The following is a 55,685-nucleotide window of genomic DNA, read 5'->3' as shown; positions in this document are numbered from 1 at the left end:
GAAGTTGCTGTACTGCGCCTTCTGACCGCGTGTCACGCGGTGCGGCTCGCCGTCCATGCCCGGATAGCGCCCGTCCGTGTCGCTGATCAGGTTCGGCTGCATCAGCGAGTGGTACAGCGCGGTGTAGAACGACGTGCGCTGCGCATCGCTCCCTCCGCCGACGCGCGCGGAGGAGAGCTCACGGTCCCACGCGGCGGTACCCGCCCGGGCGACGTCGTCGACGCTCGCCCTGGGCGCGATCTCCTTGCGGAGGTTGGTCTCGGCTCCGGCCCGGCTGACGTAGGAGATCCCGATCCGCATGCGGACGTCGTCGTCGGCCGAGGTGTCGAAGCCGACCCATCCGCCGGATCCACGCCCGGCACGGTCCGCCCCCGTGGCATATCCCTCGCCGCCGCTTCCGCTGGTGGCGCCCGGCATCAGGGTGCCGTCGCGCCAGGTGCCGGTGGCGGCGAAGTCGCGGTCGAAGGAAGCGCTGAAGTAGAGGCGGTAGTAGCTCTTGCGGTTGTTGGTACCGCCGTTGGCGCGCCGGCCGCAGAACGCCCCCGTGAGCACCGAACCGGTCACCTTGCGGTGCGCGGTGTCGATCTCGATCCGGGCGTCCTCGCTGCCGTTCAGGGAGTTGGACACCCTGAAGAGCAGGCTGGCGGGCTTGTCCGCCGGAAAGCTGAAGTCGGCCACACCGGCGCGTTCGCTCACCGCCAGGTCGGCGCCGGCGCCGGAGTCGAGCCCGACGGTGTAACGGCCGGGCACGGCACGTTCGTCGTCGTGCGAGAAACCGGAGGCGTAGACGGCGTCCTTCGTGTCGGCGGACGGCGAGGAGGTGACGTCGCCGACGAACGGCATGATCGGCACGTCTCCGGCGGCGCCGGGGTTGCACCCTGCTCCGTTGACGTGGGTGAGGCTCAGGCCGCGCATCCGGGTCACCCCGTACTCGTAGCCGTTGGCCGCCCCGGTGCTCGTCTGGTCGCCCGTGGTGCTGGTCGGCGACCAGGCCATCATGCCGTACGGGCGGACCGCGCCGGGGTAGGTGTTTCCCCCGTTCGACGTGCCGATCATCGGGTCCACGTAGGCGGTGGGACGCGTGACGAACGCGTCGGCCTGGGCAGCGGGCGGCGTGACGGCTCCGGCGAGCGCGCCGGTGAGGAGGATCGCGGCGGTCCGCGCGGCGAGGCGCCGGGCCGCGGACGGTCTGGAGGGCATGTTCTCGGATACCTCCGACGGAGATGGACAACGTTGTCAACACCGTTCGCACAGCGGCGCGGCAGCGTTGATCGATTCGCGGCCGAGCGTAGGTCCCCACGGCGTGCGAGGGAATGCCGCGGACGGATCCGAGCGGTGAACGAGTCGTGAACGGGCCTGCCGGACGGGGCACCTGACTGCGGGGACGCCCCGCTCCCACGGGACCCGTAAAGCGTGAGAGTCGACTCTCACATATTGCGAGAGGAGACTCTCACGTCATGGAATCCAGTAATCGCCTGGGCGATGTCGAGATCAAGGATCCACAGGCGATGCGTGCGTTGGCGCATCCGGTGCGGCTGGCGATCCTCGACCGCCTGCGGCGGCACGGGCCTGCGACCGCGACGGAGCTCGCGCCCGACGTCGGAGCCACGCCATCGGTGACCAGCTGGCATCTGCGGCACCTTGCGAGCTTCGGGCTGGTGCGTGACAGCGAGCCCGGCCCGGACCGCCGCCGGCGGAGGTGGGAGACAGCGGCACACGGCTTCCGGTTCGAGACGCCGCAGGACGAAGCCGACGAGGAGGGCCGGTCGGCCGCGCGCCTGCTGTCGCAGCAGATGTTCCTGCGTCATGCGGACCTGCCGAGCCGGTGGGCCGCCGAGGTGGAACCCGGACTCGGACCGGAGTGGGCGGGGCAGGCAGGACTGGCCAGTACCCGCCTCGTCGTCTCCGCCGAGGAACTCGCCGCCATCGAGGACGGGATCGAGCGCGTCCTCGCGCCCTACATCACCCGCGATCCCGACGAGCGGCCGGCCGACGGCCGTTTCGTCCAGCTGCTGCGCTACGTCCTGCCGGAGGGTGCCGAGGAGCAGACCGGGGAGTCGCTGTGAGCAGCCCCGACGGGACGGCTGCGACATCGCTGTGGCGGGACCGGCGGTTCCGTCACTTCTGGGCCGGCAACGCGATCTCACAGTTCGGTGACCGGATCACCGAGCTGGCCCTGCCCTTGATCGCCGTCGGAGCCCTGAACGCGTCGGCCGGCCAGGTGGCGGCGCTCACCGCGCTGATATGGACCCCGAACCTGTCAGCCGTACTCCTGGGGGCCTGGGTCGACCAACAGACCCGCAAACGCCGCCTGATGGTCATCGCCGACCTGGTGCGCGCCGCGGTGCTGCTGAGCATCCCGGTGGCCTACCTCTCAGGGACGGTGACGCTCGGTCAGCTGTATGCCGTGGCGGTGCTCACGGGTACCGCCGGAGTGCTCTTCAACACCGCCTACCCGCCGTTCTTCGTCGGCCTCGTGCCGCGCGGGTCCTACGTGGACGCGAACAGCAAGATCAGCGCCGCCCGATCGGCATCGCATGTCGCCGGCCCGGCCCTCGGCGGTCTTCTGATCCAGATCCTCGCCGCTCCCGTCACCCTCGTCGTCGACGCCCTGACGTTCCTGGCATCGGCGATCCTGGTCGGCCGCGTCCGGGTCGACGAACCGCCTGCGGCGGCCGGCACCACGGCTCCCCCGCTCCTGCGCCGCGCCAGGGAGGGACTTGCGCTCATCGTTCGTCACCCCGTCCTGAGGGGCAGTCTCGGATGCTGCGCGACCGTCAACTTCTTCACCTTCATCGGGGGCAGCGGACTCGTCGTGCTGTTCGCCAGCCGGGACCTCGGACTGTCCGCGGGGTCCATCGGCGTGGCGTTCGGCGTCGGCGCGACCGGTTCTCTGCTCGGCGCAGTGGTCGCCCCGGGAATCTCGCGGCGGTACGGCGTGGGGCGCAGCATCGTCGTGGGTGCGGCGCTCTTTCCCGCGCCGATCGCGATCGCCGCTGCCGCGGGCGGTCCCGTCTGGGTGCGCGCCGGAGCGTTGGCCGCGTCCGTGTTCCTGTCCGGCTTCGGCGTCATGCTGTTCGACGTCAACCTCAACGCCCTTCAGGCAGCGGTGATCCCCGACGGCATGCGCAGTCGCGTGGCCGGCGCGTTCAGCACGATCAACTACGGGATACGGCCGATCGGGGCCGTCACCGGTGGCCTCCTGGCCACCATGACCGGATTGAGGGCCACCCTCCTCGTCGCCGCCGTCGGCGGGGTCGTGTCGCTGCTGTGGCTGCTGCCCTCGCCGATACCCCGCATCCGTTCCCTGGCACCGGACACCGCCGCGGACGCAGCGGGCTGATCCCGCGCTTGCCGACGCACGCGCGTCCGATGCCGCTGCGGTGCGGCGGACCACGGCGGGGTACCCGGAGGACGACCGCGTCACCCGTTCGGTTCCGAGGAGGCACACGCCGTGCACAGTTCGAAGCTCTGGCTCGACCGCAGTCTGGCTGCCCAGGCAGTGGTGGTCTTCGCCCTCGGTACAGGAATCACCGCACTGTTACGCCAAGGTTCGCACCCGCTCGTCTGGGTGGTCCAAGCTGCGCTCTACACCGCCGTCACCATCGGCTTCCTGGCCGTCCAGCGCCGGAGAGCCGGGCGGGTGACCGGGAAGGACCCGCGCGGGGTCGCCGAGCTGAACCGAAGGATCCGCCGCCGCGAGGTTCCGAGCGCCCCCGAGGAGCGGGAGGCCATGCGCCGGCTCGTCGCCGACCAGCTGGGGAAGCTGGAGCGTGCCGGCCGGTGGCTGCCGTACTGGCTCGGCTTCATGGGCCTGGTCGTGATCGGCATGCTCGTCCTCGGAGCGGTCAGCGGTTCGCTGCTCCTCCCGCTGGTGTTCACCGTCGCCATGGCGGGGTTCTGCTACGGGATCTTCCTGATGCGCCGTCACACCCTCGGCCAGTACCGCCACATGCGCTCAGCCCTGGAGGACCCGAGCTGACACCCAGGGAGTCGCGGGGCTGCGGCTCAGCCTCTCACTCCCCCACAGGGCCGTCGGACAGTCCGACGGTCCTGCCGGAGTCGCCCCGGGAGGCTCACTGTGACCGACGAGAAACTGGCCGGGCCGCCGCCGGTCCCGTTCACCTCCCGAATCTCCTGTCGCCGACGCAACAGGGTGATGGAATCGCGCCATGCCGACACCGTTGACCCGCGCACTCCGGGCACTTGACCGCTTCCATGCCGCCCGCCCCTGGGACCACAACGTGCGTTACCATCGCTGGCTGCTGCGCCGTCTGCCCGAGCGCTTCGGCCGGGCGTTGGACGTGGGGTGCGGCAGCGGTGACCTGGCCCGGCTCCTGGCCGCCCGGGCCACATCGGTCGAGGGCATCGACTCCGACCCCGCCGTCGTCGCCCGGGCGCAAGGCCTCACCGCGACCGCCCACCCCGTCGTGTTCACCGTCCATGACGCGGCGACCGGGCTGCCGGAAGGCCCGTACGACGTCATCACGTGCGTGGCGGCCCTGCACCATCTGCCGTTCTCCGACACGCTCGCCCGTTTCCGCGGCCACCTCGCGCCGAGCGGGACGCTGGTCGTCGTCGGAGTCGCCCGTGCGCGGACGCTCGGGGACCACGTCCTCGGGGCTGCGGCGATCCCGGTGAACATCGTCATGGCGCTGGTCAAGAACCGAGGACGCAGAGCAGCTCGCCCCGCGTCGATGACCGCCCCGACTCTTCCGCCCGCCATGAGCTTCGCCGAGATCGTGCGGGAAGCCCGGGAGGTGCTGCCGGGCGCCCGCTTGCGCCGCCGTCTGTTCTGGCGCTACACGCTTGTCCGGCACCAGGACTGACGGCTGCTCGTCGGATGCTGCCCGGAGGGCGAACCCCAGCCGCAGATCGTCGTGGGTCGTACGTACCGCCGCCCTTCGCCCCTGTCGCACTCCCCTGTGACGGCATGCGCCCCCTCTGCCGCCGGGACCGCGACGAGTCGGCCCGGAGGCGGCGGCCAGGAGCGACGCACTCCCGACCGCCGTTTCCGGGCGCCGAAACGCCGCTTCCCGGCTACGGCGTCGTGATCGTCGGCCGCGGCGCGGTCGCCATCCCGCTGCCGATGGCGAAGCTGGGGTGCGGAGGCTGGTTGTACGCGGTGTTCTGCCAGGCCAGCGCGGTGCGGTACATCGTGTCGTGGAGCAGCGTGGTGATCCTCGTGCCGGTCTCGATCGGCGTGGAGTAGATCCGCAGTGCCGTGTTGTTGGTGGTCGGCCAGACGACCTCCTCGCGCCAGTCGCCGAAGAGGTCGCCGGACAGCGCGGGCGTGGCCTTGGTGCCGTTGCCCGAGTGGACGGAGTCCCCGGTCAGCAGGCGGGTGTCCGCCGAGGTGCCGTACTTGTCGATGTGGGTGCCGTCGAGCAGCTCACGGGTCGTGTCGCCGTCCCACCAGGACAGGAAGTTCGCACTGGAAGGCTTACGGCTGGACACGACGTCGCCCTTCGGCCCGCGCACACCGGAGACCGCGGAGGACCAGGACTCGGCACCGGCGCTGCCGGACCATATGTCACCGGACACACCGCGGCCGTTGTCGCCGCTCGCCGGGGTCGACCACAGGACCTGGCCGGTCTTCGCGTCCGCCATCCACGAGGACGGCTTCGAGCTGTCCTCATCGACCTTGAACTCCTCCAGGCCCGCACGGGAGGGATCGAGATCCCCTACGTGCATGGCGTCGCCGTGGCCGTTCCTCGTCGTCCACAGCCCGCTGCCGTTGTCGTCGACGGCCATCGCGCCGTACATGATCTCGTCCTTGCCATCACCGTCGGCGTCGGCGACGGACAGCTGGTGGTTGCCCTGGCCGTCGTACCCCTTGCCGGAGTTGGTCGAGCTGTTCGTGTCGAACGTCCAGCGCCGGGTGAAGGCACCGTTCCGCCAGTCCCAGGCAGCGATGACGCTGCGCGTGTAGTAACCGCGCGCCATGATCAGGGACGGCCTGGCACCGTCCAGGTAGGCCGTGCCCGCGAGGAAGCGGTCCACCCGGTTGCCGTAGGAGTCGCCCCACGAGGAGACCGTGCCGCGGGCGGGGACGTAGTCCACGGTGCCCATCGCCGCGCCGGTCCGGCCGTTGAACATCGTCAGGAACTCGGGGCCGGACAGGACGTAGCCGGAGGAGTTGCGGTGGTCGGCGGATGAGCTGCCGATCACCTTGCCGGCTCCGTCCACGCTGCCGTCGGCGGTCTTCGTCGCCACCTCGGCCTGGCCGTCACCGTCGTAGTCGTACACCTGGAACTGGGTGTAGTGCGCGCCGGAGCGGATATTGCGCCCGAGGTCGATCCGCCAGAGGCGGGTGCCGTCGAGGCGGATGCCGTCGATGACCGTGTTGCCCGTGTAGCCGGACTGGGAGTTGTCCTTGGCGTTGGTGGGCTGCCACTTCAGTACGAAGTCGAGGGCCCCGTCGCCGTCCAGGTCGCCGACCGACGCGTCGTTCGCCTCGTAGGTGTAGGCGACCCCGTCGGGTGTCGTCCCGCCCGCCGGCGGGCTGATGGGCACGTCCTTGTACCCGGCGCGGAACTGGATGGCGTGGACGGAGTCGCCCTGTTCCACTCCCCCGACGACCGCGCGCACCGTGTAGTCGGCGGTGGCGGGCGCGCCGGAGTGGAAGTAGTTCGTCGAGGCGGTGACCGGTGAGGCGTTGACCTTGGTGCCCGCCCGGTAGACGTTGAACGACACGTTGTCGGGGTCGGTACCCAGCCAGCGCCAGCTGACGAGGTTCCCGCTGTCGGTGTGCACGCTCACGACACCGCGGTCGAGCGCCTCGGCCTGGCGCGCGGTGGCCGCGTGCGAGGCCGGGCCGAGAGCGACGAGCCCGCCGGCCGCGAGCAGCGCGGCCGCCAGAGCGCCGGCCAGTGCACGGGCGCGGGTGGTACGGCGTCTGCGGCGGGGACGGGAATCAGTGAGGGGAAGCAGAGGCTCCACGGGAGGCACCTTCTGGCAGGAGACGGCTTACGCCCCCTCAGTTGCTCCCGGAAGCCGAAAGGTTGCCGTCTGATTCCGCTTGTGCCACGGCCGGCCGCCGCCGCCCCGCACCGGCCGCGTGCGCCGCGGCGTGCAGCGAGCGCAGGGCTAGCAGCAGGAAGCCGATGTCGTCGAGATAGACGGGGTCCGGCAGGAGGTCGACGGGCGACACGGTGTAGATCATCGCCGCCCACACGAGTGCCTTGTTGTGCAGGGGGATGCCCGCGTCGATGAGCAGTCTTCTGGCCCGGACCACGCGGACCAGGAGGACTGCCGCGGCTCCCGCCATGAGCAGGAGCGCCAGCGCACCGAGGACGAGCCAGACCGAGATGTCCATGGTTCATCTTCTCCCCGCGGGGCGGCCGGAGTCCGGAGGCGTCACCCGTGGCTCCTGGCCTGATGACGGGCGCGGCGGCGCTTCAGGGCACGGCGTTCGTTCTCGTCCATGCCTCCCCACACACCCGAGTCCTGTCCGTTCTCGAGGGCCCATTCCAGGCACTGTTCCCGCACGGGGCAGGATCCGCAGACGGCCTTGGCCTCCTCGGCCTGTACGAGCGCGGGGCCGGTGCTGCCGATGGGGAAGAACAGGTCCGGGTCCTCTTCGCGGCACGCCGCGTGCATGCGCCAGTTGTCCATGACTCTCACTCCTTCTCGCAGGGAACGACCTTTGCTCTCCGCCGGATTCCACGTCGTCTCCGTGACGTCCGTACTGTGCGCGTGACCGCCATCGGGCGTTCGAAACCACAACAGGCGCGGCGTTCAAGGGTTTCCGGCGCTCCCCCCGCCGTCCGGCAGCGGCGAACCCGGGTGCGGGGCGGCCGCGCAGGCGCCGTCCATGCGCATGCGGAAGTCCATGACCGCGGCCGGTTCGTCGATGATGTCCACCCGGGCCCCGGGCGTCTCCAGCACCGCCCGGTCGCCGATCTCCGGGGCAGGGACGCGCAGCAGGTGCAGCGGCGGGACGCCGGTCATGGGGTGCGGGGGGAAGTCGAGGGGCACCACCTGGACGGTGAGGTGCGGCCGGTGTGCGGCCTCTTCGAGCACAGCCCGCTGCTCGGCCATCACCGCCGGGCCGCCGACCCGCGTATGGAGGGCGGCGGCGGGGAGCAGGGCCCAGACGGCCGCCCCGCGCTCCTCCAGGCGGCGCTGCCGCTCCCCCAGCAGTTCGAGGTGCCGATCACGCTTCGGCGGGGTGTCGGCCTCGAGGCTCCGGCACAGGGCCGCCTCGTAGGCCGGGGTGCGCAGTAGCTCGGGGACCAGGGCGGGGTGCCAGGTCCGCACGAGCGAGGCGGACGACTCGATGCCGATGACCTCCTGCTGCCAGGGCTCCATCGCGTCCCGCCACCGGTGCCACCAGCCGGGCAGATTCGCCGCCGTCAGCCCCGTCATCACCGGCTCGGCCTCCGCGGCGGACACCGCGTAGCGCTCCAGGAGGACGCGGACCTGATGCGCGTCGAGCCCCGTCTCGGCACGCTCGATGCGCCGCACGGTGGCGGGGTGGGCACCCAGTGCCACGGCCGCGGCCTGGAGGCTGACGCCGGCACGTTCCCGGAAAATCCGCAGGCGCGCCGCCAGGACACGGTGCTCGACGGTGGGGCCTGACCGGGGCCTCATCCACGTACCCTTCCGCGCATGCGCTCCGAGGCGGTGCGGCTTTCGGAGCGGTCTCAGCGCTGATTCGGAACCATCCGGGCATTCTGCCTCTTGCAAAGTATGTACTTTGCACGGAGAGTACGTACATGTCGGAAATAGTCACGTGCACCCGTCTGGCCCCGGAGGGCTCGGGCGGACGGAGTGCACATAGCTGGTGGATTCCCCGCCTCCCCCGGGGCGTCCCCGTGGCCAGGCACCGGGTGCAGGAAGCCATGCGGAAGTGGGGAGAGCCGGACGACCGCGTCGAGACGGCGGCGCTGGTCGTGACCGAGCTGGTCACGAACGCGGTGGAGCACACCGCGGGCCGGCGGATCCGGTGCCGCCTCCTGCGTACGTCGGGCCGGGTGCGGATCTGCGTGTGGAACCGCGGCCGGCGGCACATACCGGAGCTGCCGGGTCCACGGGATCCGGACGCCTACCCCGTCCGGGGGGACGGGCTCCGTGACGTGGACGGCACCGAGGGCCCCGGCCCGGTGGCCCTCACCCTGCCGGCCGGCACGGACGAGGGCTTCAGCCTGGCGTCGGTGGCCGAGGACGGCCGTGGCCTCATGCTCGTGGACGCGCTGGCGACACGCTGGGGCACACGCAGCAGCGTGTCCGGCCGGCTCGTCTGGGCCGACATCTGAACGTCCGGGGCGGGACGGCTCAGACGAGGGCGGCCCGGCACTCCGGGTGACCCCAGCCGTTCGGATTCTTCGCGATCATGTCCTTGGCCGCGTAGGGCTTCCCGCAGTGGCACCGGCCCGCGAACCTCGCGCGGATCGTTCCGCCCGAACGCGGCTTGCCCGCGGGCTCGCCCTTCGCCGCCGCACCGGGGGCACGGCCCTTCGTGGAGCGGGCAGGGGCCGGCACGGGCAGCCCGGCGGTGCCGTACGCGGTCCCGGCCGCCTGCTGCGAGACCGCGACCTCGCTCGCGGCCTGGTCGGCCAGCGCGTTGAGGGGGTCGCCGTCCACCTGGTGCGCCGGAACGTAGCGGAAGCTCACGCTGCGGCTGCTCAACAGCTCGTCGATGCCGACCACCAGCTCGCGGTTGGCGACCGGCTTGCCCGCCGACGTCTTCCAGCCGTTGCGCTTCCACCCCGGCAGCCACTTGGTCACCGCGTTCATGGCGTACTGCGAGTCCATGCGCACCTCGACGGGCACGGCCGGATCGGTCGACCGCAGCAGTTCCAGCAGGGCGGTGAGCTCGGCGACGTTGTTGGTGGCGGTGCCCAGCGGGCCCGCTTCCCACCGCCGGGGGTTCCCCCGGTCATCGGCCACGACCCACGCCCAGGCCGCAGGTCCCGGATTCCCCTTCGATGCCCCGTCACACGCGGCGATGATGCGCTCGTCCATGCCCCGAATCATGCCAGCCCGGGAGGCCGGGGAACGCCCCGGAGGCCAGGGACCTCCCGGGAGGCCGGGGAACGATCGGGGAGGTCAGGGAACGATCGAGTCGATGTAGCCGCCGTCCACCCGCACCGCCGCACCCGTGGTGGCCGACGCCTGGGGTGAGGCGAGGTAGACGACGAGGTTCGCGATCTCCTCGGGCTCGATCAGGCGCTGGAGCAGGGACTGCGGGCGGTGCACGCGCATGAATTCGCGCTGGGCCTCGTCCCACGGGAGGTCCCCGCCCACGAGCTCGTGGACGAAGTCCTCGACGCCGCCGGTGTGCGTGGGGCCCGCGATGACCGAGTTCACCGTCACGCCGGTCCCCGCGGCCTCCTTGGCGAAGCCGCGGGAGACGGCGAGCAGCGCGGTCTTCGACATGCCGTAGTGGATCATCTCGGCGGGGACGACGATCGCCGAGTCGCTCGCGATGTTCTGCACGCGCCCCCATCCCCGGCCGGTCATGCCGGGCAGGTAGCGGCGGATCAGGCGCACCGCGCTGAGGACGTTGGTGTCGAAGTAGGTCCGCCACTCCTCGTCGGTGATGTCCAGCGCCGGCCGCGGACCGAAGATGCCGAGGTTGTTGACCAGGATGTCCGCGGCGGGCACGGCCTCGTACAGCTCGGCGGCACCCTGTTCCGTGGCGAGGTCGCAGGCGACGGTGAGGACGTCGGCGTCCGGCTCGACGCCGCGCAGCACGTCCTCCGCCGTGCCGAGCCGGTCACGGCCTCGTCCGGTCAGCACCACGCGAGCACCGGCACCTGCCAGACCTGTGGCGATCGCGAGCCCGATGCCCTGGGAGGATCCGGTCACGACCGCGGTCCTGCCGGCTAGGTCGATACGCACCTGGCACTCCTCTCGTCCCGCGTCCGGGTGCGCGGGCTCTCCACCCTGGCATCCTCGGGCCCGGGACGGCTTCCGCCCCGCCGGAACGCCGGGCCGCGTCGTCAGGGACGGGTCGTCAGGGACGGGTCCGCCCCACCCGCGGGCGCCCGGCGCAGGTCGCGGCACAGCACGGGGCTCCCGGCCCGTGGAGAACGGCCGGGAGCCCCGTCGTGTGCGTCAGAGAACGCCGGACGCCGAAACGGCGATCTGCGCCTTGGTCCTGCCGTTGGAGCTGCCGTACGACTCGATCTTGCGGACGAGCTTCATGCTGTCCTCGTCGGCGACCTCGCCGAACACCACGTGCTTGCCGTCCAGCCACGGGGTGAGGACGGTGGTGATGAAGAACTGCGAGCCGTTGCTGTTCGGGCCGGCGTTGGCCATCGAGAGCAGACCCGGCTTGTTGTGCTTCAGCGTGAAGTTCTCGTCGGCGAACTTCTCGCCGTAGATGCTCTTGCCGCCGGTGCCGTCACCGCGGGTGAAGTCGCCGCCCTGGAGCATGAAGTCCGGGATGACGCGGTGGAACGGCGAGCCCGCGTAGCCGAAGCCCTGCTCACCGGTGGCCAGTGCACGGAAGTTCTCCGCGGTCTTGGGGGCCACGTCGTCGAAGAGGTTGAACACGATCCGCCCGGCGGGCTGGTCGTCGATGGTGATGTCGAAATACGCCTTGATGGTCATGAGTCCATCCTGACATCACCCGCCACCGGCCGATGCACGGACCCCGCCCCGCAAACGGCTCCGGACCGCACGAATACGGCGTACCACGGAGATCAGCCGTGGTACGCCGTCGTCAGTCAGGGAGAACGCCGCTTCTCCCTACCGTCGCCGTTCAGCGGTTGCCGCGGTGGCCGCCGTCGCGGTGACGGCCCCAGGACTCGGAGTCGACCTTGTGCCCGCGGTTGTCGCGGAGCGTGGCGGTGTCCCTGCTGTCCCACACGTAGTGGCGGCGGTCCTGGTACACGTCGTGGCGGGTGTCGCGGCCGACACCGGTGTGGACGCGGACGGAGGAGCGGCCGGGCAGCCGCAGGTCGAACTCGTACGAGCGGCGGCTCTCGTCGGAGAGCGTCCAGCCACGGAGGTTGACGGCGTGGCGGCTGGTGTTGGTGACGGTGACCCACTCGGCGTTCAGGCTGCGGTTCGAGCCGTTGTCGCGACCCGGGCTTTCGTACTGGATCTCACCCAGGACGACCGCCGAGCGCTGGGCCGGCCGGTTGTGGCCGTGGTCCCGGCCATCGGCCGTGGCCGGGAGGGCCGCTGCGGCGAGCAGGGCGCCGGAGGCGAGAACGGTAGCGGTGATCCGTCGTGCGGAACGGGACATGGAAACCCCTCATCATGCGGGGCCCGGCATGAGGTACCGGGCGTTGTTCGGCCCCGGCGTACTGCCGGGAACGCAAACTTTGTCCCGCTTTCGAGTTGGCCGAAAGGTGCCCTGGTTCGTGTGACAAAGTGCGGACATTTCTGTCACACACGGCTGCACTCGACACGAATTCCGGCGGTCGTAGACCTGTCAACCGTTGATCGTTGCACCGACCCTTTCGAGGGACCGTTCCCCTGGTCGTGGCGCCCCGTTCACCCCGGCCCCGCTCCCCCGGGCGCCCCGGTCGGGACCGCGCGGATCCGTGTAACAGAACAGACAGCGCTTACCTGGACAAATATTCCATTACCGTCGGGAAAGGAGCTCGCGCGTTCGAGCCTTCAAGGCCCACCGCGAAGGGGCGAGACGTGCACGCTGACCGCCGCTGGTGACCAGCGCGTTCACCGGTGCCATCGGATCCAGCGCCATCGTCCTGGCCAGCAGGACGCCCACGACCAGCGGGAGCAGGGTCACGGCCAGCGCCGTACCGGCGCCGGCCAGGTTCTGCATACGGGGGCGCCCAGGCGCGTCGGAGAGCATGGTCCCCATTCCACCGGTCCCGGGGCCGTGCCCGGATCGGGTCAGGTACTCATACGCGCCACGCCGCCGTACTCAGTCCGACCCGGGTCCGCACCGGGCGGAGCCTGCGGTCAGCGCTCCGACGCCCGCCGGCCCACGGTGTCGGCCCGGCCACCGGCGCCCAGGAGGCCCGTGGCCTCGAACGGAGTCCTCCGCTCGATCCTCGGCAGCTCACGCCTGGACAGGGCCGTGACGACCGGGGGCATCGCGGCGCGCACCAGCTGCGTGGCGCGGAGCCACACGGGCATGTAGGCCGCGGCACTGCGCCGCTCGACCGCCCGCACCATGTGGCTCGCCACCGTGTCCACCGGGTAGACCTTGCGCGCGGGTCTCGGCATGTGTGCCCGCAGTTCGCGCAGTACGGGGTGCTGGTCGGCGTCGCGGATCATGTCGGTGTCGGTCCAGTTCAGGTAGCCGATCCCCACCCCGACGTGCTGATGGGCGAGCTCGGCGCGCAGGGAGTGTGCGAAGGACTCCACACCCGCCTTGGACGCGCAGTAGGCGCTCATCATGGGTGCCGCGCCGATGGAGGCCAGCGAGGCGATCTGGAGGTAGTAGCCCCGCGTCGTGAGCAGGTGGGGGAGGAAGGCGCGCGCGGTGATCGCGCTGCCGATCAGGTTCACCTCGATCACGCGCCGCCAGGTCGCCGGGTCGGATTCGGCGAAGGGCCCGCCCTCCGCCAGCCCCGCGTTGGCGACCACGACCGAGGCGGGCCCGAGCTGCTCCCGGATCTCCTCGGCGACCCGGGCCATGCGCGCCTCGTCGGTGACATCGGCCTCCCAGCACCGCGCCGGGCCGGGCAGCGAGCCCCGCACCTCGGCCAGGCTCGCTTCCTCCCTGCCGATCAGCGCGACCGTCGCGCCACGGCTCCCCAGTTCCCGGGCGATGGCCTCGCCCAGACCCCGTGCCGCCCCGGTCACGACGGCGACCCGGCCCTCCAGGGGGCTGACTGTGCCGGTCATACGCGTCTCCTCGGGGTCGGCCAAGCGGGCAATGCGCTCGCCCGGCTGCCGTCGGCTCGCGCACGGACGCTGCTTTCCCCAAGCATTCCCGGTGGACGGCCGCCCCGCGAGGCGAGCCGACGGGTGGGCGGCCCCGGAGCGCCGTCATTCCGGGGCGGAGGACGGACCCCAGTGGGAGAAACGGGGCAGCCACTTCACCCGGTAGTCGGGGTGCCCGGCGTGCTCGGCGGCCATCTGCCGGACAACGAATCCCAGCCCGACGGCGCGGCCCGAGGCGAAGTCCTGGGCGGGGCGGTCGGTGTCCAGGGCCGCGATCTCCTCGTACTCGTCCAGGAGGACCCTGGTGGTCTCGATACGGCGCAGGGTGCGCGCGGGGTCCTGGAAGGCGATGTGCCGGTCGTAGCCGCGCGACCGTACGACGAAGGCGATACCGCTCGTGCGGTCGTGCACCTCACCGGGCGCATCGGCCGGCATCCGCCAGCCGTCGCCCCCCGCTTCCCGCGCGATGCGCTCCTCCTCCGCGAGGCGCGCCCGCACGAAAGCCAACAGGTCCGAGTTGTCTGCCATCTGGTTCCGAATCCTTCTCCGTCACAGACCGCGGCAGCAGATGTACCCACCGCCACGGGCCCGTTCTGTCCGACCAGCAGAGGATGCCTCACCGGCGCGCCGGCGGCGCAGCCCGTACCGCCGGCGTTCCGCATGACGGACATCGCGCCCCGCCGTGACCGGCCACGTCAGCGGGCCGGGGCCCTGCGGGCGGCCATGAGCAGCGCGATGTCGTCGGGCCGGTCCTCGTCCTGCCGGGCCTGTCCGATGATCCGGTCCGCGGACTCGGCGAGCGGCATGTGGCCCACCGCGGCCAAGGTACCGCGCAGACGCTCGATGCCCTCGTCGATGTCCGTGCCGGACTTCTCCACCAGGCCGTCCGTGTAGAGGGCCAGGACCGCGCCCGGGCCGAGCAGCAGTTCGGTGACCGGGTACGAGGCGTCCGGATCGACGCCGAGCACCACACCTCCGGGGAGGTCGAGGACCTCGGTCCTGCCGTCGGCGTGGCGCAGGACGGGCTGGGGGTGTCCGGCGCGCACGACCAGGGTCGCGCCGGTCGCGGGGTCGAGCAGCACGTAGCAGCAGCTGGCGAACTGGCCGGGATCGAGTCCGATGAGCAGCCGGTTGGTGGCGCCCATGATCTCCTGCGGGTCGTGCCCGATGAGCGCGAAGGCCCTCACCGCACTGCGCAGCTGCCCCATGGTGGCAGCGGCGGCGACACCATGCCCCTGGACGTCGCCGATGACGAGGGCGAGTCCGCTGCCGGTCTCGATGACGTCGTACCAGTCGCCGCCGATCTCGATGTCCTGGGTGCCCGAGAGGTATCGCCCGATGGTGTCGACGTGGTCGACGACCGGAAGCCGGTGGGGCAGCAGGGCGTCCTGAAGCCCCCGGGCGAGGGCGGCCTCGGTGTCGTAGCGCTGGGCCCGCTGGAGCGCCTGGGCGATGAGCCCGGCCAGCGCGGTGAGCACGGTGCGCTCCTCCGGGCTGAAGCCCCGGGGCTGGTCGAAGCCGAGGATGCACGAGCCGACCGGGCGACCCGAGGCGATCAGGGGCAGGAAGGCGCGGGCGCCGACACTGGCGTCCATGGGGATGCCGGGGTACGCCTCGCCCAGCTGCTCCATGGATTCGAAGAACAGTGGCCGCCCCGTCGTGAGAGTCTCCACGCCGGGGATGTGGGTGTCGAGACCGACTCCGTCGAACCGGTCCAGGAAGCCCCGGGGGAAGCCCGTCTCCCAGGCCAGGTAGAGGCGCCCCTCGTTCTGGAGGTAGATGGCCAGCTGCCTGCCTCCGAAGGCGGGCAGCAGTTCCTCCGTGACCACCGCCGAGACCTGGCGCGCCGTGACGGCCTCCGTCAGCGCGATGGCCAGGGCGACCGGCCTGTACAGGACGGCGGAGCGGTCGGCCGGTGAGCCGAGCTCCCCGCCCGGGGTGGCGTCGGATTCGGGAGTGCGGCCGGGCCGCCCGGAGGGGCTGAGGGTGATCGAGACCCCGTCGCGGCCGGGGAACATCGCCACGGACAGCCACTGCCCCGGGGTGCGCCGGGCGAGGAAGTACACGGGGTCGTCGGAGAACAGGGCCGCCCGGAGGTGGTCCTCGTAGGCGGTGTTCGCGAGCCAGGGCAGCGCCTCCCCGAGGGGCCGGCCGGTCAGTTCCGCCCGGCTGTGGCCGAGGATCTCCTCGGCCGCACGGTTGACGTAGGTGATCCGTCCGAGCCGGTCGTGGGAGAGCAGGCCGCGTACGATCCGGTCGGCCGCGTCGGGGACGACCGGACCTGCTCCCTGGTCGAGCAGGACGCCGGTCACTCTGCCCGCCCGGCCGCCGTGCTCCCCATGGCCGGAGAGCTCGGCGAGGAGGGGGCGCCCGCCGGGTCCCCAGAGCCGCATCCGGCGCACGTGCGGCTGTGCCGACCGCGCGGCTCCGCCCCCCAGCGTCCACAGCCCGTACACGTCCTCGGGCAGCAGCCGCGCCGTCAGCGCCTCCATGGACCGTGCCGGCGCGGCCGCAGGTCCGAGGCCCAGGATCTCGTGCGTGTCGTCGTCCGCGGTGACCTCTCCGCTGACCGTGTCCCACTCGAAGTGTCCGACGCGCAGCGGCCGCGCGGTGCCCGAGGGCAGCCGTACGAGCACCGGGTCGTCGTCCCACAGGGCCGGGAACCCCTGCTCGGCGATGTCGGACCCGAGCCGCGCGGCGAGCGCTTCCATCCGGCGCCGGTCCGCCCCGCCGACCGGCACGCCCCTGGTGGCGTACCGCAGCACGGCGAGCACGCCCAGGGGTGTGGTCACGCCGGTGACGGGCGCGTAGAGCGAACCGAACGGGAACGGGAGGCCCGCCATCAGCTGCGGGAACCGGCGCATGGCGTCCTCAGCGTCGCCCAGGTACACCGGCCGGTTCGAGCGGTAGGCCTCGGCCACCGGGAACGGCCGGTTCACATGCATCCGCCACCAGGGACGGATCAGCGGGCCCGGCAGCCCCGCCAGCACAGCCATCCGGAGGAGGCCCGGGGTCCGCGAGCGCAGGTAGACCCCACCGGCGTAGCCGCCGACGGCGTCCACGGCGCTCACCACGGCCTGGGCGAGCACCAGCGACAGGCCGTCGGGCGTTCGGCTGCCCTCGGGGCTCCAGGTCACACAGTCAGGATGCGCACTCGCTCGCGGGTGCGCATGTCCGCGTGCGGCCCGGCCCGTCAGGTGCCGGCCGGGACGGAGGGCTCCGTGCCCGCCCGCGCGCACACCGAGGCGGCCACCTCGGAGGCGAAGGACAGCATGTCCCGCAGCTCCTCGGGTTCCGGATGCACCGTGAAGGAGCCGTGGGCGCACAACCGGCTCAGCAGACCGGCGGCGAACGCGTCCCCCGCGCCGATCGTGTTGACGACCTCGACGGGCGTGGCCGCGACGGACACCGGCGGTGCGGTCGCGGTGTACGCCGTGCTGCCGCGGGCGCCCCGGGTGAGGACCACCAGACGTCCTCCGGCCGCCAGCTTCCGGCAGGTCTCCTCCGGGTCGGCCCCCGGCCACAGCTGCCGCAGGTCCTCGTCGCTGGCCTTGACGACCTGCGCGAGGCCGCACAACTCGCGCAGGGCGGCCGAGCCGCGGTCGGGGCCCAGGGTGCGGTCCCGGCGGACGTTGGGGTCCACGACGAGGAGGGACTGTTCCGCGGCCGCGAGAGCGGTGGCCCGGACGGCCGACGCGGCGGGCTCGACGACTGCCGCGAGGCCGCCCACGTACACGGCTCCGAATCCGCCGGTGCGGGCGGAGAGGTCCGGCAGCCGGAACGTCGCCGTGTCCTGGAGGTGGAAGTGGTACCCCGTCTCCCCGGAACCCGGCTCGGCGACGGCCAGCGCAGTCGGCAGGGCGGAGCGTGCGCAGAGCTCGAGGCCGGCCCCCGCCGCCCGGAGCCGGGCCTCGATCATGCCGGCGAACCCGTCGTCGCCGAGGCCCCCGGCGAACGAGACCGGGGTGCCGAGCCTGGCCAGCCCGACGGCCACGTTGGCCGGGGCCCCGCCGAACTGCGCCGCCCGTACGCCGCCGTCCCCGGACACGGGTACGAGGTCGACGAGGGCCTCGCCGAGCACCAGGGTGGCGCCGGGACCGCCCGTCACGGCTCGACCACGATCTTGCGGCCGATGCCCGCCTTGAAGCGGTCGATCGCCTGCGGGTACTGGTCGAGCGGCAGCCGGTCACTGATGAAGACCGCCGGGTCGAGCACCCCGGCGGCGAAGAGCGCGGCGGCGCGTTCGTAGCTGTGCAGGACGGCCATCGAACCGGTGATGGTGATCTCCTGGTTGTAGATGCGGTACGGCTCGATGACCGCCGTCGTGGCGTAGTCGGCCACCCCGAACTGGAGGAAGGTGCCGCCCTTGGCGACGCGGCCCAGCCCGTCCTGGATGGCTGCCGCGTTGCCCGTCGCGTCGATGACGACGTCCCAGCCGGCGGGGCGGTCCAGTTCGTCGGCCCCGGCCGCCGAACGGGAGCATCCGAGCCGGCCGGCCGTGGCGAGGCGCTCGGGGTTGACGTCCAGGATGTCCACGCCCGCCGCACCGGTGCGCTTGGCGAGCTCCAGCATCATCAGGCCCATGGTTCCGGATCCGTAGATCAGCACCTCGGCGCCGAGCGTGCTGCTCAGCACGTCGTAACCGCGGACCGCGCAGGACAGCGGCTCGATCAGGGCCGCGTCCCTCACGTCGATGTGCTCGGGCAGTTTGACGCAGTTGGCGACGGGGGCGACGGCGTACTCGGCGGCGCCGCCGGAGACGGTGACACCGATGGCGGCCCAGCGTTCGCAGAGGTTGCCGCGTCCGCTGCGGCAGTAGCGGCACTCGTGGCAGTGCAGGGAGGGGTCGACCGCGACGCGGTCGCCGACGGCGAGCTCCGTGACGTCGCGTCCGACACCCACGATCTCCCCGGCGAACTCGTGGCCGGGGACGAGCGGGAGGGTGGGCGCGAACTCCCCCTGCAGGATGTGCAGGTCGGTGCCGCAGAGCCCGCAGGACGCGACGGACACGACGACCTCGCGCGGCCCGGGCGTGGGGTCGGGGACGGTGGTGACGGAAACCTTGCCGGGGGCTTCCACGATCGCTGCCAGCATTACTTCACTGCTCCTAGGGACAGGCCCTGGACGAGTTTGTCCTGGGCGGCGTAGCCGGCGGCGAGCACCGGCAGGGACACGACGACGGACGCGGCACACAGCTGGGCCAGGAACAGGCCCTGGCTGGTGACGAATCCGGTGAGGAAGACGGGTGCGGTCTGGGCGACGACGCCGGTGAGCACCCGCGCGAAGAGCAGTTCGTTCCAGCTGAAGATGAAGCAGATGAGAGCGGTGGCCGCGATGCCCGGTGCCGCCATGGGCGCGACCACCCGTGCCAGGACGGTCGGCAGCCGCGCGCCGTCGACCTGGGCCGCCTCGATGACGGACACCGGTACGTCCGCGAGGAACGACTGCATCATCCAGACGGCGATCGGCAGGTTCATCGAGGTGTAGAGCAGGACGAGGAGCCAGATGTTGTCCAGCAGCCCGGCGTTCTTGGCGAACAGGTAGACGGGGAGGAGCCCCGCGACGACGGGCAGCATCTTCGTGGAGAGGAAGAAGAACATCACGTCCGTCCACTTGCGTACGCGCCGGATGGAGAGCGCGTACGCCGCCGGGAGCGCCAGCAGGAGCACCAGGACCGTCGAGAAGAGGGACGCGCCCAGGGAGTTGAGCAGCGGGGGCCACGGGGTGACGCCGGTGTCCGCGCCGAAGAAGGCCCGGTATCCGTCGAGAGTGAGCGGCGCGAAGAGCGAGGGCGGGTTGGTCGCGGCGTCGGACTCCGCGTGCAGCGAGGTGAGCAGCATCCACAGCGCGGGCAGGCAGAAGGCGAGACCTGCCGCCCAGGCCAGCAGGCCGAGCGCGGCGGAGCGTCGTCGGGCTCTGCGCAGGACGCTGCGCGCGGACGGGACGCGAGCGGGAGCGGGGACGGTGGCGGTCATGCGCGGTTCGCCTCCTCACTGAAGAGGGACGAGACGGTCCGGAGCGCGAAGGTGGCGATGATGATCGTGCCGATCACCACCACGACTCCCGCGGCGGACGCCAGTCCGTATTCGTGGGCCTGGTAGAAGGTCTGGTAGATCGTGTACGGAAGGTTGGCGGTGCCGAGGCCGCCCGCGGTGATCGTGAACACCGCGTCGAAGTTCTGCACGATGTAGACCGCGCCGAGCAGCACCCCGAGTTCGAGGTACCTGCGCAGGTGCGGCAGGGTGAGGTACCGGAAGGTCTGCCAGGCGCTCGCTCCGTCGAGGCGCGCGGCCTCGACCACCTCGGCGGGCCGGCTCTGGAGCCCCGCGAGCAGGATCAGCATCATGAAGGGCGTCCACTGCCAGACCAGTGCGGCGATGACCGCGAGCAGCGGCATGTCCGCTATCCAGTCCGGCTGGCCCGGGCTCGTGTCACCGAAGAGCTCACCCACCCAGCTCAGTGCGCCGTTGAGGAGGCCGTACTCCGGGTTGTAGAGCGCGTGCTTCCACAGCAGCGCGGCGGAGACGGGCACGATCAGGAACGGCGTGATGAGCAGGGTGCGGACCATGCCGCGGCCGAGGAACTTCCGGTCCAGCAGCAGCGCGAGGCCCAGCCCGATCACCACGGTGGCGACGACGACGCCCGTCGTCAGCAGAATCGTGGTGAGGACCGAGTCGCGGAGCGCGGCGTCCGTGAAGACGGAGGCGTAGTTGTCGAGCCCGTTGAAGGCGCGCTTGTCGGGGCTGAGGGAGTTCCAGTCGAAGAGTGAGATCACCAGGGTCGCCACGAAGGGAAGCTGGGTGACGACGATCAGGAAGACCAGGGCGGGCAGGAGCGGTGCCCTGGTGGCCCACGCCCGGGGACCGGTCTTCCCGCGTACGGGGGCGGGTGGCCGGGGTGGTGACTGGGGGGTCGTGCCGACTGCTGTGGTCATCGGTACTCCTTGGCGACCTGTTCGGCCAGCTTCTGGGAGGTGGCCAGCGCCTTGTCGACGGACTGGCGTCCGGCTATGGCCGCGCTGATCTCCTGCGCGACCCGGGTGCCGAGATCGGTGAACTCGGGGATGCCGACGAACTGGATCCCGGGAACGGGGCGTGGCTGGGTGCCCGGGTTCTTCGGGTCCGCGCCGGAGATGGCCTGCTCGGTGACGTCCGCGAACGCGCCCGCCGCCTCGCGGTAGGCGGGGTTCTCGTAGGTGGAGGCCCGTTTGCCCGCCGGGACGTCGGACCAGCCGCTCGTCTCCCCGACGAGCGACTCGTACTCCTTGCTGGAGGCCCAGGAGACGAACTTCCACGCGTCGTCGGACTTCTTGGAGGCCTTCTGGATGCCCCAGGCCCAGGTGTAGAGCCATCCCGAGCTCTTGGTGCGCTCGACGGGCGCGGGCACGTAGCCGATCTTCCCCTTCACGGGGGATCCGGCAGCCTCCAGCGAGCCGGCGCCGGCCGTGGCGTCGTACCACATGGCGGTCTTGCCCTGTGTCATGTTGTTGAGGCACTCGGCGTACCCGGACTGGGAGGCGCCGCGCTCCCCGTGCTTGCGGACGAGGTTCACGTAGAAGCGGGTGGCCTCCTTGAACTCCGGTGAGGTGAGCCGCGGTTCCCAGTCCTCGGTGAACCAGGTGCCGCCCATGGTGTTGACGACGGTGGTGAGCGGGGCGACGAGCTCCCCCCAGCCGGGCAGTCCGCGCAGGCAGATGCCCTTCATCCCGCGTTCTGCGCCGTCGGCCCGTGCGGCGAGCGCGGCCACCTCCCGCCAGGTGGGATGCGGGGGCATCGTCAGTCCTTGGGCCTCGAATACGTCCTTGCGGTACATCAGGAAGGACGACTCACCGTAGAAGGGCTCGGCGTAGAGCTTTCCCTCGGCGGTGAGCGACTCGCGCAGGGGTTCGAGGATGTCGTCCTGGTCGAAGGCGGTGTCGTTCGCCGCGTAGGTGTCGAGGGGGTGCAGCCAGTCGTTCTCCGCGAAGAAGGGGACCTCGAAGTTGCTGATGGTGCCGACGTCGTACTGGCCGGCCTGGTTGGAGAAGTCCTGGCTGATCTTGTCGCGGACGTCGTTCTCCGGGAGCACGGTGAAGTGCACCTTGATGCCGGTCTCCTCGGTGAAGTGCGCTGCCGTGAGCTTCTGCAGTTCGAGCATCTGCGGGTTGTTCACCATGAGTACGTTCAGCGCGTCACCCCCTCCGAAAGCGGTGCCGCCGGCTCCGGCGCAGCCGGCGGCGAGGAGGGCCATCGCCGCCGTGCCCGCGACCGCACGCACGCGGGTCCCACGGCGTCGTTGCTGGTGGGGCATAAGTTCTCCTGATCGGTCGTAGCGGCTGGTGGATCGGTGCTCGTGGACGTGTCCGGCCTCCCGGCCGCCGCGGGCATGGCGAGGCCGTCCCCCCGGCCTCCTCACGAGGACAGAGACGGGGTGGTGGGGACCGCGGTCCGTTCCCGCCGTCGTGTCAGACGCGGATGACGTTCGGGCCCAGCAGGGAGTAGCGCTGCGCCTCGGCCGAGGGCAGCCCCGTGTCGGTGATGACGGCCTCGAAGTCGCCGACGCCGGCGAAGCGGCAGAAGCTCACCGCTCCGAACTTCGAGTGGACGCCGGCGAAGACCCGGCGGCGGGCGCTGCGCATGGCCTGCGCCTTCACCTCGCCGACTGCCGGGTCCGGGGTGGTCAGCCCGTACTGACGGGAGATGCCGTTGGCGCCGACGTACGCCAGGTCGATGACGAAGTCGGCGAGCATGCGGGTGGCCCAGTGGTCGACGGTCGCCATCGTGCTGCCGCGCAGACGCCCGCCGAGCAGGAGCACGGCGGTCTTCTCCACGTCCGCGAGGACCGTCGCGACGGCCAGGGACGCGGTGACGACCGTCAGCGGCCGGTCCCGGGGCAGCGCTTCGGCGATGAGCTGCGGGGTGAAGCCCTCGTCGATGAACACCGTCTCGGCGTCGCCGAGCAGTTCGGCCGCGGCCGTCGCGATCCGCGACTTCTGCGGTACGTGGTGCGTGGTGCGCATCGCGAGGGTGGTCTCGAAGCCCGCGCTCTCGACCGGGTACGCACCGCCGTGCGTGCGCCGGACGAGACCGTGCTCCTCAAGGGTGTGCAGATCGCGCCTGATGGTCTCCTTGGCCACCTCGAACCGTTCGGCCAGCCGGTTCACGTCGACCGCGCCGTCCTGTCGGGCCGTCTCGAGAATGCCCCGTCGCCGTTCCTCGGTGCCCACGACACATCCCTGCGCTAGTACGGATCCGGATGGTCCCGGCGTCCGTTCGGGCCCATGCGTCGTTTGTACAAGCAGGAACGGCACTACGACCAGCACCTTCGCGTCACGGACTGCGCCCGTTCATGCCCGTTTCACCACAGGTTCCGTCCTGGTGGCCCGGGACACGGCGGTGACGGGGCGTCCGGACGGTGCCCGCTCGGCCCGTTACGGTGCCCGTTCGGTGCCCGTATTCGGTCACGACGTCAGGGCTCTTAGCACGGCTGACCGGGGAGCACAGGAGGAACGTCTGGTAAATGTCTGATTCCGTACCTCAAAACATGATTTCGGCCAACACTCCGTGTCTCAGGCCCCTTCGGACAACCTCGGGCCCGGCAGTCGCCTCTCATGGGCAAAAGCGACTCCACCGCCCCACCGGGCACCCGGACATCGGAGAACGATGAGCACCAGAACCCCCCGCAAGCGGCTGTGGCGTCCGGCGGTCGCCGCCGCCGCGGCGATCGCCGTGACCGCGGGCGTCGCCGCCGCCACGCCCGACACGAAGAAGGCGGCGGCGGTCCCGCAGCTCGGCCTGGTCGCCGCGTCGAATTCGGTGACGCTCGACTCGTGGAAGGAGGAGCCGGGCGTCTATCTCGACCTCGGGACGTACCTCACCGCCTCCGGTGCGCCGCTCGAACTGCGCGTGACCAGGAAGAGCTACAAGGACCCGGTCGTCGCCACCCAGGTCATCCGCGAGGGTGGGAAGACCCGGACCCGGGCCCTGCCCGAGGGACTGGTGAAGAACTTCTCGGGGCTGCCCGGCTTCATCCGCGTCAAGGTCCGGGACACCACGGGCAGGACGGTGGCGATCCGCACGGAGTCGTTCTGCCCGAACAACGCCTCGGGCAGGATCGAGCCCGACGCCCCGGCCACGTCGAAGTATCCCGAGAGCTGTCCCGTGAATCCCTTCACGCTCGGCTCGGTCTGGGGTGTCGAGAAGGGCTGGGCGTCCAACACCTACGCCGGCTACTACTCTGCTCCGGTCGTCCTCCCGGCCGGCAAGTACACCGCCGAGGTGTCCGTCAGCAAGCGCTACCGGGACATCTTCAAGATCGCTGACGCGTCGAAGACGGTCAACCTGACGGTGCGCGAGCGCAGTTGGGAGGAGGAGAGTGCCGCTCCCTCCCCGGCCGCACGCTCCGCGTCCGGGCACGCGGGCCACGGAGCCGGGCACTCGGCCCATGCCGGCCACACCGCGACCCGCCCGCCCGCCCCGGTGGCCGCGACCACCGGCGCGGGCACCTCGTACAACGTGGGCCACGGACCCTACGCGCCCGCGCCCGCCGCTCTGCCCTGGGCCGCCGCGCGCCAGGCCCTCCGGGCCGCGGAGGGCGACGCGCCGGGACGTACGGACGGCTCCCGGCAGGCACCTGCCGTGCAGCCGAACTCCCGGCGTCCGACGGGCAGGGCGGCTGTACCGGACGTGCCCAAACCCGATCTGCGCTCCCTGCCCGCCTACGGCATCACCATCGGCGCGGGTGACGGCGGGGCTCCGGGCAAGGACTATCTGGCCTTCAGCGCCAACGTGTGGAACGCGGGTCCCGCCCAGTTGGTGGTGGACGGCTTCCGGAAGCCCGGCAACGCGCTGATGGACGCCTACCAGTACTTCTACGACGCCTCGGGCAAGCAGGTCGGCTACACCCCGACCGGCACCATGGAGTGGGACCCCCGCGCCGGCCACGAGCACTGGCACTTCACCGACTTCGCCAGCTACCGGCTGCTGAAGGCCGACAAGAAGGAGACCGTGCGCAGCGGCAAGGAGGCCTTCTGCCTGGCCAACACCGACGCGGTCGACTACACGGTGAGGAACGCCAACTGGCATCCGGACAACACCGACCTGTCCACCGCCTGCGGCCAGGAGAACTCCATCTCGGTGCGGGAGGTGCTCGACGTGGGTTCCGGTGACACGTACACCCAGGACCTTCCCGGCCAGTCCTTCGACATCACGGGGCTTCCGAACGGCACGTACTTCATCCAGGTGCTGGCCAACCCGGAGAAGCGCCTGAAGGAGACCGACCTGACCAACAACAGCGCCCTGCGGAAGGTGGTGCTGGGCGGCAAGCCCGGTGCCCGCACGGTGACGGTGCCCCGGCACGAGCTGGTCGAAGCCCCCTGACCGGTGCGCGGGAGGGGCCCCGGACGAAGAGGGCCCCTCCCGCGTCGGCACCTGCCCTCCAAATGGTCGCCACCGGGGGGAAGTTGCTGGCAGACTGCGCAGGTGGAGCGGCCACCTCATCTGCAGCGGAGCACGTCATGACGACCGGAACACCTCAGCCCCCCATCGACACCAGCAGGCCCCACTCGGCCCGTGTGTACGACTCGCTGCTCGGCGGCAAGGACAACTATCCGGTCGACCAGGCGGTCGCCGAGCACCTTCCGGCCGAGGCGAAGGCCGGCGCCTTCCAGAACCGCGCGTTCATGAACCGCGCGACGGCCTGGCTGGCCGGGGAGGGCGTGGACCAGTTCCTCGACATCGGCACGGGGATCCCCACCGCGCCGAACCTGCACCAGATCGCCCAGGAGACCAATCCGGCGTCCCGGGTCGTCTACTGCGACAACGACCCGATCGTCCTGCGGCACGCGGAGGCCCTCCTCGTCAGCCGTCCGGAGGGGGCCACGGACTACGTGCACGCGGACGTGCTCGAGCCGGCCACGATCATCGAGGCGGCCCACAAGGTCCTGGACTTCGACCGCCCCATCGCCCTCTCACTGCTGGGTCTCCTGCACTTCCTGCCCGACGACGTGGACCCCGTGGGCATCGTGCGCACGCTGACGGCCGAACTGCAACGGGGCAGCTACGTGGTGCTGTCCCAGGGCGCGTCCGACGTGAACCCCGAGCGCGGCGAGCAGGGCGCGGCCGAGTACGGCAAGGGCGGCATCCGGCTCGCGCTGCGCACCCGCGCGGAGTTCGCCCGCTTCTTCGAGGGCCTGGACATCGTCGAGCCGGGTCTGGTGACGGCCCCCGAGTGGTTCCGCGGTGCTCCGGCTCCCCGGCCGGAGTTCAGCGGCGTGTACGTCGCGGTCGCCCGTATCCCGTAGCACCGGTCCGGAAGGGACGTCCTCGTGGCAGACGGACATCAGCACGCGGCAGCCGTGGCGTTCGACGCCATCGGCGACGCCTACGAACGGGCCTTCGCCGGCTCGGCCGCGCACCGGGCCTCACTGGCCCGGCTGCTCGGCGTACTCGCTCCGCACAGCAGGATCCTGGACGTCGGCAGCGGAACGGGCCGGCCGACCGCAGACACGCTGGCGGCCGCCGGACACGAGGTGCTGGGTGTGGACGTCTCGCCCGTCATGGTCGAGCTCGCGTCCCGCCGGGTTCCGGCGGCGTCCTTCCGGCAGGCCGACATCCGCGGGATCCCCGTCGAGGAGGAGGGCTTCGACGCGGTCTGCGTCTACTTCTCGCTCCTTCAGATGTCGCGCGAGGAGCAGCGTTCCGTCGTGACCCGGCTGGCGGGCGCGCTCCGGCCCGGTGGGCATCTCGTCCTGGCGACGGTTCCTCTGGACGTGGAGGATGTGGGCGCCGTCTTCATGGGCCAGGAGGTGCGGGTGACCAGCTTCGGCCCTGAGGCGTTCAGGGCGCTCGCGACCGGGGCCGGGCTCGTCGTCGAGGACGAGGACGACTCCGTGTTCACCCCGGCCCACCCCGGCGCCGTACCCGAGCCGCACCTCTTCCTGCACTGCCGCCGGAAGACGGTGCGGCCGGGTCACTGACGCCGCCGCGCGTCAGACCGGGCCGTTGCCTCCGGGCTGCAGCAGCTGCTCCGTCCAGATGACCTTGCCGCCGTCGTCGGTGTAGCGGGTGCCCCAGCGTTCGGCCAGCTGGGCGACGAGGAAGAGACCTCGGCCGCCTTCGTCCATGCTGGCCGCCTGGCGCAGATGGGGCGAGGTGCTGCTGCGGTCGGACACCTCGCAGATCAGCGTCCGGTCGCGGAGCAGCCGTACGCGGATCGGGCCGGTGGCGTAGCGGATGGCGTTGGTGACCAGCTCGCTGAGGATCAGCTCGGTCGTGAACGCCTCCTCGACCAGATCCCACTCGGCCAGCTTGCGGGAGACCTGGGCGCGGACCTGGGAGACGGCCGAGGGGTCCGAGGGCACGTCCCACTCGGCCACGTTCTCCGCGGCCAGGCGGAGGGTGCGGCCGACCAGCAGGGCGACGTCGTCGCGGGCGCGTTCGGGCACGAGGACGCGGAGCACGACCTCGCAGGTCTCCTCGGGCGTCCGCTCGGGGTGCCCGGCCAGGGTGCCGCGCAGCAGTTCCAGCCCCTCGTCGATGTCGCGGAGCCGCTCCTCGACGAGCCCGTCGGTGTAGAGCACCAGGCGGCTGTTCTCCGGAAGCTGGATGTCCAGGGTCTCGAAGGGCATGCCGCCCAGTCCCAGGGGCGGGCCGCCGGGCACGTCGGCGAAGGCGGCGCTGCCGTCGGGGCCGACGATCACCGGCTGGAGGTGACCGGCCCGGGCCATGCTGCAGCGCCCGGACACCGGGTCGTAGATCGCGTAGAGGCAGGTGGCCCCGGTGACTCCGCCGCCCTCCGAGCCCTCGGCCGACTCGTCCTGGTCGATGCGGGCGACGAGCTCGTCCAGGTGCCACAGCAGCTCGTCGGGGGGCAGGTCCAGGGTCGAGAAGTTGTGGACGGCGGTGCGCAGGCGCCCCATGGTGGCCGCGGCGTGGAGTCCGTGCCCCACCACGTCCCCGACCACGAGTGCGACCCGGGCACCGGGCAGCGGGATGATGTCGAACCAGTCGCCGCCGACCCCGCCCAGCCCACCGAGTCCGGCCTGCGCGGGGAGGTAGCGGTAGGCGGCGTCGATGGCGCTCTGGTCGGGGAGGCCCTGTGGCAGCAGGCTGCGCTGCAGGGTGACCGCCACGTTGTGCTCGCGTGAGTAGCGGCGCGCGTTGTCTATGCTCACGGCGGCGCGGGCCACGAGCTCCTCCGCGACGGACAGGTCCTCGTCCTCGAACGGCTCCGGCCGCTGCGCCCGCCAGAACATGGCCACGCCGAGGATGACGCCCCTTGCCCGCATCGGGACGGCCATCAGGGAGTGGAACCCGGACTCCACCATGCGCTCGGCACGATCCGGGTGCTGCAGCTGCCAGCCGGAGAGCCGCGTCAGATCGGTGTCGAGGACGGCATCGCCCCTGAGCAGGCCTGCACCGATCTCCGTGGTCGGCAGGAAACGGATCACCGACCCCAGGGGGTGGAGTCCCGTGTCCCCGCGGGCGCCGCTGAAGGCCGACCGGCGCAGGCCCTCGCTGCCGGCGCGGACGGCTGTGGGCTCCTCGCCGCGCAGCACGCCCTCGGCCAGATCCACGGTGGCGTAGTCGGCGAATCTGGCCGTGCCGAAGTCCGCCAGCTCCTCACACGTCCGTACGACGTCCAGGGCGGTGCCGATCTCCGTGCCCGCGTCGTAGAGGAGCTTCAGACGGCCGCGCGCCATGGCGGCCTTGCCCGTGAGGGCCTGAAGCTCCGTGGTGTCCCGCAGGGTCGTCACGGAGCCGGGCGGTCCGCCGTGCCTGTCGGTGGCCCGCTGGCTGACGGCCAGGAGACGGTCCCCCACGGAGTGCACCTCGTCGGTCGCACTGCGTCCCGAGGTCAGCAGTTCGGTGGTGGCGGGGTCGAGGCCGAGCTCCCCGACGGGCCTGCCGTCGATGTCAGGGGGGAGACGGAGGAGCCTTCGCGCCTCGTCGTTGGCCAGCAGCAGCCGCCCGTCCCCGCCGATGATGAGCACGCCTTCCCGGACGGAGTGGAGGACGGCGTCGTGATGCTCGTACATCCGGGTCATCTCGGTCGGGCCCAGACCGTGGGTCTGGCGTTTCAGCCGCCTGGTGACGAGGGCCGTACCGCCCATGGAGAGCAGCAGTATCCCGGCGGCCGAGCCGAAGAGGAGGGGGAACTGGTTCTCGACGACGCCGCTGACGTTCTTGATGGTGATTCCGGCGGAGACCAGGCCCACGACCTTGCCGTCCGCGCCGGTCACGGGCACCACTGCCTGGATGAGCGGGCCGATGGTCCCGTTGATCTTCTCGGTGACGACCTGGCCCTTCAGGGCGGGTTCCACCTCGCCGACGAACCTCTTGCCGATGCGGTCGGGCAGCGGGTGGGTGTAGCGGACGAGGTCGAGGTTGGCGACGACGATGAAGTCGACGCCGGAGCCCTTCCGCGCCGCCTCGGCCTTCGGCTGCAGCACGGCGGTGGGATCGGGGCTCTCCAGGGCGGCTTCCATGCCCGGGGCGTTGGCGAAGGTCTCGGCCACGGCGACGGAGCGGTTGCGGGCCTCGCGCTCGCTGTCGGCGCGGGACTGCAGCACGAGCGCGGCCACGGCGGCAGCGACGATCAGCACCACGATCGCCACCTGCAGGAGAAAGACCTGACCAGCGAGGCTTCTCATGCGGAGAAGCGACCGCGGGCGGCCGTAGCGTCCGGCCATGTCCCCCTTTTTACACCCTGCCCATACGCCGGGCGAGCCGTGCGCGGCGGCTTTCGGCACCGGGCCGCGGGTGAGCACCGCTCAGACGGTTCCGGATGTCCGGACCGCCCCGGCGTCCTCGCGAGCCGTCCGGTCCGGCCACCAGACGCGCGGCCCGATGTCCAGGAAGAGCGAGGTGACCAGCACGGACCGGACGACCAGGGTGTCGAGGAGGACACCCAGGGCCACCGTGAAGCCGATCTCGGCGAAGGCCACCACGGGAAGGGTCCCGAGCGCGGCGAAGGTGCCCGCCAGGACCAGGCCGGCCGAGGTGATGACCGCGCCGGTGGCGGCGAGTCCCGTCACCACGCCCGCCCGGGTGCCCTGGTGCAGGGCCTCCTCGCGGATCCGCGTGGTCAGGAAGATGTTGTAGTCGATCCCGAGCGCCACCAGGAACACGAAGACGAACAACGGGAAGTCCGTCGTCTCGCCCGCGTAGTCGAAGACGTGGCGGAAGGCGAGCGCGCTGACGCCGAGCGCGGCGGCGAAGGACAGCACCACCGTCGCGACCAGCAGCAGGGGTGCCAGCAGGGCGCGCAGCACGAGCGCGAGGATGATCAGGACGACCAGCAGCACCAGGGGGATGATCAGCAGGTTGTCGTGCCGGGTGGCCGCGTCCATGTCGAGTGCCGCGGCGGTGTCGCCCCCCACCTGGGCGTCGGCGCCCGGGATCCGGTGCACGGCGTCGCGGACCCGCTCCACGGTCCGCTCGGCCCGGTCGCTGTCCCCGGCATCGGTGAGGGTCGCTTCGAAGATGGCCCGGCCGTCGTGCACCGGGCGCGCTCCGGGCGGCACGACGAGGGACCCGGGCACCACCCCTCGGGTCCCCTCGACGGCACCGCGCACCTGGGCGCTCCGGTCCGCCGCCGCGATGACGACCAGGGGGCTGCCGCTGCCGGCGGGGAAGTACCTGTTCTGGATCTCCTGGCCGGCGACGGAGTCGGGCTTGTCGGGGAAGGAGTCGGCGTTGCTGAGCCCTGCCGCGCGCAGCTGGAGAAGCCCCAGCGAAAGGGCGGCGAGCACCAGCGCGGTCGCCACCCAGACCCTGCGGGGGTGTACGGCGAGCCGCTGTCCGGTCCGGGCCCAGAATCCGTGCTCGGTGGGCTCGGAGGAGCCGAAGTGCGGGACGACCGGCCAGAAGACCCAGCGGCCGAAGATCACCAGCAGGGCCGGGAGGAGCGTGAGCATGGCGATCAGGGCGACGGCGACGCCGATCGCCGCGACCGGCCCGAGGCCGCGGGTCGAATTCATCTCGGCGGCCAGCAGGACGAGCATGCTCAGCACCACGGTGCCGCTGCTGGCCAGCACGGCGGGGCCGGCCCGGTGCAGCGCGCGGGCCATGGCCTCGTGACGGTCCTCGTGGCGCCGCAGCTCCTCGCGGTAGCGGGCGACGAGGAGCAGGGCGTAGTCGGTACCGGCGCCGAAGACCAGCACGGTCAGGATGCCCGCGCTCTGGCCGTTCACGGTGAGTCCCGCGTGCGCCGCGAGCAGGTAGATGAGGGCCTGCGCGGTGAAGAGGGCGGCGACGACCGAGACCACGGGCAGCACGAGCAGACTGGGACTGCGGTAGGTGATCAACAGCATGACGATCACCACCGCGAGTGCGGCGAGGAGCAGGGTCGAGTCGATGCCCGAGAAGGCGTCGGAGGAGTCGGCCGCGACCCCTCCGGGGCCGGTGATGTGGACGGTGAGCCCTCCCCCGCCGTGCCCGACGACGTCCCGCACGGAGTCGACGGCGGGGCCGATCCGCTCCCAGCCCTTCTCGTCCATGGTGACGGGGACGAAGATCTGGGCGGCTGCGGGAGTGGTCTTCCTGTCGTAGAGGGGGCCGCGGGTCTCCTCACCCCGGACGCCGTGTGCCCGCAACGCCAGCAGCTGCTTCTTGTCCGCGGCGATCCGGGCGCGGTCCGCCGCGGTCAGCCCGTCCGCGCGCGCGTAGACGACGATGGCGGTGATGACCTCGGGGCGGAACTCCTTCGACTCCTCCCAGACCTGGGTGGACTCGGCGCTGCTCGGCAGCCAGGACGTGGCGTCGTTGTCCTGGGCGCCCGTGAGCTTCCCCGCGAGGGGCGCGGCGACGACGAGGACGACGAGCCAGAGGACCACGACGAGCCATTTGGTGCGGCGTCCGCACAACAGCCGGGCCACTTCGCGCATGACTCTCCCGCCCCTTCGTACCGTCCCGTGGCGGAGACAGTAGGACGAGGCGCGCGGGCCGCGTCCGCGACATGCCGTGGGCCCCGGCCGCGAGCCACGGTCGGACCACCGGCGGGTCCCCTAGGGGCGGGCCGGGCGGCCGAAGCGCACCGGGACGCCGGGTGAGTACAGCACGTTCACCGGCGGCCCCCCGGGCGCGGGCAGCCCGGCCGCCGTCACCAGGCCCTCGTCGCATTCGAGGAGCTGTGCGCGGTGCAGTGGCCAGCGCGGGTGCGCGTTGGGGAGGTACACGGTGCGCCCGTGGAAGGTGCTGTGCATGCCCCAGCGCGCGGTCAGGAAGTGTTCCAGCTCGCTGGGCGCGCCGATCCGGTCACCGGGGCGCACCACGATCCGGCTGTGGGCACCCCCGGTCCCGGGCAGCCGCCGCCTGCCGGCGTAGGTGACCGTGTCCGCCTCGTGCCGGATCTCCATCCGGGACCATACGTACGGGAGCCGGAAGACGGTCCGCGCCACGGCCACGGGGATCAGCCTGGAGGCGTCGAGCGAGCGGAAGACCACCCCGCGCCTGCCGTGCGCGTCCCGCGAGTACAGCCGGACGTTGGTCTCGGGGAAGGTGCCCAGGTAGGGGATGCCGGGGAGGCGGAGCCATCCGACGCGGTACATCCGGAAGGCCACGAGTCCGACGTAGGTGACTCCGTCCAGGGTGTCCGGCACGGTTCCGGCGGGCAGGAGCGGCGCCACGTCCGCCGGGTCGGCCGCCCAGTGCAGGAACGTCAGGTCCAGCCACGACTGCGTCATCAGCGGCTTCATCGCCGGGTGCGGCGGGTCGGGGGTGACGGGCTGCGGTGTACGGGAAGGGAGCGGCACCCTGCCAGGGTGCCAGACGGGCCGGGCCTTTCCGGAGGGGAGACGGCTACTGCAGGGCGCGTACCGCGGCGTTGAACAACGGGGGCAGGCGGTGGGCGGCGGGCACGATCAGTCCGGCGGTCAGCGGATGGCCTGCGGCGCCCAGCAGCGCCCCGGTGAGGAGACGGTGACGCCGCGTCAGCCGTGCCCACCGTGCGGGATAGGCCTCGGGCCGTCCCGCGAGCAGGCAGTCGACCGCCGCGCACGCGGTCGCCGTCGCCAGGGCGACGCCCTCGCCGGTCAGCGCGTCGACGTAGCCCGCCGCGTCGCCGGCCAGGAGCACCCGCCCCGCTGCCGGGGCGACGGCGCTCTGGCGCAGGGGGCCCGCGCCCCGTACCGGTCCGGCCTCCAGACCCCGGAGCGCAGCCGCCAGCGCGGGGAAGGCGGCGAGGTGCTGCTCGTGGGAGCGCCGGTGGCGGCTGAGCACGGCGACGCCGACCAGGCCCTCCCCCACCGGTGTCACGTACGCCTCGCCGTGGCGCGACCAGTGGACTTCCACGAAGTCGGTCCAGGGTGCGATCCGGTAGTGGCGGCGCAGCCCGTACCGGCGCGGCGCGCCGGGTCGGCGATCGAGGCCGAGCGCGCGGCGCACGGGCGAGTGCAGGCCGTCGGCCGCGATCAGCCAGCGGGCCGTCAGCCCGGCAGCGGTGACGCTGTCGCGCCCCTGGGTCACCTCCCCCGCCCTGCCCGCGACGACGCGTACCCCGAGCTCCGCGGCCCGCCGGTGCAGTGCCGCGTGCAGTTCGGTCCGCCGGACACCGAGCCCCGAGCGGCCCTTGAAGGCCGCCTCGGCCTGCCGGGAGCCCTCGACGTAGCGGATGCCCCGGAGTTCGCGGCCTTCCGGAGCGACTCCGAGCGCGCGCAGGGCCGCCACCCCGCTGGGCATGATGCCCTCGCCGCACGCCTTGTCCACGGGCGCGGGGCGGGGTTCGACCACGACGGCCTCCAGGCCCGCGGCGGCCGCCCGGATCGCCGCCGCCAGCCCCGCCGGACCGCCGCCCGCCACCAGGATGTCGATCACGCGCGTGCGTCCGCCCCGGCGAGGCGGGCCAGCGCGCCGTCCTCGCACCGGACGCGTACGGACATGAGCGCCGCGTTGCCCACGGTGAACAGGACGGCGGTCACCCAGGCGCCGTGGACCAGCGGGAGAGCCGCTCCTTCGGCCGCGACCGCCACGTAGTTGGGATGGCGCAGCCACCGGTAGGGTCCGCCGGTCACCAGGGGCAGGCCCGGGACGACGATGACCCTGGTGTTCCAGCGGCGCCCCAGGGTGCGGATGCACCACCAGCGCAGTCCTTGCGCGGCGGCCACCACCGCCACCATGCTCCAGCCGGACCACGGCGCGAACGGGCGTTCGGCCAGCCATGCCTCGGCGACGCACCCGCCGAGCAGGGCGGTGTGCAGGGCCACCATCACGGGGTGGTGCCCGCGGCCTGCCTCGGTGCCGCCCCGGGCCAGGCTCCAGCGGGCGTTGCGCAGCGCCACCGCGAGCTCGGCGAGGCGTTCGGCGGCGACGGCCAGGACCAGGGCCGTGTACCAGATCATCGGATTCCCTCCGGACTACCAGCGCAGCAGCACCAGTTCGCAGCAGAAGCCGGGGCCCATCGCCATCAGCAGACCGGGCGTTCCCGGCTCGGGCCTCCGCTGCTCCATCGTGTCCCGCAGGACGTGCAGGACCGAGGAGGACGACAGGTTGCCGACCTCGGCCAGCGAACGCCAGGTGACGTCGAGGGCGTCCTCGGGCAGGGACAGGACGTCGGTGACGGCCTCCAGGACCTTGGGTCCTCCGGGGTGGCACACCCAGCGGCCGACGTCCTTCGGTTTCAGCCCGTGCGGTTCCAGGAAGCCGCCGACGTCCTCGGCGAGATACCGGCGTACGACGTCGGGGACGGCCGGGTCGAGCACCACGGTGAAGCCGGAGCCCCGGATGTCCCAGCCCATGACGTGTCCGGTGTCCGGGTACAGGCGGCTGCGGGTGTCCACGACCTCGGGGCCGTCCACCCGCGCCGGGTGCCCGTCGCCGATGAGGACCGCCGCCGCCGCGCCGTCGCCGAACAGCGCGGTCGCGACCAGGTTGGCGGGGCTCGCGTCGTCGCGCTGGAAGGTCAGGGAGCAGAGTTCGACGGAGAGCAGCACGGCCACCTGCCCGGGGTGGCCGATGAGGTAGTCGTGCAGCCGCGCCACCCCTGCGGCGCCCGCGACGCAGCCGAGACCGAAGACGGGGAGCCGCTTCACGTCGGGGCGCAGACCGAGACGTCCGACGAGCCGCGCGTCGATGGAGGGCGCCGCGATCCCGGTGACCGAGGTGAACATCAGCAGGTCCACGTCGGCGGGCCGCAGGCCGGCCTTGCGCAGGGCGCCGCGCACGGCTTCGGCGCCCAGGTCGACGGCCGCGCCGATGAACACGTCGTTCGCCGCCCCGAAGCCGTCCAGTTCGCCGTAGCGCTCCAGGGGCAGCACCATGTTCCGGGTGCGTACACCCGCGTTCGCGTGGATCCGGTCCAGGACGCGGCGGTCGGCCCCCGCGGGCAGGCAGGTGCGCGCCACCATGTCGGTGACGTCCCGCTGGGTGCGGCGGTGGGGCGGCAGGGCCCCGTGCACGGCCGCGATCCGGGTCACCCTGGCCACCGCTTCGGAGAGGACATGTCCCTCATCCTGCCTACCTTTCCGGGCAAATCGGTGCACCTGCGGCGCGCGGCTGCCGTGTCCGTGTGCTCGGGGGTCCCTACGATCGCCCCGTGGACACCACCGACAGGCCTCCCGCGCACACCGGCGCCGTACGCCTGCCAGGGGTGCCGGCGGCACTGGCGCTGTCCTGCCATCCGGGTCCCGTCGTGGCGGTGACCGCACTGGTCACCGCACTGGCCGTCAGTTCGGGTCCGGACAGCGGCCGGTGGGCCCTCGTCGCCACCGCCGTGCTGACCGGGCAGCTCTCGGTGGGCTGGTGCAACGACGCGCACGACGCCCTCCGCGACGCCGAGGCCGCGCGCCCGGGGAAGCCGGTGGCGCGGGGTTCCGTGGGGCGGCAAGTGGTGTGGGGCGCGGCGTTCACGGCTCTGTTCCTCTGCGCGGCACTCTCGTTCGCGTGCGGTGCGGCAGCGGGTGCGGTGCATCTGACCGGGGTCGTGGCGGCGTGGGCGTACAACCTGAAGCTCAAGGAGACGGTGGTGTCCTGGCTGCCGTACGTGGTGGGCTTCGGCAGCCTTCCGTGTCTGGTCGCCCTGAGCCTGCCCGGCCGTCCGTGGCCGGCGTGGTGGGCGGTGGCGGCGGGCGCGCTGCTCGGTGCCGCCGCCCACCTGGGCGACGTGCTGCCGGACATCGAGGCGGATCTGCGGGCCGGCGTCCGCGGTCTGCCACAGCGGCTGGGCCCGGCCCGCACCCGGCTGCTGCTGCCCGTCCCGCTGGTGGCGGCCACGGCGGTGCTGGTCCTGGGGCCTGCCGGGGCCCCGGGCGGAAGGGGTGTCGCCGCGCTCTGCGGGGTCGCTCTTCTCGCCGTGGTCATGACGTCGGTGTGCGCCGGTCCACGACCGGCCGGGGCCTGGCGCAAGGCGGCGCTCGCGGGGACGGTCGTGGTGGCCGCGACGGACGTGGCGCTGCTGCTGGCGCGGGGTGCGGAGATCACCTGACGGCCCGTACGGTCGCGGTGGCGGGTCCGTACGGGCCGTCGGGCGCGGCGGCTCCCCCTACTGGCCGGCGAGACCGGTGTGCGCGATCCCGCGCACGATCTGCCGCTGGAAGAACGCGAAGACGATCAGGAGCGGCATCCCGGCGATCACCAGCGAGGCCATGATCTGGGCGTAGCGCACCCCGAAGGTCGACTGGACGTTGACGAGACCGACGGGCAGGGTCATGCCGCCCGGGTCGGTGGTCACGAGGAACGGCCAGAGGAAGTTGTTCCAGGTGGAGATGAAGGTGAAGATCGCGACGGCTGCCAGCACGGGCCTGGACAGCGGGATGACGATCGTCCAGAACACCCGCCAGCGGCCGGCGCCGTCGACGAAGGCGGCCTCCTCCAGCTCGCGCGGGACGCCCTCGAAGAACTTCACCAGGATGAACACCATGGCGGGCACGGCGACCTGGGGCAGGATCACACCCCAGTACGTGTCGACGAGGCCGAGCTGGACCATCTCGCGGAACAGGGGCGCGATCAGCACCTGCGGGGGCACCATGATGCCCGCGAGCACCAGTCCGTAGAGCAGCCGTCGGCCCCGGAAGTCGGTGCGGGTGAATCCGTACGCGGCCATCGCGCACGTCACGACCGTCAGCAGGGTGGTCATGACGGAGACGTACGCCGAGTTCATGAGCCAGACCAGCAGGTCGCCCGACTCCCAGACCTTGCTGTACGCGTCGAACGTGACGCGCGAACCGACCCAGGAGAGCGGCGTCCTCGTCGTGTCGCCCTCCGGTTTCAGGGAGGTGGCGACGGCCCAGGCCAGCGGCAGGAGCCAGGCGGCGGTGAGCAGCAGCGCGACGACGAGCAGGACGATCCTGCCGGGCGTCCAGCGGGGACGGCGGCCCTCGGCGTCGGCGGCCCCCACGGACCGCGGGGCGGTGCGGGTGGTGACGGTGGTGGAACCGCTCACTTCGCGGCCTCCTCAGCTCGGCGCCGGGACAGCAGCTGCTGCACCAGGGAGACGGTCAGGATCAGGGCGAAGAAGATGTACGAGACGGCCGAGGCGTAACCGATGCGGTACCCCGTGAAGCCCTGCTGGTAGACGTACTGCAGGATCGGCCGGGTCGACTCGTCGGGGCCGCCGCCGGTCATGATGTAGACCTGGTCGAAGATCTTCAGCGAGGCGAGCACCTGGAGAACCACGACCAGTCCGGTGGTGCGGCGGAGCAGCGGGAGGGTGATGTGCCAGAGCCTCTTCCCCGCGCCTGCTCCGTCCAGCTCGGCTGCCTCGTGGAGGTGCACCGGGATGGCTTGCAGGGCCGCGAGGTAGAGCAGGAAGTTGAAGCCGACGGTCCACCAGACGGTCGTCGCCACGATGCTGAGCATGGCGTACCGCTCGTCGGTCAGCCATCCGATCTCCGGTGTCAGCCCCACGGCCGCGAGCATCTGGTCGGCGAGGCCGAAGCCGGACGGCAGGATCATGTTCACGAAGAGCAGGCAGACGACCCCGGACGGCAGCAGGAACGGAGCGAACCAGCTGAGCCGCCACAGCCACTGCACCACCCTCAGCTGGTGGGCGAGCAGGGCCAGTACGAGGCCGACGACGACGAGGGGGACGGTGGACAGGACCGTGAACCAGACGGTGTTCCACAGCGAGGACCACACGTCGGGGTCGCGCACGGCCTCGGCGTAGTTGTCGAGGCCGACGAACTCCCCTCCGCTGCCGGTGATGTTCTCGCTGGTCAGGCTCATACCGAGGCCTGATATCAGAGGCCAGACAAGGAAGATGGCGTAGACGAGGAGGAAGGGCGCGATGAACACCAGACCGTGTTCGGTCCACTTCCTGCGCACGCCGCGGGCAGGGCGCCCGGCCGCGCCTGGGGCGGGCTTCGCCACGGGTGCGGGCGCCGCCGCGGTGGTGGAGGTCATGACGCGGCTCCCGGGAGGGGGTTGCGGGTGTCGAGGAGCTCGCGCAGCCGCGCCTTGGCCTCGGTCAGCGCGTTGCGCGGGCTCCGCGACCCGGTGAGGACCCCGGAGAACACGGCACCGAGCTCGATCCACATCCGGGAGGCCGAGCCGGCGAACCACGCGGGTTCGTCCAGCGCCACGTCGTCGATGACGGCACGGTATTCGGACTGCGGCTTCAGGGCGAGGTACGCGGGATCGTCCAGGACCGGCAGGTAGGCGGGCACGTGGCCTCCCCGGGCCCAGGCCACGGAGTTCTGCAGCATCCAGGCGGCGAGCGTGTGGGCGGCCTCGTCGGTGGCGCCGCCGCGGTCGTCCTGGTGCGGCAGGACGAAGGCGTGGCAGTCGGCCTGCGTGGCCGCCGTGCCGAAGAGCGCCGGGATGCGGGTCATGGAGAAGGGGAGCCCGGTGGTCTTGAAGGTGGTGATCTCCCATTCACCGTTGAGGTGGAAAGCGGTCTTCCCGCCGTTGAAGACGCCGATGGATCCCGCGTAGTCGACACGGCGCACCATCAGCCCGTCCTCGACGAGCCGGGCCAGGTACTCCAGCACCCGGAGCGCCTTGGCGTCGTCGAGGGCCAGGCGTTTACCGTCCTCGGAGAGCACCGTGCCGCCGGTCTGGGCGTAGAAGCTGGAGAAGAGGCGCCAGGGGGTGATGCAGTCCGGTCCGAGTGTCTCCGTGACCAGGCCCGGCTGCCCGGTCGCCTTCTTCGCTGCGCGCAGTGCGTCGGCGAACTCGTCCGCGCCGCTGATCGGCTTGAGCCGGCCGCCCGCCATGAGTCCGGCCTTCTCGCAGACCTCGGTCTGGTAGTAGAGGACGAAGGGGTGGGTGTCGAGCGGGACGGCGTACTGCTTCCCGCCCACCTGGCCGCGGCGCCAGATGTCCGGCGGGAAGTCCTTCTCCTGCACACCGTGTTCGGCCAGCAGATCGAGGTCGAACGGGTCGAGGAGCCTGCCGGGGGCGAAGCCGGCGAGCCGGGCGAGGTGCAGGGCTGCGAGCTCGGGGGCCCGGCCTCCGGCACCGGCCATGCCGAGCTTGGTGTAGTACGGGGCGCCCCACTGCAGGGTCGACGCCTCCAGTGCGATGTCCGGGTGCCCTGTCCGGAAGTCGTCCAGCATTCCCTGCATGTTGACGCCGTCGCCGCCGCCGAACAGATGCCAGAACCGCAGCAGGGTCTGTCCCGGCCCCGCGGCGGTGGCAGGGGCGGCGCAGCCCGACAGGGAGCCCAGGGCTCCGGCGGTGACCAGGGCGCCGGCGCCGCCCGCGAGGGCTCGGCGCCGGCTGAGGAGGGGTGGATGCATGGCGGCTCGTCTCGACTCGTCTCTGAGGTGCGGGGACGCGCGAAGGACAGGCGGAGCGTTCGATATTTCGACGCCCGCCCGTCACTTCGGACGGGACCGTAGGCCCGGGAAAACGCGGCGTCAATGACTCGCGCTGAAACTGCGAACGATGTTCGACATCACGAACGGATACCCGCTTTCCGGCCCCCTGGCCGGGGGTCGGGAGCATGGACGGACGGACCCACCCGAGGAGATATCGCGGGGATGAGGACACATTTCTTACTGGGGGGTAGGCCCGCCCGGCATCCTTGCTATACCTTCCGTCTAACAAGAGGACCGGAAGACCGCCCGGCGTGGCCGGCTCCGGCCCCTTGCCTGTTGCTGCCGTCATGTCCGTTACGCAGCACGGCATATGACGACACGTCATTCACCATCACATGCGAAGAACCAAGGACATCGCTGACGAACCGAGGAGCCGCACCATGGCAAGCAGCACCGTTCGACCGGATGCCGAGGACCGGGCCCCCGAGGACCACCTCACCCGTCGCCTGCTCGAATCGGCCGCCACCCTGGCGTACGACCCCGCCACGGAGGTCGACTGGGACACACCGCTGGACAAGGGGTTCCACGGAGCGAGCCCGGAGTGGAGCACTCTGTACGGCACCACGTACTGGGGAGAGCTCACCGAGGACCAGCGCAGGGAACTGACGCGCCAGGAAGCCGCTTCGGTCGCCAGCACCGGCATCTGGTTCGAGATGATCCTTCAGCAGATGGTCCTGCGCGACGTCTACGCGAAGGACCCCACGAGCGCGGACGTCCAGTGGGCGCTGACCGAGATAGCCGAGGAGTGCAGGCACTCGATCATGTTCGCCCGCGGGGCGCAGAAGCTGGGCGCTCCGCCCTACCGGCCGCGCCGGTTCGCGGTGGAGCTGGGGCGGGCCTTCAAGACGCTCGCGTTCGGCGAGGCGGCGTACGCGGCGATCCTCGTCGCCGAGGAGGTCCTCGACGTCATGCAGCGCGACTGGATGCGGGACGAGCGGGTCGTGCCCTTCGTCCGCACCATCAACAACATCCATGTCGTCGAGGAGTCCCGGCACATGAAGTTCGCCCGCGCCGAGACCCGCAAGCACCTCAGCGGCGCGGGCCCGGTGCGGCGCCGGATCAACGCGCTCGTCATCGCGATCGCGTCGTACGTCATCGTCACCAGCATGGTGAACAGGGACGTCTACGCCAACGCCGGGCTCGACGCGAAGCGCGCCCTCGCCGAGGCCGGAGCCAACGAGCACCACAAGTCGATGATGCGCTCCAGCTGTTCGGGCCTCATGGACTTCCTGGCCTCGGCCCGCCTGCTCACCAAGCCCGCCCTGGTGTTCTACAAGCGTGCCCATCTGATCTGAGCGGACGACATGACCTACGCCATCACCCAGACGTGCTGCAGCGACGCCACCTGTGTCTCGGTGTGTCCCGTCAACTGCATCCATCCGACGCCGGAGGAACCGGACTTCGGCCGGACGGAGATGCTGTACATCGACCCGAAGTCCTGTATCGACTGCGGTGCCTGCGCCGACGCCTGCCCCGTGGAAGCGGTCTTCCCGGTGGACAGCCTCCCTGCCGCACAGCAGGAGTACGGCCCGCTCAACGCGGCGTACTTCGCGGACCGGGACCCCGGACAGGCCTCCGAGGGGCCGAACTTCCACGTGTGGGGTGAGCCGGCCTTCGAGCGCAGCCTGCCCTCCGACTTCGCACCGCTCCGGGTCGCCGTGGTGGGCACCGGGCCTGCGGGGATGTACGCCGCCGAGGACCTGCTGCTCCACACGAGCGCCGAGGTGACACTGATCGACCGGCTGCCCGTCGCGGGCGGCCTCATCCGCTACGGCGTGGCGCCCGACCATCTGTCCACGAAGAGGGCCGGAGACACGTTCGCCAGGTTCCACACCCACCCGAGGGTCCGCATGCACCTCGGACTGGAGGTGGGCCGGGACATCACTCCGGAGGAACTCGGCGCGCACCACGACGCGGTGGTCTACGCGGTGGGCGCGTCCGCCGGACGCCGGCTCGGGATCCCCGGCGAGGACCTGGCCGGCAGCATCTGCGCGACGACGTTCGTCTCCTGGTACAACGCCCACCCCGAGATCGCCCCCGACGCCGTGGACCTCTCCGCCGAGCGGGTCGTCGTGGTCGGCAACGGGAACGTCGCCCTGGACGCGGCGCGGATCCTGGTCTCGGACCACGAAGCGCTGGCCTCCGGGGACATCGCCGGTCACGCGCTCGACGCCCTGCGCGCCGGCTCGGTGCGCGAGGTGGTGCTCCTGGGGCGGCGGGGGCCGGAGGATGCGGCGTACACCCGGTCCGAGCTGCTCGCACTCAAGCACCTGCCCGGCGTGGAGCTGGTCGTCGACGACCACGACCCGCGGACCGGTGCGGCCATCGACGCGGCGGGTACGGGCGACAGGGCCGCGCTCCTGCGGGGCGTCGCCCGTGAGGCGGTGGACTGGTCGGCGCCGCCGCCGGAGGGCCGCCGCATCGTGTTCCGCTTCCACTCCTCGCCCGTGGAGGCGCTCGGTGACGCCGCCGTGGGCGCCGTCCGGGTCACGGACGGCGCGAACGCCCGGACGAGCGGCGGCACGAGCGGACGGGACATCCCGGCCGGACTGCTGCTGCGGGCCGTCGGCCAGCGCGGAATCCCGGTCCCGGGGCTGCCGTTCGACGAGGTGACGGGCACCGTGCCGCACGAGGGCGGCCGGGTGGCCGGCCGGCCCGGGACGTACGTCGTGGGATGGATCAAGCGCGGGCCCACGGGCGGCATCGGGGCCAACCGGACCTGCGCCGCGGAGACGGTGGGCACCCTGCTGAACGACGCCGTCGCCGGCACGCTGCCCGCACCGGAGTACGGCGCGAAGGCCTTCCATCGGCTGGTACGGCGCCGTAACCGGCACGTCGTGGACGCCCGCGGCCTGGCGGAGATCGACCGGACCGAGCTGGCGCTGGGCCGCCGCGACGGCCGCCCGCGGGTCAAACTGGCGACGGTGCCCGAGCTGGTGGCGGCGGCCAGGGGCCGCCGTCGGAGGATTCCCGGCCGGCCTTCGGACTGAGTACTGGGACCGGCCCGTCGACCGTGCGTCGGCGGGCCGGTCCGCGTCGCGCCGGCCCCAGGCGGGCCCTCGGCAACTCCTTTACGAGCAGACGGTATTGCATGCTTAGGTTAGGCTTGCTTTACTAAGCATCGTCCATCGTTGCTCCGCGGACGAACCCGTGGGGACCCTCCGGCCGGAGGCCGGCCCTGACCTCAGGCCCTCCTCCCGGTCGTCGCCACGTGAGGAAGAACCTTGCACCAACCGAGCTCTCCGGGGGCGGTTCACGATCCCCGGACCGCGGGCATGACGCCGTCGAGCGCGCTCGAACTCAACGCCTACCTCATGTACGCGACGGGCAAGGCCGCGCGCCGCAAGCTCACCGACACGCTGACGGCGCACGGGCTGCGGCTGTGGCATCTGACCATCCTGGCCATGCTGGACGACGCCGGCCGGCTGTCCAAGGGCGATCTCGCCGCACGGCTGGACATGAACCAGAGCGATCTGACCCGAACCGTCACCGGCCTCGAGGCGACCGGCTACGTCGAGTGCGCCCGCGACCCCTCGGACCGCCGCCGCATCGAGGTCTCCCTGACGCCCGTGGGCAGATACGCGCTGGCGCGGCTCAGCTCCGACGTGTCGGCCACCGAGGCGTACCTCCTCGCCCCGTTGACCCGCGAGGAGCGCGAGGTGTTCGCCTCACTGCTGCGCCGCGTCCACGCGCACCTGGAACAGGACCGGGCCGGGGACGCGACGACCCTTGCCGAGCCGAGGAGGACGGGACCGGCCGGCGGGCACGACACGCGTCCGGGCACCCTTCGGCCCGTGGGATCCCGTCCCTCCCCCTGAGGCCGCGATCACACGGAGCTACGGGCATCCCCCATGGGCACCACGCCGTGCGGTCCGGCACCGGACCGCTCCGCCTGCCCGGTGAGCGCCGCCAGGCGTTCGGCGTCCCGCGTGCCGGGCTCGGCGGTGTAGATCATGACGTGCAGGTCGCTGCCCGCCACCGTGAGCACGTCGCAGTCCAAGGTCACCGGGCCGGCTTCGGGGTGGTCGATGGTCTTGCGTGCCGCCTCGTGCCGGCCCGTCGCGCCGGAGTCCCACAGCTCGGCGAATCTGTCACTGTGCGTGCGCAATTCCGCGACCAGGCGTTTCAGCGGTTCGTCGGCCGGATAGCGGGCGGCGGCCGTACGCAGGTCGGAGACCAGGGCGGCCTCGAACCTGGCCCGGGACGTGGAGGTGTGCCGGGCCCTGCCGGGCGGGCCGACCATGTTGCGCCACACCCCGTTGCGTTCGTTGCCCCGCCATCCCGACGGGTCGCCCATCAGCGCGGCATAGGGCGCGTTGGCCTGCAACAGGGTCCAGGTGGCGTCGGAGACCGCGACGGGTGTCCCGGCCAGCCGGTCCAGCATGCGGTGGACGCTCGGCGGGATGAGGGCGGGCACCGTTCCCGGCCCCGGCGTGGCCAGACCGGCCAGCTGGAACAGGTACGCGCGTTCCTCCCCGCCCATGCGCAGAGCGCGTGCCAGGGCCTCGACGACCTGTGCCGAGGGGTGGGAGGCACGGCCCTGTTCGAGCCGGGTCACATAGTCGACGGAGATCCCCGCCAGCAGTGCCAGTTCCTCCCGGCGCAGTCCGGCCGCCCTCCGCCGGCCGCCGTCGGGCAGCCCCGTGTCCCCCGGTGAGACCCGGTCGCGCCGGCGGCGCACCGCCTTGCCGAATTCCGCCGTCGCCATGCCACCAGTGTGCACCGGCCGCCGCCCGCCGTCCTGGTACCGGCGGTCCCAGGAAAACCGGGTCACTGGCTTGATCCGCCGCATCGGCACACCGTGGACGCATGACCACCACACTGATCACCGGAGCGAACAAGGGTCTCGGCTTCGAGACCGCCCGAAGGCTCGTCGAGGCGGGACACACCGTGTACGTCGGGAGCCGGGACGCCGAGCGCGGGCGGCGTGCCGCCGAGCGGCTGGGCGCGCGCATGCTGCACATCGACGTCACCGACGACGCGTCCGTCGCGGCGGCCGCGAAGGCCGTGGAGGCCGACGGCGGGCTGGACGTGCTGATCAACAACGCAGGGATCGAAGGGACGGTCGTCGGCGCCGAGGACACCACGGTGGACACGGTTCGGCCGCTCTTCGAGACCAACGTGTTCGGACCGGTCCGCGTCATGCACGCGTTCCTGCCGCTGCTCCGGCGCTCCGCCGCACCGGTCGTGGTGAACGTGAGCAGCGGGCTGGCGTCGCTGACCCTGGTCAGCACACCCGGCACGCCTCACCGCGCCTATCCCGGCGTCGCCTATCCGGCCTCCAAGACCGCGCTCAACATGATCACCGTCCAGTACGCGAAGGCCTTTCCGGAGATCCGGATCAACGCGGTGGAGCCCGGTTTCACCGCCACCGACCTGAACGGGCACCGGGGCACGCAGACCGTCGAGGAGGGGGCCGAGATCATCGTCCGTACGGCCCGGACAGGGCCGGACGGTCCCACCGGCCGCTTTGTCGACGTTTCCGGCCCTCTCCCCTGGTGAGCACCACGCGGTGGGCCGGTCAGGCACCCGCCGTCGACTGGGCCTCGGCCGCCGCCCGGTAGAGGCGGCGCAGCCGCACCACGCCCAGGTCGTGCTGGTAGAGGTTCTCGCGCTGGTCGGCGTCGGCCGGCATGGCCTCCAGCATGACGCGGTCCTGTTCCAGGACGTCCCAGTGGCGCTGCTCGATCAGCGTCCGGTACAGGAAGCGCCAGGACGCGCGCTGCCAGTCCTGGACCCGGCGGTAGCGCCAGAAGAAGACGCCGGTGCGCCGCTCGTCCACCGGGCAGACCATGCCGACGATGCCGAACGCGCCACCGGGACCGGCCGAGGGCGGATACGGGATGGAGAGGTCGACCCAGTCCACTCCGGTGCGGCAGAGCTCCACCCAGTCGAAGTTGACGCCGCGCTGGTCGGTCTTCTCGAAGAAGTAGCCGCGGGCGGTCTCCCGGATACGGAACTTGGCCGTGGTGTCGCCGTCGAACATGGTGTGCGAGTCGTGGTGGAGGAAGGCGCCGTGCATGGGGTCGAGCAGGTTCTCCACGGCGTACCGCCAGGGCGCGTCCCACTCCGCGTAGCAGAGGAAGGCGTCCACCTCGGGATCGGTCAGCGGCTCCGGGAGGGTGAGCTCGGCGGGCTCGGGGTGCTCCTCGTCGCCGAAGTAGGCGAGGATCGCGCCGGCGACCTCGCGTACGGGCAGCGAGGTCACCAGCTTCTTGCCCTCCAGGCTGCACCCGGGCAGCCCGGGCACGGAGGAGACCGTGCCGTCGGGTTCGACCTCGACGCCGTGGTACCAGCAGGCGACCCGGTCGCCGAGGTGTTTGCCGAGGGACAGCGGGGCTCCGCGGTGCGGACAGCGGTCGGCGAGCATGGACAGCGCTCCGTCGGAACGGCGGAACAGCAGCCACTGCTCGCCGAGCGCGGTCACCTTGCGCATCGCGCCCGGGGCCACGAAGTGCGAGGGGACGACCGCGTGCCACTGGTTGCGCAGCCCGGTGGCGTAGATGTGGTCCGCGGTGGCGGAGGACGACAGCGTCATGGTCAGGCTCCCAGTCGGTTCATCTCGGCGCGGAAGGACTCCTCGGTCCACGGGCTGCCGTCGCCGGCGTGGACCTGGCGGGCGTTGAGCCCGCGCACCACGTCCGCGAGCTCGTGGCCCTCGCGGGTGAAGACCTCCTCGAGGGTGGCGGCGAGCTTGTACTCGTACGGAGTGGGCTCGTGCGTTCGGGACTGGTGGACGTCCAGGTACGGCCAGGTGTCGGTCATGGTGTCTCCTGAGGGTGCGGGGGGAAGGTCACAGGTCGAGGACGAGCCGGCCGGAGGCGCACCGCGAGACGCAGATCATCATCGAGGCGCCCGCGGCCCGTTCGGCCTCGCTGAGCAGGAAGTCGCGGTGGTCGGGGGTGCCTTCGAGCACCCGGGTCTCGCAGGATCCGCAGATCCCGTCGCGGCACGAGCTCTCCACGGCGAGCCCGGCGCTCTCGGCGGCCTCCAGGACGGACGTCCCGGCGCCGACGGTGAGCGTCAGCCCGGACGTGCGGCACTCGACCTCGAACGCCCCGTCGTCGCCGCCGTGCTCCACCGTCGGCGCGGCGAACCGCTCCAGACGCAGCCGGTCCCCGGGGCAGCGCCGCTCGACGGCCGTGAGGAGCGGTTCGGGTCCGCAGGAGTACACCAGGGTGCCGTCGGGGAGCCCGGTGAGCGCGGTGTCCAGGTCGATATGGCCCTGCTCGTCCTGCGGCACGAGGGTGACGTCGCCGCCGAGCGCGGCGAGTTCGCCGGTGAACGCCATCGAGGCCCGGCTCCTGCCGCCGTAGACCATCCGCCACGCGGCGCCCCGCCGTGCCGCCTCGCGGGCCATCGCCAGCAGGGGGGTGATCCCGATTCCGCCGGCGACGAACACATAGGCGTCGGCGTCCTCCAGCTCGAAGCGGTTGCGCGGCTCGGAGACCGTGATCTGCTGGCCGGGTCGCAGCTGGGTGTGCACGAAGCGCGATCCGCCGCGCGACGCGGGCTCGTTGAGCACGCCGATGCGGTAGACGTCCGGGGTGTGCGGGTCTCCGCACAGACTGTACTGGCGGACCTGGCCACCGGCGTGGACGTCGAGGTGCGCGCCGGGGGTCCAGGCCGGCAGGGGTTTGCCGTCGGGGTGGGTCAGCTCGACGGACAGGACGCCCTCGGCCTCCCAGGTCATACGACGGACGGTCAGCCGCAGCGAGTCGTCGCTCATGGTCTGTTGCCTCCTTGCCGGCAGTTCGGGCGGCCGGGCTACTGGCCCGGGATCCGCACGGGCGGGGTGAACGGGTTCTTCATCGGGCCGAGGGCGTCCAGGTCGACCTCGACGAGCGTGGGGCCGGCCGAGCCGATGGCGCCGGTGAGCACCGGGGCGGCGTCCTCCTCGGCGCCGATACGGGCGTACGGCAGTCCGCAGGCTCGGGCGAGCAGCTCGAAGTCCGGCGTGGTCAGGTCGACCCCGGAGTGGCGGCCGCCGTGGTGGTCCTGCATGTTGCGCAGGACTCCGTAGCCGCCGTCGTTGAAGACGATCAGGGTCAGGCGGGGCCGCTCCTGGGCGAGGGTGAGGAGTTCGCCGAGGTGGACGGCGAGGCCGCCGTCGCCGGCGATCACCACGGTGGGCGCGTCGGGCCGCGCGAGCGCCGCGCCGATGCCCATGCCGAGCCCCTGGCCGATGCCTCCGCCGCGGGGGAAGACGTTGTCCCTGGGGTCGTACATCTCCAGGAGCCGGTTGCCCCAGCTGCTGGAAGGGATGGTGACGTCGCGCGCGACGACGGCCTCGCGGGGCAGGGCCGCGCGGATCGCGTCGCAGATCGCGGCCTGCGGGCCGATGGTGTCGTGCAGGACTTCACGCACCTCGGTGCGTACGGCGCCGACCCGGTCCGTCCAGCCGGGCTCCGCGGGGACGGCGTGCGGGAGCAGGCCGTCCAGGGCCGCGGCGGCGTCGGCGTGCAGCGGGTGGGTGGCCGGGTAGACCCTGCCGAGGGCGGCCGCCTCGACGTCGATCTGGATGTGGGCCCCGGGGAGTTCGAGGGTGTAGTCGGAGGTCTCGTTCGACCGGAAGTGCGTGCCGACGGTCAGCAGGACGTCCGCGTCGGCGAGCAGGGCGCGCACCGCGGGTGTGGTGCCGAAGTTGCCGATGACCTGCGCGTGGTCCTCGGGCACGCTGCCGCGCCCGGAGTTCGAGGTGATCAGACCGGCGCCGGTGGCCTCCAGCAGGGCGGCCAGTTCGCCGCGCGCGGTGTTCGCGCCGCCGCCCGCCCAGATCAGGGGGCGGCGCGCGGAGGCCAGGAGGGCTCCCGCGGCGGCGAGTTCGGTCGTGTCTGGCACGGTGGCGGCGGGCGCGGCGTGGGCGGTGGGCTCGTCGGTCTGTGCCGCGTACTGGAGGTCGATCGGCCACTCGACGCTGGCGGGGCCGCCGGGCGCGGTCAGCGCCGCGCGGGCCGCCTCGCGCAGGATCCGGCCCGCCTGCCCGGCGTCCGGGACGCTCGCCGCGTAGGCGGAGACGGCCTCCAGCATGCCGAGCTGGTCCTTGGTCTCGTGGATGAATCCCCGTCCGCTGCCCAGGAACTCGCTCTCCACCTGGCCGGTGATGTGCAGTACGGAACTGCCCGCGCTGAGCGCCTCGATCAGGGAACCGGCCGCGTTGCCCGCGCCGGTCCCGGTCGACGTGAGGGCACAGCCGAGGGTGCCCCGGGCACGTCCGTAGGCGTCGGCGGCGTTGACGGCCGACGCCTCGTGCCGCACGGGGACGAACCTCAGGTCACGGTCGACGGCTTCGACGAGCGGCAGGTTGTGGACGCTGACGATGCCGAAGACGGTGTCGATGCCGAGTTCGCGCAGGACGGTGACGAGGAGATCGCCTCCGTTGTCGTGACGCATGGTGTCTCCTCAGAGGATGGAGCGGCCGACGCCGCCGCAGACGTCGATGCTGGTGCCGGTGATGTAGGAGGCGCGGGGCGAGAGCAGGGCGACGACCGCGTACGCGACCTCTTCGGCCCTGCCGAGGCGGCCCAGCGCGATGCCCCGGTCCCGGGCCAGTTCCGCCTGCCAGTCCTCGTAGGACAGGCCGGAGTCCGCGGCCGCGTGGCGGCGGGTCCACTGGCCGGTGTCGACCAGTCCGAGGCAGACGGAGTTGACCCGGATCCCTTCGCCGGCGAGTTCGACGGATAGGGACTTGGAGAGGTTGAGGATGCCGGCGCGTGCGGCGCTCGTCGTGATCAGGCGGGTCTCCGGCTGTTTGGCGAGCACCGCGTTGATGTTGACGACGCTCGCCGCTCCGGAGCCGGCGAGGTGGGGGCGCGCGGCCTGGAGGGGGTTGAGCACCCCGGCGAACTTCAGCTCCAGCTCGTCGCGCCAGTCCTCGGCGGTGGAGTCGTCGAGTCCCTTCATCCGGGACTGTCCGGCGTTGTTGACCAGTCCGTCGATGCCGCCGAACTCCTCGGCGGTGCGGCGGACGAAGCCGCGGACGGCGTCGGCGTCCCGTACGTCGCACACGCCGGTCAGCAGGCGGTCGCTCCCGGCGCCGAGACCGGCGACCGCTCCGGCGAGCCTGTCGGCGTCGCGGCCGCAGGTGGCGACGCGGGCGCCCTCGTCGAGCAGGGCGCGGACCGTGGCCAGGCCGACGCCCGAGCTGCCGCCGGTGACCACGATCGTGCGGTCGGCGAGGCCCAGATCCATAACTCGTGTCTCCTGCTGTTCAGTTCATGGTGAAGCCGCCGTTGACGGCGATCACCTGTCCGGTCAGATAGCGGGATTCCTCGGCGAGCAGGAAGGCGACGATCCCCGTGAGGTCGTCGGGCTGCTGCGGCCGGGGAATGGCCCGGTTCACGCGGTAGAGGTCGTGCCGCTCGGCGGGCACCGTCTCGGTGGCCTCGCACTCGGTGAGGCCGGGGGCCACCGCGTTGACGGTGATCCCCTTCTCACCGAGCTCGCGCGCCATGGCACGGGTCAGCGCGATGACGGCGCCCTTGGAGGCGATGTAGTGCGCGAGACGGGGCGAGCCGTAGAGCGCCGCGTCCGAGGCGATGTTGACGATGCGGCCGGGGTCGGCGAAGAGGGGGTACAGGGCCTTCGACACCAGCCAGGGGCTGCGGGCGTTGACCGCCATCAGCCGGTCCCACACCTCGATGTCGATGTCCTGGAACTCCTTGCCGCCCACTCCGTTGGCGAGTGCCGCGTTGTTGACCAGGCCGTACAGCGGGCCCAGCTCGCGCACCGCGTCGGCGAGCGCCTCCACCGAGGCGGGGTCGGCGACGTCGCAGCGTACGAAGTGGGCGTCGACGCCCTCGGCACGCAGGCCGGCCGCGGCGGCCTCGCCCCGCTCCCGCTCCAGCTCGGCGAGGACGACCCGGAAGCCGTCGGTGCCCGCCCGGCGGGCCATGGCCAGTCCCAGGCCACGGCCCGCTCCGGTGACGACGACGGTGCGCCGGCCTGCCGGGGGCTGGTCAGCCACGGGTGACGCCGTGCATCGGCGAGTACTCGGGGTAGGTCGGCACCTGCGGCTTCTGCGTGCCGATCACGACGCAGAACAGGGCGTCGGTCTCGCCCTCGTTCTTGAGGGACCGGGTCACACCCGCCGGCACGACGATCATGTCGCGGTAACCCAGGGTGCGGTACTCGGCCTCGTCGGCGCCGCGGTGGATGCCGACCCTGACCTCGCCCTCCAGGACGAAGAAGGCCTCCTCGACGTCGTGGTGGGTGTGGGCCGGGCCCTCGGCGCCGGGCGGCAGCAGCATGTTGGAGAAGGTGAAGCCGCCCGAGGGCAGGATGCGGCTGTCGCTCTCGTGGTTGCCGGTGGCGCCCGAGCCGACGTAGCGGATCTGGCCACGGCGGAACTGCGAGCCGGCCTTCTCCTGGAAGGAGAGGGTGTCGAAGTCGGCGACCCGGGATGCCTTGGAGGCGATGAGGGAGTCGGTGTACGCGGAGAGGTCGTCGCCGTTGTCGTACGCGTCGGTGGTCAGAGGCATGGTGGAGGCTCCTACTCGGGGATGGATGCGGTGATGCGGAGGTGGGAGAGCACCCAGGCGTTGACGTGGCCCGGCTGCTCCTGGTTGGCCAGGTGACCGGCGTCCTTGACGATCACGTAGGCGGTCCTGTGGATGGCTCCGGCTATGGCCTGGCTCGCCTCGATGCCGGTGACCCGGTCCTGTTCGCCGCAGATCACGAGGGTGGGGGCGGCGATCGAGGGGAGTTCGGCGCGCAGGTCGGCGGAGGCCATGGACTCGGCGGCGTACGCGTATCCCGGCAGCCGTACCGAGGCGGCCATGGTGTCCACGACGCGACGCACCAGCTCGTCGGGGGCGTCGGGGGACACGAGTCGAGGGCCCCGGGCCTCCGCGAAGGCGCGGGCGCCCTGCTCGGCGAGGTCGGCCGCCCTGGCACGCATCGCCTGGGCCTTCGCCTCGTCCGTGCCCGATCCGGGACTGGAGTCGGCGACGATCAGCGAGGCGACGAGCTCGGGATGACGGGCAGCCAGCCGCAGGGCGATCACACCGCCCCAGGAGACTCCGAGGACGTGGGCGGTGGTGGCGCGCTCACGGATGAGGGCGGCCGCCGTGTCGGCGTAGTCGTCGAGGCTCATCGGCCCGGCGGGGTCGGGAGAGGTGGCGTAGCCGGGGGCGTCCCAGGCCACGACCCGTACGTATGCGGAGAGTTCGGCGAGCTGCGGGGCGAAGGCGGCCGAGGAGGAGCCGATGCCGTGCAGGCAGAGCAGCAGGGGGCCGTGGTCCCCCGCCTCCTCGACGTGGACGCCGGCGGCGCTCACAGGATCTGCCCGGTCCGGCCGGCGAGGGCCGCGAGGCTGCGCAGTACGGCGTACGGCACCACCTGGCTGGTGGCGGGGTTGCCGGGATCGGGCAGGTGCGCGACCTCGAAGCGGTACGTGCCGTGTCCGCCGGACGCCTCGATCACATGGCGGGTGTGGTGCGCCGCCGGGTCGGCGACGACCTGGACCCGCACAGCGTCCAGGTCGCCGACGGCCAGCGCGACCGAGGCGGCCACGTTCGTCGACTTGGGGAATTTGACCGGCACCTCGCGGGCGGTCCCGGACATGACCTCGACCGGTCCGGTCGCCGTCCGCATCCGCCCCAGCAACTCGTCGTCCATCCAGGGCTGTTCGAGGGTGGAGGGCAGCTTGGTGGTGGTCAGCCGGACCTCGTCGAGCGGACCGAGGGAACGCACGGCCTGGAGCAGGTCGAGGCCGCCGACGGCGCCGCCGGTGAAGTACACGCGGCCCGGCCCGGCGGCCAGCAGCCGCTTCGTGAGCTCGTCGTCCGTCAGCGCGCCGGTGGAGGCGATCAGCAGATCGGTGCCGGAGGCCAGGACCCGCTCCCCCCACTCCCGTACAACGCCCTGTCCCGCGGCCTCGACGATCAGGTCGCAGGCCTCCATGGCCTCCTCGAAGGTGGCCTGCCGCACGGGGGCGGCCTCACCGAGCGGGCGGTTGTCGACGACGCAGACCAGCTCTGCGCCGGTCACGCGTCCTTCGGCGAGCGCGGTGCCGACGACCCGGCCGATGGCGCCCCAGCCGACGACGGCGACCTTGCGGACGGTGCTCATGCGGTGGCCTCCTGGGCTTCTACGGGAACGAGCGGGACGGCGCCCCGGTCGTCGGGGGTGGTGCGCGGGGCATCGCAGGGGGGAGCGAGCGGGCCGGGGTCCGGGGAACCGGCCATGCTGCAGCGGATGTCCTTCGACGGCGCGCCGGCCGTCCCCCACAGGTCGGACAGCTCGGGGACCCGTCGCCACACCCGTGCGATCCAGGCGTCCTCGACGATCTGGGCGACCTCGGAGGTGTACTCGCAGACCAGCCCGGACGGGTCGGTGAAGTAGGAGAAGGTGTTGTTCCCGGGGCCGTGCCGGCCGGGGCCCCACTGGGGGGTGATCCCGTGGTGGCGCAGCCGCCCTAGGCCCCGCATGAAGTGGTCGACCGAGGTCATCTCGTACGCCACGTGGTTCAGCGAGGTCCACTCGGCCTGGTTGAAGGCGATGCAGTGGTGGTCGCTGTTGCAGCGCAGGAACGCCATCTGGTGCTCGGACCAGTCGGAGACGCGCAGCCCGAGGACCTCGCGGTAGAAGGCGACCGCGGCGTCGATGTCGGTGGTGTTGAGCACGGCGTGCGTCACCCCGACGGGCACGGCGCCGTCCCTGCCGCGTGGCGCGACGGCCTCGACCTGGGCACTGATCTCGATCAGGCGGCCCTCGGGGTCGGTGAAGCGCAGCCCGTAACCGCCGCCGGCCTGGTCCAGGGGGCCGGGTCCGGTGACAGGAGCGATCGAGCGCGCTTCGAGCCGCTGGGCCGCACGGTCCACCTCGGCGGGTGTGGCGACGGCGAACGCGATCCGGCCGAGGCCGACGCGGTCCCGCTCGGTGAGGTGGAGGACGTGGTGCTCGTCGCCGGTGCCGCGGAGCCATCGGGCGCCGGTGTCGGACTCGACGGTCTCCAGACCCCAGACGTCCTCGTAGAAATCGGCGGCCTCGGTGAAGGCCGGGGTGTGCAGCTCGACGTAACGCAGCGAGCGGAGCCGGGCGATCGGACCGGGCGGTGGCTGGTGCATGGGGTCCCTCCAGGACGGGCGGACGTGCCGGGTCAGTTGGCCCACGGAAGCGGGTGGTCCGAGATGCCCCAGTACAGGGACTTCTGGCGCTGGTAGGCGCGGATCGCGTCGCGGCCCTTCTCCGTGCCGAGGCCGCTGTCCTTCCACCCGCTGAAGGGGGTGGAGGCACTGAACTGCTTGTAGGTGTTGATCCAGACGGTGCCCGCCTCGATGCGGCGCGCCAGCGCCCCGGCGGCGCGGAGGTCGCGGGTCCAGATCCCGCAGGCCAGGCCGTATACGGAGTCGTTGGCCTGGCGGACGAGGTCGTCCTCGTCGTCGTAGGGCAGGGCGACCAGGACGGGGCCGAAGATCTCCTCCTGGCAGGTGCGCGAGGTGTTCGCCAGACCGTCGAGCACGGTGGGCAGGTAGTACGCCCCGTCCTCGTACAGCTCTCCCTCGGGGGCGGATCCGCCGCAGAGGACCCGGGCGCCCTCGGACCGGGCGAGGTCGACGCACGCGGCGACGCTGTCGCGGTGCCTGTGGTGCACCAGGGGTCCGACCTGGGTGGCGGGGTCGGTACCCGGGCCGACTCTCAGTTTCCTCACGCGCTCGACGAGTTCGCCGACGAAGGAGTCGTAGATCTCGCGGGCCACGAAGAGCCGGGATCCGGCGATGCAGGACTGGCCGCTGGACGAGAAGATCCCGAACATCACCCCGGCCAGTGCCTGTTCGATGTCGGCGTCGGCGCGCACGATCGTCGGGGACTTGCCGCCGAGCTCCAGCGAGGCGGGGATCAGCTTCCGGGCGGCGATCTCCGCGATGGACCGCCCGGTCTCCGTGCCCCCGGTGAATCCGATACGGCCGACGAGCGGGTGGCGCACGAGGGCGTCTCCGACCACGCGGCCGCTGCCGGGCAGCACGGAGAGGAGTGCCGCCGGCAGCCGGAACTCGTCGAGCGCCTGGAAGATCAGCCGCCCGAGCGCCAGGGAGACCAGGGGCGTCCACGCCGCGGGCTTGAGGATCACCGCGTTGCCGGCGGCGAGAGCGGGGGCGATCTTCTGCGCGTCGCTGGCGACCGGGGAGTTCCAGGGGTTGATCGCGCCGACGACTCCGACCGGCTCGTGCGTGTTCACGGTGACGTAGGCACCACGGGAGGGGGTCACCGACTCCTCGGCCGTCTCCAGGACGGCGGCCATGTAGCGGAAGGTGCCCGCCGCGCTGAGCGCGAGGGCCCTGGTCTCGGTGAGCGTCTTGCCGGTGTCGGCGGTCTGCAGGGCGGCGAGGTCACCGGCGGCCTGCTCGGTGAGCTCGCCGATGCGGTGCAGCAGCCGGGCCCGCTCATGGGCGGGCAGGTCGCGCCAGACCGGGTCGGCCGCGGCCTCCGCCGCGGCCTCCGCCGCTTCCGCGACCTCGTCCGCCGATGCGGAGTGGACGGTGGCGAGCACACGGCCGGTGGCCGGGTCGACCGTGTCGACGGGCTCGCCCGCACCGCGCCGCCACTGGCCCGCGATCAGGATGTCGGTGGAGAAATGCAGCACGGGTGACCTCCGGGCGAGACGGAAAGGGGGGTGGACTCCGGGTGCGGACAGGCTCGTCGGGTTACCGCCACCGGACTGCCGAAGTGCTAGAAATCTAAGCGCTTAAGTTTCTTAACACAAGACCCCGAGGTGAAATCGTTGCCCGGATGGCCTTGAGCACGGCATCCATGACACCGATGATGGGGACCGAGTCGCCGGGAGCACGCTTCCTAAGCTCTTAACTATTGACCACTTAGGTATAGCCCCCTACTGTCTCCGCAACTCATCTGCCCGCGGAAGGACACCCTCCATGACGACTGTGGCCGGAAAACCCGCTCTCGGCTCCATTGCCGCACGACTCGAACGGCTGCCGCACTCGCGCTGGCACGTCAAGGTCCGGTTCCTGATCGGCGCCGTCACCTTCTTCGAGGCCTTCGATCAGCTGCTGGCCGCGTCCGCGCTGCCCGTCCTGATGAAGGAATGGCACCTGAGCACCGGGCAGGCCACCTTCGCCGTCACCTCCGCCTCGATCGGCATGCTGCTCGGCGCCCTGGCCGCCGGATGGCTGGG

Annotated in this window: 54 protein-coding genes (2 of these 54 only partly in view); 14 read left to right on the top strand and 40 right to left on the bottom strand. The window is 71.9% G+C overall.

Annotated elements, in window-relative coordinates; translation table 11 throughout:
- Positions 1-1,200, bottom strand: the 5' end (the start) of a protein-coding gene (locus tag ACFUNE_RS10390; RefSeq protein ID WP_383564767.1) for a GH92 family glycosyl hydrolase. Its footprint begins 1,236 nt before the window's first position; only the first 1,200 of its 2,436 coding nucleotides appear in the window; its start codon is at positions 1,198-1,200; the stop codon falls past the left edge of the window.
- Between the two features lie 257 nt (positions 1,201-1,457).
- Between ACFUNE_RS10390 and ACFUNE_RS10385 the strand changes: the two genes are divergently transcribed.
- From ACFUNE_RS10385 to ACFUNE_RS10370, 4 genes are all read left to right on the top strand, one after another.
- Positions 1,458-2,066, top strand: coding sequence for an ArsR/SmtB family transcription factor (locus ACFUNE_RS10385; protein WP_383564765.1), 609 nt, complete (start codon positions 1,458-1,460; stop codon positions 2,064-2,066).
- Positions 2,063-3,343 carry an MFS transporter gene (locus ACFUNE_RS10380; RefSeq protein WP_383564763.1) on the top strand — a complete coding sequence of 427 codons (1,281 nt, stop codon included), beginning with the start codon at positions 2,063-2,065 and terminating at the stop codon, positions 3,341-3,343. Before ACFUNE_RS10385 ends, ACFUNE_RS10380 begins: the two co-directional genes overlap by 4 nt.
- 111 nt (positions 3,344-3,454) lie before the next feature.
- Positions 3,455-3,982: a hypothetical protein gene (locus ACFUNE_RS10375; RefSeq protein WP_383564761.1), complete on the top strand. Its 528-nt coding sequence runs from the start codon at positions 3,455-3,457 to the stop codon at positions 3,980-3,982.
- Positions 3,983-4,172: 190 nt separating this feature from the next.
- On the top strand, positions 4,173-4,829 hold the full coding sequence (locus ACFUNE_RS10370; RefSeq protein WP_383564760.1) for a class I SAM-dependent methyltransferase: 657 nt from the start codon (positions 4,173-4,175) through the stop codon (positions 4,827-4,829).
- Positions 4,830-5,040: 211 nt separating this feature from the next.
- Here ACFUNE_RS10370 and ACFUNE_RS10365 read toward each other — a convergent pair whose 3' ends face one another.
- The 4 genes from ACFUNE_RS10365 to ACFUNE_RS10350 form a co-directional block, all read right to left on the bottom strand.
- The gene (locus tag ACFUNE_RS10365; protein ID WP_383564758.1) at positions 5,041-6,942 is read right to left on the bottom strand and encodes a rhamnogalacturonan lyase; all 1,902 of its coding nucleotides are present in this window, start codon (positions 6,940-6,942) and stop codon (positions 5,041-5,043) included.
- Positions 6,943-6,979: 37 nt separating this feature from the next.
- Entirely contained in the window at positions 6,980-7,318 is a 339-nt protein-coding gene (locus tag ACFUNE_RS10360; protein WP_383564756.1) for a YkvA family protein, read from the bottom strand.
- Positions 7,319-7,359: 41 nt separating this feature from the next.
- Complete coding sequence (locus ACFUNE_RS10355; protein ID WP_383564754.1) at positions 7,360-7,617, bottom strand: WhiB family transcriptional regulator; 258 nt, start codon at positions 7,615-7,617, stop codon at positions 7,360-7,362.
- A 123-nt stretch (positions 7,618-7,740) separates the two neighbouring features.
- On the bottom strand, positions 7,741-8,595 hold the full coding sequence (locus ACFUNE_RS10350) for a helix-turn-helix domain-containing protein (RefSeq protein ID WP_383564752.1): 855 nt from the start codon (positions 8,593-8,595) through the stop codon (positions 7,741-7,743).
- Between the two features lie 197 nt (positions 8,596-8,792).
- Between ACFUNE_RS10350 and ACFUNE_RS10345 the strand changes: the two genes are divergently transcribed.
- A complete protein-coding gene (locus tag ACFUNE_RS10345; protein ID WP_383564986.1) occupies positions 8,793-9,260 on the top strand; it encodes an ATP-binding protein in 468 nt (155 codons plus the stop codon).
- Between the two features lie 19 nt (positions 9,261-9,279).
- On the opposite strand, the gene ACFUNE_RS10340 is transcribed toward ACFUNE_RS10345, so the two are convergent.
- The 14 genes from ACFUNE_RS10340 to ACFUNE_RS10275 form a co-directional block, all read right to left on the bottom strand.
- Complete coding sequence (locus ACFUNE_RS10340) at positions 9,280-9,969, bottom strand: ribonuclease H (protein ID WP_383564750.1); 690 nt, start codon at positions 9,967-9,969, stop codon at positions 9,280-9,282.
- 84 nt (positions 9,970-10,053) lie between these two features.
- Positions 10,054-10,848: an SDR family NAD(P)-dependent oxidoreductase gene (locus tag ACFUNE_RS10335; RefSeq protein WP_383564748.1), complete on the bottom strand. Its 795-nt coding sequence runs from the start codon at positions 10,846-10,848 to the stop codon at positions 10,054-10,056.
- A 216-nt stretch (positions 10,849-11,064) separates the two neighbouring features.
- A complete protein-coding gene (locus ACFUNE_RS10330) occupies positions 11,065-11,562 on the bottom strand; it encodes a peptidylprolyl isomerase (protein ID WP_383564746.1) in 498 nt (165 codons plus the stop codon).
- A gap of 151 nt (positions 11,563-11,713) precedes the next feature.
- Complete coding sequence (locus ACFUNE_RS10325) at positions 11,714-12,202, bottom strand: lamin tail domain-containing protein (protein WP_383564744.1); 489 nt, start codon at positions 12,200-12,202, stop codon at positions 11,714-11,716.
- 342 nt (positions 12,203-12,544) lie between these two features.
- The gene (locus ACFUNE_RS10320; RefSeq protein ID WP_383564742.1) at positions 12,545-12,778 is read right to left on the bottom strand and encodes a hypothetical protein; all 234 of its coding nucleotides are present in this window, start codon (positions 12,776-12,778) and stop codon (positions 12,545-12,547) included.
- A gap of 110 nt (positions 12,779-12,888) precedes the next feature.
- Positions 12,889-13,779 (bottom strand): SDR family oxidoreductase, encoded by an 891-nt coding sequence (locus ACFUNE_RS10315; protein WP_383564740.1) that lies wholly within the window; start codon positions 13,777-13,779, stop codon positions 12,889-12,891.
- Positions 13,780-13,923: 144 nt separating this feature from the next.
- Positions 13,924-14,346, bottom strand: coding sequence for a DUF6221 family protein (locus ACFUNE_RS10310; RefSeq protein WP_383564738.1), 423 nt, complete (start codon positions 14,344-14,346; stop codon positions 13,924-13,926).
- A gap of 167 nt (positions 14,347-14,513) precedes the next feature.
- Positions 14,514-16,955 (bottom strand): SpoIIE family protein phosphatase, encoded by a 2,442-nt coding sequence (locus ACFUNE_RS10305; protein ID WP_383564736.1) that lies wholly within the window; start codon positions 16,953-16,955, stop codon positions 14,514-14,516.
- 56 nt (positions 16,956-17,011) lie between these two features.
- The gene (locus ACFUNE_RS10300) at positions 17,012-17,926 is read right to left on the bottom strand and encodes a PfkB family carbohydrate kinase (protein WP_383564734.1); all 915 of its coding nucleotides are present in this window, start codon (positions 17,924-17,926) and stop codon (positions 17,012-17,014) included.
- The gene (locus tag ACFUNE_RS10295) at positions 17,923-18,912 is read right to left on the bottom strand and encodes a zinc-dependent alcohol dehydrogenase family protein (protein ID WP_383564732.1); all 990 of its coding nucleotides are present in this window, start codon (positions 18,910-18,912) and stop codon (positions 17,923-17,925) included. The genes ACFUNE_RS10300 and ACFUNE_RS10295 overlap by 4 nt, the downstream gene beginning before the upstream one ends.
- Positions 18,912-19,793 (bottom strand): carbohydrate ABC transporter permease, encoded by an 882-nt coding sequence (locus ACFUNE_RS10290; RefSeq protein WP_383564730.1) that lies wholly within the window; start codon positions 19,791-19,793, stop codon positions 18,912-18,914. Before ACFUNE_RS10290 ends, ACFUNE_RS10295 begins: the two co-directional genes overlap by 1 nt.
- Positions 19,790-20,752, bottom strand: coding sequence for a carbohydrate ABC transporter permease (locus tag ACFUNE_RS10285; RefSeq protein WP_383564728.1), 963 nt, complete (start codon positions 20,750-20,752; stop codon positions 19,790-19,792). The genes ACFUNE_RS10290 and ACFUNE_RS10285 overlap by 4 nt, the downstream gene beginning before the upstream one ends.
- Positions 20,749-22,107, bottom strand: coding sequence for an ABC transporter substrate-binding protein (locus tag ACFUNE_RS10280; RefSeq protein ID WP_383564726.1), 1,359 nt, complete (start codon positions 22,105-22,107; stop codon positions 20,749-20,751). Before ACFUNE_RS10280 ends, ACFUNE_RS10285 begins: the two co-directional genes overlap by 4 nt.
- Positions 22,108-22,261: 154 nt before the next feature.
- Positions 22,262-23,023 (bottom strand): DeoR/GlpR family DNA-binding transcription regulator, encoded by a 762-nt coding sequence (locus tag ACFUNE_RS10275; protein ID WP_383564724.1) that lies wholly within the window; start codon positions 23,021-23,023, stop codon positions 22,262-22,264.
- Positions 23,024-23,459: 436 nt separating this feature from the next.
- Here ACFUNE_RS10275 and ACFUNE_RS10270 point away from each other — a divergent pair, with 436 nt between their 5' ends.
- The 3 genes from ACFUNE_RS10270 (at position 23,460) to ACFUNE_RS10260 (ending at position 26,773) form a co-directional block, all read left to right on the top strand.
- The gene (locus ACFUNE_RS10270; RefSeq protein ID WP_383564722.1) at positions 23,460-25,175 is read left to right on the top strand and encodes a lysyl oxidase family protein; all 1,716 of its coding nucleotides are present in this window, start codon (positions 23,460-23,462) and stop codon (positions 25,173-25,175) included.
- Between the two features lie 137 nt (positions 25,176-25,312).
- Positions 25,313-26,098 carry an SAM-dependent methyltransferase gene (locus ACFUNE_RS10265; protein ID WP_383564720.1) on the top strand — a complete coding sequence of 262 codons (786 nt, stop codon included), beginning with the start codon at positions 25,313-25,315 and terminating at the stop codon, positions 26,096-26,098.
- A gap of 24 nt (positions 26,099-26,122) precedes the next feature.
- The gene (locus ACFUNE_RS10260) at positions 26,123-26,773 is read left to right on the top strand and encodes a class I SAM-dependent methyltransferase (protein WP_383564718.1); all 651 of its coding nucleotides are present in this window, start codon (positions 26,123-26,125) and stop codon (positions 26,771-26,773) included.
- A gap of 12 nt (positions 26,774-26,785) precedes the next feature.
- On the opposite strand, the gene ACFUNE_RS10255 is transcribed toward ACFUNE_RS10260, so the two are convergent.
- The 6 genes from ACFUNE_RS10255 to ACFUNE_RS10230 form a co-directional block, all read right to left on the bottom strand.
- Complete coding sequence (locus ACFUNE_RS10255; RefSeq protein WP_383564716.1) at positions 26,786-29,488, bottom strand: SpoIIE family protein phosphatase; 2,703 nt, start codon at positions 29,486-29,488, stop codon at positions 26,786-26,788.
- 81 nt (positions 29,489-29,569) lie between these two features.
- Entirely contained in the window at positions 29,570-31,684 is a 2,115-nt protein-coding gene (locus ACFUNE_RS10250; RefSeq protein ID WP_383564714.1) for an MMPL family transporter, read from the bottom strand.
- Positions 31,685-31,804: 120 nt separating this feature from the next.
- Positions 31,805-32,551, bottom strand: a complete 747-nt coding sequence (locus ACFUNE_RS10245; protein WP_383564712.1) for a YqjF family protein — start codon at positions 32,549-32,551, stop codon at positions 31,805-31,807.
- Between the two features lie 46 nt (positions 32,552-32,597).
- Positions 32,598-33,611 (bottom strand): NAD(P)/FAD-dependent oxidoreductase, encoded by a 1,014-nt coding sequence (locus ACFUNE_RS10240; protein ID WP_383564710.1) that lies wholly within the window; start codon positions 33,609-33,611, stop codon positions 32,598-32,600.
- On the bottom strand, positions 33,608-34,135 hold the full coding sequence (locus ACFUNE_RS10235; protein WP_383564708.1) for an isoprenylcysteine carboxyl methyltransferase family protein: 528 nt from the start codon (positions 34,133-34,135) through the stop codon (positions 33,608-33,610). Before ACFUNE_RS10235 ends, ACFUNE_RS10240 begins: the two co-directional genes overlap by 4 nt.
- Before the next feature lie 15 nt (positions 34,136-34,150).
- Positions 34,151-35,209: a type III polyketide synthase gene (locus ACFUNE_RS10230; protein WP_383564706.1), complete on the bottom strand. Its 1,059-nt coding sequence runs from the start codon at positions 35,207-35,209 to the stop codon at positions 34,151-34,153.
- 119 nt (positions 35,210-35,328) lie between these two features.
- On the opposite strand from ACFUNE_RS10230, the gene ACFUNE_RS10225 reads away from it, so the two are divergent.
- A complete protein-coding gene (locus ACFUNE_RS10225) occupies positions 35,329-36,216 on the top strand; it encodes a UbiA family prenyltransferase (RefSeq protein WP_383564704.1) in 888 nt (295 codons plus the stop codon).
- A 57-nt stretch (positions 36,217-36,273) separates the two neighbouring features.
- Here the strand turns inward: ACFUNE_RS10225 and ACFUNE_RS10220 are convergent, their stop codons facing one another.
- Genes ACFUNE_RS10220 through ACFUNE_RS10210 form a run of 3 tightly spaced genes read right to left on the bottom strand, consistent with a single transcriptional unit; the run spans position 36,274 to position 39,469 of the window.
- Positions 36,274-37,173: a carbohydrate ABC transporter permease gene (locus ACFUNE_RS10220; protein WP_383564702.1), complete on the bottom strand. Its 900-nt coding sequence runs from the start codon at positions 37,171-37,173 to the stop codon at positions 36,274-36,276.
- Entirely contained in the window at positions 37,170-38,132 is a 963-nt protein-coding gene (locus ACFUNE_RS10215) for a carbohydrate ABC transporter permease (RefSeq protein ID WP_383564700.1), read from the bottom strand. Before ACFUNE_RS10215 ends, ACFUNE_RS10220 begins: the two co-directional genes overlap by 4 nt.
- On the bottom strand, positions 38,129-39,469 hold the full coding sequence (locus ACFUNE_RS10210; protein WP_383564698.1) for an extracellular solute-binding protein: 1,341 nt from the start codon (positions 39,467-39,469) through the stop codon (positions 38,129-38,131). Before ACFUNE_RS10210 ends, ACFUNE_RS10215 begins: the two co-directional genes overlap by 4 nt.
- 461 nt (positions 39,470-39,930) lie before the next feature.
- On the opposite strand from ACFUNE_RS10210, the gene ACFUNE_RS10205 reads away from it, so the two are divergent.
- The 3 genes from ACFUNE_RS10205 (at position 39,931) to ACFUNE_RS10195 (ending at position 43,368) form a co-directional block, all read left to right on the top strand.
- Positions 39,931-40,845: a diiron oxygenase gene (locus ACFUNE_RS10205; RefSeq protein ID WP_383564696.1), complete on the top strand. Its 915-nt coding sequence runs from the start codon at positions 39,931-39,933 to the stop codon at positions 40,843-40,845.
- A 9-nt stretch (positions 40,846-40,854) separates the two neighbouring features.
- Positions 40,855-42,540 (top strand): FAD-dependent oxidoreductase, encoded by a 1,686-nt coding sequence (locus tag ACFUNE_RS10200; RefSeq protein WP_383564694.1) that lies wholly within the window; start codon positions 40,855-40,857, stop codon positions 42,538-42,540.
- A 285-nt stretch (positions 42,541-42,825) separates the two neighbouring features.
- A complete protein-coding gene (locus tag ACFUNE_RS10195) occupies positions 42,826-43,368 on the top strand; it encodes a MarR family winged helix-turn-helix transcriptional regulator (RefSeq protein ID WP_383564692.1) in 543 nt (180 codons plus the stop codon).
- Positions 43,369-43,376: 8 nt separating this feature from the next.
- Here the strand turns inward: ACFUNE_RS10195 and ACFUNE_RS10190 are convergent, their stop codons facing one another.
- On the bottom strand, positions 43,377-44,258 hold the full coding sequence (locus ACFUNE_RS10190) for a helix-turn-helix transcriptional regulator (protein WP_383564690.1): 882 nt from the start codon (positions 44,256-44,258) through the stop codon (positions 43,377-43,379).
- A gap of 101 nt (positions 44,259-44,359) precedes the next feature.
- Here ACFUNE_RS10190 and ACFUNE_RS10185 point away from each other — a divergent pair, with 101 nt between their 5' ends.
- Positions 44,360-45,052: an SDR family NAD(P)-dependent oxidoreductase gene (locus ACFUNE_RS10185; RefSeq protein ID WP_383564688.1), complete on the top strand. Its 693-nt coding sequence runs from the start codon at positions 44,360-44,362 to the stop codon at positions 45,050-45,052.
- A 19-nt stretch (positions 45,053-45,071) separates the two neighbouring features.
- Here the strand turns inward: ACFUNE_RS10185 and ACFUNE_RS10180 are convergent, their stop codons facing one another.
- The 11 genes from ACFUNE_RS10180 to ACFUNE_RS10130 are packed head-to-tail and all read right to left on the bottom strand — an operon-like array spanning position 45,072 to position 55,136.
- Positions 45,072-46,088, bottom strand: coding sequence for a Rieske 2Fe-2S domain-containing protein (locus ACFUNE_RS10180; RefSeq protein WP_383564685.1), 1,017 nt, complete (start codon positions 46,086-46,088; stop codon positions 45,072-45,074).
- 2 nt (positions 46,089-46,090) lie between these two features.
- The gene (locus ACFUNE_RS10175) at positions 46,091-46,315 is read right to left on the bottom strand and encodes a recombinase-like helix-turn-helix domain-containing protein (protein ID WP_376374382.1); all 225 of its coding nucleotides are present in this window, start codon (positions 46,313-46,315) and stop codon (positions 46,091-46,093) included.
- Positions 46,316-46,343: 28 nt separating this feature from the next.
- Positions 46,344-47,279, bottom strand: a complete 936-nt coding sequence (locus ACFUNE_RS10170; protein ID WP_383564683.1) for a PDR/VanB family oxidoreductase — start codon at positions 47,277-47,279, stop codon at positions 46,344-46,346.
- A 38-nt stretch (positions 47,280-47,317) separates the two neighbouring features.
- Entirely contained in the window at positions 47,318-48,943 is a 1,626-nt protein-coding gene (locus tag ACFUNE_RS10165) for a thiamine pyrophosphate-binding protein (protein ID WP_383564681.1), read from the bottom strand.
- Between the two features lie 9 nt (positions 48,944-48,952).
- Positions 48,953-49,741 (bottom strand): SDR family oxidoreductase, encoded by a 789-nt coding sequence (locus ACFUNE_RS10160; RefSeq protein ID WP_383564679.1) that lies wholly within the window; start codon positions 49,739-49,741, stop codon positions 48,953-48,955.
- Positions 49,742-49,760: 19 nt separating this feature from the next.
- On the bottom strand, positions 49,761-50,516 hold the full coding sequence (locus ACFUNE_RS10155; RefSeq protein ID WP_383564677.1) for an SDR family oxidoreductase: 756 nt from the start codon (positions 50,514-50,516) through the stop codon (positions 49,761-49,763).
- Entirely contained in the window at positions 50,509-51,030 is a 522-nt protein-coding gene (locus tag ACFUNE_RS10150; RefSeq protein ID WP_383564675.1) for a cupin domain-containing protein, read from the bottom strand. The genes ACFUNE_RS10155 and ACFUNE_RS10150 overlap by 8 nt, the downstream gene beginning before the upstream one ends.
- 11 nt (positions 51,031-51,041) lie before the next feature.
- On the bottom strand, positions 51,042-51,827 hold the full coding sequence (locus ACFUNE_RS10145) for an alpha/beta fold hydrolase (RefSeq protein WP_383564673.1): 786 nt from the start codon (positions 51,825-51,827) through the stop codon (positions 51,042-51,044).
- Complete coding sequence (locus ACFUNE_RS10140; RefSeq protein WP_383564671.1) at positions 51,824-52,621, bottom strand: aspartate dehydrogenase domain-containing protein; 798 nt, start codon at positions 52,619-52,621, stop codon at positions 51,824-51,826. Before ACFUNE_RS10140 ends, ACFUNE_RS10145 begins: the two co-directional genes overlap by 4 nt.
- The gene (locus ACFUNE_RS10135) at positions 52,618-53,619 is read right to left on the bottom strand and encodes a VOC family protein (RefSeq protein WP_383564669.1); all 1,002 of its coding nucleotides are present in this window, start codon (positions 53,617-53,619) and stop codon (positions 52,618-52,620) included. Before ACFUNE_RS10135 ends, ACFUNE_RS10140 begins: the two co-directional genes overlap by 4 nt.
- A 32-nt stretch (positions 53,620-53,651) precedes the next feature.
- Positions 53,652-55,136 carry an aldehyde dehydrogenase gene (locus ACFUNE_RS10130; RefSeq protein WP_383564667.1) on the bottom strand — a complete coding sequence of 495 codons (1,485 nt, stop codon included), beginning with the start codon at positions 55,134-55,136 and terminating at the stop codon, positions 53,652-53,654.
- Positions 55,137-55,425: 289 nt separating this feature from the next.
- On the opposite strand from ACFUNE_RS10130, the gene ACFUNE_RS10125 reads away from it, so the two are divergent.
- Positions 55,426-55,685, top strand: partial view of an MFS transporter gene (locus tag ACFUNE_RS10125; RefSeq protein WP_383564665.1) — the start only. 1,108 nt of this gene lie beyond the right edge of the window; the window shows 260 of its 1,368 coding nt (coding positions 1-260); its start codon is at positions 55,426-55,428; its stop codon lies beyond the right edge, outside the window.

It is taken from the genome of Streptomyces sp. NPDC057287, from assembly GCF_042667905.1.
Lineage (GTDB): Bacteria > Actinomycetota > Actinomycetes > Streptomycetales > Streptomycetaceae > Streptomyces.
Note: the sequence above shows the minus strand (reverse complement) of the source record. Positions and strands in the feature narration are given on the sequence as shown.

What these genes read in the sequence shown, in the direction of transcription:
- ACFUNE_RS10280 (WP_383564726.1), bottom strand. Translation starts at nt 22,107, where the DNA reads ATGCCCCACCAGCAACGACGCCGTGGGACCCGCGTGCGTGCGGTCGCG.
- ACFUNE_RS10165 (WP_383564681.1), bottom strand. Translation starts at nt 48,943, where the DNA reads ATGCGTCACGACAACGGAGGCGATCTCCTCGTCACCGTCCTGCGCGAA.
- ACFUNE_RS10190 (WP_383564690.1), bottom strand. Translation starts at nt 44,258, where the DNA reads ATGGCGACGGCGGAATTCGGCAAGGCGGTGCGCCGCCGGCGCGACCGG.
- ACFUNE_RS10265 (WP_383564720.1), top strand. Translation starts at nt 25,313, where the DNA reads ATGACGACCGGAACACCTCAGCCCCCCATCGACACCAGCAGGCCCCAC.
- ACFUNE_RS10370 (WP_383564760.1), top strand. Translation starts at nt 4,173, where the DNA reads ATGCCGACACCGTTGACCCGCGCACTCCGGGCACTTGACCGCTTCCAT.
- ACFUNE_RS10310 (WP_383564738.1), bottom strand. Translation starts at nt 14,346, where the DNA reads ATGGCAGACAACTCGGACCTGTTGGCTTTCGTGCGGGCGCGCCTCGCG.
- ACFUNE_RS10200 (WP_383564694.1), top strand. Translation starts at nt 40,855, where the DNA reads ATGACCTACGCCATCACCCAGACGTGCTGCAGCGACGCCACCTGTGTC.
- ACFUNE_RS10360 (WP_383564756.1), bottom strand. Translation starts at nt 7,318, where the DNA reads ATGGACATCTCGGTCTGGCTCGTCCTCGGTGCGCTGGCGCTCCTGCTC.
- ACFUNE_RS10270 (WP_383564722.1), top strand. Translation starts at nt 23,460, where the DNA reads ATGAGCACCAGAACCCCCCGCAAGCGGCTGTGGCGTCCGGCGGTCGCC.
- ACFUNE_RS10160 (WP_383564679.1), bottom strand. Translation starts at nt 49,741, where the DNA reads ATGGATCTGGGCCTCGCCGACCGCACGATCGTGGTCACCGGCGGCAGC.
- ACFUNE_RS10355 (WP_383564754.1), bottom strand. Translation starts at nt 7,617, where the DNA reads ATGGACAACTGGCGCATGCACGCGGCGTGCCGCGAAGAGGACCCGGAC.
- ACFUNE_RS10330 (WP_383564746.1), bottom strand. Translation starts at nt 11,562, where the DNA reads ATGACCATCAAGGCGTATTTCGACATCACCATCGACGACCAGCCCGCC.
- ACFUNE_RS10140 (WP_383564671.1), bottom strand. Translation starts at nt 52,621, where the DNA reads ATGAGCACCGTCCGCAAGGTCGCCGTCGTCGGCTGGGGCGCCATCGGC.
- ACFUNE_RS10250 (WP_383564714.1), bottom strand. Translation starts at nt 31,684, where the DNA reads ATGCGCGAAGTGGCCCGGCTGTTGTGCGGACGCCGCACCAAATGGCTC.
- ACFUNE_RS10325 (WP_383564744.1), bottom strand. Translation starts at nt 12,202, where the DNA reads ATGTCCCGTTCCGCACGACGGATCACCGCTACCGTTCTCGCCTCCGGC.
- ACFUNE_RS10340 (WP_383564750.1), bottom strand. Translation starts at nt 9,969, where the DNA reads ATGGACGAGCGCATCATCGCCGCGTGTGACGGGGCATCGAAGGGGAAT.
- ACFUNE_RS10255 (WP_383564716.1), bottom strand. Translation starts at nt 29,488, where the DNA reads ATGGCCGGACGCTACGGCCGCCCGCGGTCGCTTCTCCGCATGAGAAGC.
- ACFUNE_RS10150 (WP_383564675.1), bottom strand. Translation starts at nt 51,030, where the DNA reads ATGCCTCTGACCACCGACGCGTACGACAACGGCGACGACCTCTCCGCG.
- ACFUNE_RS10235 (WP_383564708.1), bottom strand. Translation starts at nt 34,135, where the DNA reads ATGATCTGGTACACGGCCCTGGTCCTGGCCGTCGCCGCCGAACGCCTC.
- ACFUNE_RS10215 (WP_383564700.1), bottom strand. Translation starts at nt 38,132, where the DNA reads ATGACCTCCACCACCGCGGCGGCGCCCGCACCCGTGGCGAAGCCCGCC.
- ACFUNE_RS10210 (WP_383564698.1), bottom strand. Translation starts at nt 39,469, where the DNA reads ATGCATCCACCCCTCCTCAGCCGGCGCCGAGCCCTCGCGGGCGGCGCC.
- ACFUNE_RS10315 (WP_383564740.1), bottom strand. Translation starts at nt 13,779, where the DNA reads ATGACCGGCACAGTCAGCCCCCTGGAGGGCCGGGTCGCCGTCGTGACC.
- ACFUNE_RS10295 (WP_383564732.1), bottom strand. Translation starts at nt 18,912, where the DNA reads ATGCTGGCAGCGATCGTGGAAGCCCCCGGCAAGGTTTCCGTCACCACC.
- ACFUNE_RS10185 (WP_383564688.1), top strand. Translation starts at nt 44,360, where the DNA reads ATGACCACCACACTGATCACCGGAGCGAACAAGGGTCTCGGCTTCGAG.
- ACFUNE_RS10290 (WP_383564730.1), bottom strand. Translation starts at nt 19,793, where the DNA reads ATGACCGCCACCGTCCCCGCTCCCGCTCGCGTCCCGTCCGCGCGCAGC.
- ACFUNE_RS10385 (WP_383564765.1), top strand. Translation starts at nt 1,458, where the DNA reads ATGGAATCCAGTAATCGCCTGGGCGATGTCGAGATCAAGGATCCACAG.
- ACFUNE_RS10170 (WP_383564683.1), bottom strand. Translation starts at nt 47,279, where the DNA reads ATGAGCGACGACTCGCTGCGGCTGACCGTCCGTCGTATGACCTGGGAG.
- ACFUNE_RS10175 (WP_376374382.1), bottom strand. Translation starts at nt 46,315, where the DNA reads ATGACCGACACCTGGCCGTACCTGGACGTCCACCAGTCCCGAACGCAC.
- ACFUNE_RS10205 (WP_383564696.1), top strand. Translation starts at nt 39,931, where the DNA reads ATGGCAAGCAGCACCGTTCGACCGGATGCCGAGGACCGGGCCCCCGAG.
- ACFUNE_RS10320 (WP_383564742.1), bottom strand. Translation starts at nt 12,778, where the DNA reads ATGCTCTCCGACGCGCCTGGGCGCCCCCGTATGCAGAACCTGGCCGGC.
- ACFUNE_RS10285 (WP_383564728.1), bottom strand. Translation starts at nt 20,752, where the DNA reads ATGACCACAGCAGTCGGCACGACCCCCCAGTCACCACCCCGGCCACCC.
- ACFUNE_RS10350 (WP_383564752.1), bottom strand. Translation starts at nt 8,595, where the DNA reads ATGAGGCCCCGGTCAGGCCCCACCGTCGAGCACCGTGTCCTGGCGGCG.
- ACFUNE_RS10135 (WP_383564669.1), bottom strand. Translation starts at nt 53,619, where the DNA reads ATGCACCAGCCACCGCCCGGTCCGATCGCCCGGCTCCGCTCGCTGCGT.
- ACFUNE_RS10195 (WP_383564692.1), top strand. Translation starts at nt 42,826, where the DNA reads ATGACGCCGTCGAGCGCGCTCGAACTCAACGCCTACCTCATGTACGCG.
- ACFUNE_RS10180 (WP_383564685.1), bottom strand. Translation starts at nt 46,088, where the DNA reads ATGACGCTGTCGTCCTCCGCCACCGCGGACCACATCTACGCCACCGGG.